Below are 57671 nucleotides of genomic sequence, written 5' to 3' on the forward strand. Positions count from 1 at the left end.
AAACCCCTCCGGGGTTTCCCACCCTTCCCACAGTCCCTGCTGCGGTCAGAAGGCACCGCGTTTCGGATTGATTTTTACATGAGGCAACAAATACCATTTTGGGAAGATTCTTACGTGAGGCAACAGGCGGCGGAGAAGGCGTGGAGGGGAGCGGGGGAATCGGGATGCGCGGCGGAGGGCCCACGGGCGGAATTCGGCGAACCGGCGGGGCGACCGCGGGCCAGCCCGTCATTTCGGTGGCGGACCTCTTCCCCGCCCGCGGCTCCGTTCCTTATCCCCCTCCGTTCTTGAGGCGCTGGTTCTCGAGGGTCAGGCGGCGCCATTCCAGGGCGCGTTCGATGGCGATGAGGACCTGCTCCTTGCGGAAGGGTTTGGTGATGTAGTCGTAGGCGCCCTTGCGGATGGCTTCCTGGGCCGACTCGAGGCTGCCGTATGCGGTGATGATGACCACGGGGATCGTGGGATCGATCTCGTGGGTTTTTTCCACGACCTCCAATCCGTCGCGGCCCAGCATCTTGAGGTCCGAGATGACCAGGGAGAAGGCGTGGGCCGCCATGAGGTCCTCCAGCTCCAGTGGGTTGTTCGTGCTGACCACCTCGTGGTCGGTTCGAGAAGTGATGATGGTCTGAAGCAGGAGGAGCATGTCCACTTCGTCGTCCAGCAACAGGATTTTTTCGGCCATCGAATGCGCCCTCCGCTCTATGCGGCTCCGCCGGCGGGGCCGTGGGCCTCCTCGCCGCTGGGAGCCAGGGGGAGCACGACCCGGAAGGTGCTGCCCGCGTGCTCCTCTCCCACTGCGTCCACGTGGCGGCTCTCCACCTGGATGGAGCCGCCTGCCTTCTCCACGATTCCGTGACTGATGGACAGCCCGAGCCCGGTTCCCTCGCCGGGCGCCTTGGTGGTGAAGAACGGATCGAAGATCCGCTCCAGGTCCTGCTTCGCGATTCCGTGGCCCGTGTCGCTCACGGAGGTCACCGCCCGGGAGCCCATTCGTCGGGTCTGGATCGTGAGGGTTCCTCCGGACTTCATGGCGGCGCGGGCGTTGGTGATGAGGTTGAGGAACACTTGCTGGAGTCCCTGGGGGTCGCCGCTGACGGGTGGAATCCCTTCCTCCAGGTCGAGGACGCACTGGATCTTCTCGGTCAGGAGCGTGTTGCGCACCATGGCGAGCACCCTGCGCACTTCCTCGTTGAGGTCCGACGTTTCCGCCCTTTGTTCGGGAATCCGGGCGAAGCGTCCCAGGTTTTCGACGATCTTCTTGCACGCCAGGGCCTGCTTCTCGATGATCTTGAGGTGCTCGTACTCCTGCGATCCCGGAGGGACCTTCTCGAGGAGGAGATCGCAAAACCCGAGAATGATGGCGATGGGGTTGTTGACTTCGTGGGCGACGCCCGCCGCGAGGGTTCCCAGGGAAGCGAGGCGCGAGCTCAGGTTGATCTGGCGCTCCTTTTCTTTCTGGAGCTTGGACCACCAGCGGTCCCTCCGGATCACGGAAACGCTCCCGGCGAGGATGGCCAGGAAGATCGCTGTCTGGACGGTGAACTGGCGGAGGAAAAGGGACCGCACCATGCCCTGGACCTCGCTGGCCGGGGCCACGACGGCCACGGACCAAAAGAGGTCGGGGCGCTCTGGGTCCAGGTGGGCCGCCGTGTATCCGATGAGCTTGTGGACGGGCCCCTTGAGCTGGCGGTGCCACCCGGAAAGGTACTCACCCTTCCCCTCCTGGCCCCGGAGCATGTGGTCCCTCATGATCACGTTGATCCCTTCGAAGGCGAGCTTGGGGTTCTTCTCGTGTCGCGCCTTGAAGGCGTTCTTGCCCAGGAAGTCCTTCTCCGGATGGGCGAGGAACGTGCCCATCTCGTCCAGGACCCACGCGTAGCCGGTCGTTCCCGAGCGGGCGTCGGCCGTGAACCTCGTTGCGAGCGCGGTGGCGTCCACGGTGAATTCAAGGACGCCCGCGAAGATGCGCCCCGAAGGGTCGTGAAGGTTGTAACCGCCGAGGGCGTGGTAGTGGGGAACGGCGAGGACCAACCGGGGCCTTCGCCTGTCCAGGTCGCCTTCCACCGGGAGGCTCGAGGAGATCAGGAGCACCTTGCCCCGGTTCTCGGGTCGGGAGGCCCAGAGGAAGGAGGTCGTCTGGGAGAAGTCCCCCTTTTCGTGCAGGACCTCGCCCTCGGAAAGAAGGATGTATGCATCCTTCCCCGAGGGGGAGACGAGGCGAATTTCCAGGAGTTCGCCGCTCTGCACGGCGTCGAAGGTGACCCGCATGCGCCGCTCCCACGTGGCGGAGTGGTCCGACTCGGCGAGGGGCGACTGGTTGAGCGCCATGAGTTCGCGGCGAAGAAAGTCCAGATCCTGCCGGATGAGGGTGGCCAGATTGCGGGCGAGGACGAGCTGCTGCTCGTTGAACTCCTCGCCCACGACCTGCCTCATCTTGCCGAAGGAGACCAGGCCCAGAATGAAGGCCGCCACCAGGAGCAGGCCCGCGGCCAGGAGCCCCCAGAGAGGCATGGACCGCCGGCTCCGGAGCCAGGGGGATCTCATGGCGGGGCCTCCCCCAGTCCGAGCGTGAAGTCACCCTTGGCGAAGGCCTCCGCGGCCCGCTCCACGTCCGAATCGCTCCCGAAGAGCGTGTCCACCTGCCGGGTGACCACCAACAGCCGGCCCAGAGCGCGGAGGCGGTGGGCCAGGGATTCGGCGTCCTGGTTTTCGATTCGGGCGAAGAGGGCGTCTCCCCGCCGGGAGGATCTCCAGCCGTCCCTTCTCAGGACGCGCTCGATGAAGTCCACGCGCCGCGACCTGCCTCGGAGGTCGGCGGCGCCCCCGTGGAAGAGGAGGCTCGCGTAGTTCTCGTGCACGTTGTCGGTGGAGCACGCGTCCACCCGGGAAAAGTGGTATCCCAGCCGGAAGTTCATGTTGAGGTACACGTCGGAGACGAGCACGTAGTTGGGTTCGGCCATCTGGCGGGCCACGTCCCCGGAGGTCATGGCGGTCATCATCAAGGAAGCCACGTCCCGTCCGGAGGCGGCAGGGGCCTTGTCCCACGGGACCTCGATCATCCCCGGCCAGAGGTGGAGGAGCGGCCTGCAGCGGAAGTGCTCCGGGCGCAGTTCCCTTTCCCCCGCGGGCATTTCCAGGCCGCCGCCGAGATCCAGGAAGTAAAAGGATACGGGGAGGGGACTCGCCAGCCTCAGCGCGCCTCCCGACTCCTTTCCGAAGCTCCCTCCCGCGAGGAACATCTCTTCCATGGCCCGTTCGTGGGCGTATCTCAAAATGTCGTGGAGCGTCTGGCACCCGGCGGCCTTGAAGTTCCTGCCTCGGACGTCCGTCAGATTCAGGGGGGTCAGGAGAGCGAGGATGGCCCGCAGCCGCCGGAAGAGCGGAGTGTCCTGGGTTCCCTCGGCGCGCCTTCGGGCCGCGCTCTCCAGAAGGGCGTCCACGCGCCCCGGGTACACGTTGCCCAACTCCGCGTCCACGGTCACCACGGTCCCGGCGTTCAGAGAAGCCAGGGCTCCTCGGACGCCGAAGAGCGCCGGAACTCCGAATTCTCGGGCCACCGTGGCGAGGTGGCTCGTCGTGGACCCCACTTCCGTGACGAGGGCCGCGGCCCGGTCCATGGCTTCGGCCAGCCTGGGTTCCGCCGCCCGGGCCACGAGAACCGCCCCCGGGGGGACCGAGGTGGGAGAGTCGCCATCTTCAAGAAGGAACACCGGGCCCGAGCCCACGCCCCGTGAGACCACGGTCCCCTCCGAGAGGAGGGGCGTCAGGCCCTTTCTTTGGGCGAGCACCTCCGCCCGCCCGGCGGCTTCTCCGGAGACTCTCAGAGGCCTCGACTGGAGAATGACGATCCGCTCCTCCGCGTCGAGGGCCCACTCCACGTCCTGGGCCCTTCCGAAATAGGCTTCCAGAGCGGCGCCGAAACCGGCCAGCGCCGACACCTGGGCCGGCGTCAGGCACGGCTGGTCCCTCATCCAGCCAGGGACCTCCACATCCACGAGCCCCCGGCTCTCCCGGCAGAGGAGCATCCGGTCCTTGGGCGCCACCCGGGAACGGAGGAGAGGGTGTCCCGCGCCCCGGCCCACCGTGAACACGTCCGGGGTCAGCCGCCCGTCCACCGTGGAGGGACCGAGGCCCCAGCTTCCTGCCAGGACCATGGACTCCTCGGAGGGGTCGTCCGGAGGGCGGGTGTAGAGGACCCCGCTGGCCCGCGCGTCCACCATGGCGACCACGCAGACGGCCATGGGCAGGAGGTCTCCGCCGGCGCCCCTGGCCTTGTAGTACACAAGGGCGCGAGGTCCGAACTGGCTGGCAAGGACTTCGCGGCAGGCCTCGAGGATGTGTTCCCGGTCCACGTTCAGGATCGAGGCGTACTGGCCGGCGAAGCTGAAATCGCCGTCCTCTCCGACGGCGCTGGATCGCGCTGACACCAGGAGGCCGCGCTTTCCCGTTCGGGCCTCCAGGGCGTCAAAGGCCGAGAGGATCTTGTCGGCGAGATCTCTCGGCCATGGGGTTCCCAGAACGGCCGCGCGCAGCGCCTCGCTCGTTCGGAGGAGGCCCTCCTGGTTCGCCAGAGGGAGGTCCTCCACGGCGGCCCGTACCTTCGGGAAGATCCCGCCCTGTTCGAGAAAATCCCGGCACGCCCGGCTCGTGATGGAAAAACCGTCGGGCGCCGGCACGCCCGCCCGGGTCCTCAGCACGGCCAGCCTCCAAGCCTTGGCCCCAACGAGGTCCACGGGGGCGTCCGCCGCCTCCGAGAGGGAAAGCACGCGGGGGCCGTCCGGAATGCGCACGGTGGGGGCGGTCTCCTCGGCGAGCTTGGTTTCCAGCTCGGCGAGGGCTCCGCGGAGGCGGCGCTCGCGGCCCCCCGAGAGGGCGTCAAGGGCCTCCACCACCTCCCGGCCTCGGGCCAGGGCGTTGGCGGTGGCGTCCCTCAGGTACTTGGCGTCGAAGAGAAACTCGCCCCCCGCCTTGGACTGCAGGTCGGCCAGGACTTCCAGGGCCGCGTTGTTGGCCGAGGCGAGCTTCCGGTAGGCTTCGTACTTCCTCAGGAACCGGCCGCGGGCGTCCTCGGAGCCGCCGTCCGAGCGCCCCGCGAGCAGGTTTCGGAGGAAGGAGGGCAGAGTCATGGGGCGGTCTCCGGCGCCGTGCGGGGTGGGCTCTGCGGTTCAAAGAGAAAGTTCCCTTCGAAGAAGGCGTCGGCGTACCAACCCACCGCCGCCGAGGGCCCCATCCGCATGTCCAGCTGTCGGGTGGCCACCACCAGCCGGCCCAGCTGGCCGAGACGGTCGAGGATGGTCTCCTTCGGGAACTTCCTCAGCCGGGCGTTGATGAGATCGCCCCCGCGCTCGATCTGAAAATCCAGCCGCCTGAGGATCTCGCCGATGAGTTCGCAGCGCTTGGCGCGTCGCAGGTCGTCCGCCGCGCCTCCCTTGAAGCGGAAGGACACGTAGTTCCGGTTGAGCATGTCGGAGCAGAAGGCATCCACGGCAGTGAAGTGGTAGCCGATCCGGGAGCTGAAGTTGCAGTAGGACTCGGCGACGATGGCGTAGCTCTTGTCCCCAAGCCGGCGCTCGGCGGTGTCGTGGGTCGGGGTGAAGAGAGACTCGGTGGCCACGGACAGGAAGCCGGCCAGGGAGATGCCTTTGGGTTCCCACCAGCGCAAACGCGGGTCGCTCATGCCCGAGAGAAGGGCGCGCATGGGCTCCGAACGGAGGTCCCCCGGCGAAATCTCGGATCGGCCGGGGGGGCTGTTCAAGCCCCCGCCGATGTCGATGAGGTACAGTTCGAAGGGAAGGCGCTCCCGCAACCGCACGGACCGGTAATCCGCGTCGGAGACGCGGTCGCTCATGCGGAACATCTCCTCGAAGGCCTTCTCGTGAACGAAGCGCACCATGTCGTGGAAGGTGCGGCATGCACCTTGCCGGAAATCGGGGCTTCTCGGGTCCGTGAGGTGGAGGGGGACGATGTGGCGGCAAACCTCCACCAGGACCTGGTGGACGGGGGTGCCCTTCATGGACCGTTTGGGCTGGGCGGGCTTCTCGGCCACGATGGACTCGATCCGGCCGTCGTAAACCGCGCCGCGGCTGGCGTCCACCGTCACCACCTGGCCCGCCTCCAGACGCGTGGTCGCCTCCCGCGTGTCGAGGACCGCCGGCACGCCGAATTCCCTTGCGAGGGAGGCCATGTGGCCCGTGGTCGCCCCCACGTCGGTCACGATGGCCGCGACCCGCCCCATGACCTTCACGATCTGGGGAGAGGAGTGGCGCGCCACCACCACGGAGCCGTCGGGCACGAAGGCGAGGTCCTCGATGCCGTTGAGCCGGAAGACCGGGCCGGATGCGACCCCGTTGGAGGCGGACGCCCCCGTGAGGAGCAGGCGATGGCCCTCGATCTCGGCCGGGGGAAGCCGGGAGGAGTCCTCGGAAAACCGGGAGAGTCGGAGGGGGCGGCACTGGAGGATGGTGAAACGGCCGAGCTTGTCGAGGGCCCACTCCATTTCCTGGGGCCGGCCATAGTGCTTCTCCGCGGCCACCACGATGTAGGCGAGATCCCGGACTTGCCGCTCCGTCAGGCAGTAGGCCCCCCCCACGGCGGGGGCCAGGGCCACGGGTCCGATCCCGCCCTCGTCGAGGGGCTCCACGCTGGTCTCCTTGGTCCCGAGGCGGGCCTCCACCAAGGGCATGTCCGCGTCCTTGGACACCTCCCAGAAGTCCGGGCTCACGGATCCCCCCACCGTCCCCACGCCCAGCCCCCAGGCCCCGTTGATGACCAGGGTGCCCGAATCGGGACGGTTCGGGTTGACCGAGCAGGCGACTCCGCTGGCGGCGGCATCCACCATGGCGATGCACGCCACGCCCATGGGGATGTCTTCGTCGGGGATCCCGTGGACGCTCCGGTAGAAAATGGCCCGGGGGGTGTACAGGCCCGCGAGGACCTCCTTGTAGGCGGCCAGGAGGTGATCCCGATCCACGTTGAGGAGGCTGGAGTACTGTCCCGCGAAGGAGATGTCCCCGTCCTCCCCCACGGCGCTCGATCGGACGGACACCCGGGCCGAGCGCCCGAGGGTGTCGCACAACCGTCGGTAGGCGGCGAGGATGGCGCGCTCCACCTCCGGGGGGACGAATCCGGCCTGGAACTGCTCCTTGACGGCCTCGCTCGCCTCCCGGAGGCTGTCCAGGTCGTCCAGGTCCACGTTGACCAGTCGGGAGCGGATCTCCTCCGTCAGCTGGTTGGCCTCCAGAAACTGCCGGAAGGCGTCGGTGGTGATGGCGAAGCCATCGGGCACGGGCAGCTTGACGCGGTTCCGGATCTCCCCGAGGTTGGCGCTCTTGCCCCCCACCCGGTCGTGCATGGAGGCGTCCACCTCCGACAGGTCCAGGACCCACGGACCCTCCGGGCTCGCGCGGCGGCGGCTCTTTTCCAGGACTTCCTCGATGGCCTTCTGCACCGTGGAAAAGGTGACGGGGAGTTCCTGGAACCGCCGTCCCGACAGCTTGTTCAGGTTGGCGATCATCCGGTAGGTGTGGGTCGCGGCCGTGACGCACCGGAACCGGATATAGGTCATGCCGAAGTAGGTCTCGCCCTGGAGCTTCTCCTCCAGGTCGGAGATGATTTCGAGGACTTCGTCGTTGGAAGTGATGAGATCCTTGAACGTGAGGTAATTGAGCGTGAGGTGGGCGCGGGTGTCCCGGTGCGCCTCGATGGGGCGCCAGCGTTTTCCAAAGAGAATGCCCTTCCCGAAGGACAGAAGGCCCACGTCCGCTCCTTACCCGGTACGATTCGGGGCGTCAGCGCCCCCTGGCACCCTTTTCCTCCCGACTGCGCGCCTCTTCCGCGCCCTTCTTCTCGAAGGCCTCTTCCACCTTGGCCAGCACATCCTCCAGATCGGCCGGCTTGAGCAGGTAGTCCATGGCGCCCAGGCGCATCCCCTCGATGGCGGCGTTGATGGAGGCGTTTCCGGAGAGGAGGACCACCTGCACGAGGGGCTGGATCTTCTTGATCTCGCGCAAGGTCGCAATGCCGTCCATACCGGGCATCCTCACGTCCAGAAGGACCACGTCGAAGGGCCGGCTTTCCAGCACCGCGATGGCTTCTTTGCCCGAGTGGACGCCCTCGACGTAGAGACCTCGGGCCGTGAGCCGCTTGGAAAGCGTTTCCACGTAGCGCGACTCGTCATCCACGAGAAGCAGCCTGATGACCCGCATCGGTCCCTCCGGTCATGGCCAGCGCACCGGGAGATTCCCGGGCCGCGGGCAGGGTCACGTGAAAGGTGGTGCCCTCTCCCAGCCGGCTTTCCACCTCGATGGTTCCCCCGAGTTTCTTGACAATGTAAGAGCTGATGGACAATCCCAAACCGGTACCCCGGTCGCCGGGCTTGGTTGTGAAGAACGGTTCGAAGATCCGGGCGAGGTTCCCCTCCGGGATTCCTGTCCCGGTGTCGGAAACGCTCACGCGGGCCGACTCACCCAGCCGAACGGTGGCCAGCGTGAGGGTCCCGCCGCGCCCCCGCATGGAATCCAGGGCGTTCTTGGTGAGGTTGAGAAAGACCTGCCGCAGTTCGGCCACGCTCCCCGCCACGTTGGGAAGGTCCGCCGCGAAGCGCCGGACGACCTGGACACGCACCTCGGCCATGTCGCTTTCGAGAAGATAAAGGGTCTTGGTGAGCAGTTCGTTCAGGTCCACCCTGCCGCCGGCACCTTCGGTCTCCCGGGCCCAGTTCAGGATGCGACGGGAGATCTCCCTTCCCCTGCGGATCTGGGCCTGGATCTGCTCCACCGAGTTGGCCATTTCCCTGCGGACCGCGGCCTCGTCCGATCCGCCCGCCCCCCCCAGAAGGTCCGAGAGCCATCCGGCCTCCTCGTTCAAGATCGCCAGGGGATTGTTGAGGTCGTGGGCGATGCTCGAGGACACCTCCCCGAGGGAGGACACCTTGGACAGCCGTGTCAGCTCTTCGAAGAAGGCATCCCTCTGGTCCTCGATCTCCGACAGCTTGCGGGAAAGGCGATCGACGGCGAGCGCCCCCATGATGGCGGAGGCCGCCACCCCCGAAGCGGCGAGGGAGAGGACCAGCCAGGACGCCGCCGGGGTCCGTTTCAGGGCCAGAGCGGTCAAGAGAAGAAGAAACAGGGAAGAGGTGAGCGTCAGGGCCAGGACAAGCCTGCGTACTCCAGGACGGATGACCGAACCCGCCCGGAGCACCCGCCCGCGGATGGCCTTCGGCTCCTTGTCCATGGCCCCCTCCGACACCATCCTATCACGCTCCCTACCGGTTCAAGATGAAACGAGGGCCGTGGGGATGCAAGGGAACGGGCATGGGTCATAAAGATACGGAAAGTTGGCCAATCAAGTGGGTAAAATGCCGTATTTGGCCATCGCCTTCCGTACTCTCCGTGGAATTCGTGAGGGCTTCAGCCTCTATACTCCTTGCGGCAGGAGGTCCCCGCGCGAAGAATCGTGAGGGTTGGCGGGGGTCAAATGGACGGGGGAGGTGCGCATGGGTGCAAGAGGATGGATCCTGAGGGCCCGGGTGGTGGCCATCGGCGCGGTTCTCACCGCGATGCCGACGTGGCTGCTGGCCGGAGGCGGCGAAAAGCAGGGGAAGCTCGTTCATGTGGCCGACACCCGAAACCTGAAGGGGATCAACCTGTACTTCGCCGATCTGTACAACACCAACCGCTTCCTCTTCACCCTCGAGGTCGTGGCCATCACCGCCCTTATGGGCCTGGTCCTGGGCCTGGTCATGGACTGGGTGGTGGGGCGGATCGGGTTGGACCTCAGCAAGCGAGAAGGGAAGGAGTAGGGCCATGCTGGACTTTCTGACCGTCACCCTTCCCATTTCGGGCGTGCCCGTCAACATCGGGCTCCTCGTCCTCCTCGGCGTGGCCGTGGGCGTCCTCGGAGGGTTCTTCGGAATGGGGGGCGCCTGGATGGTGACGCCCGCCCTGAACATCTTCGGCTTTCCCATGCCCTTCGCGGTGGGCACGGACCTCTGCCACATGGCGGGCAAGTCCATCATCTCCACCCGGCGCCACGCGAAGTTCGGGAACGTGGACATGCGGCTGGGGCTCACCATGCTGGCCTTTGACGTGGTGGGCATCGAGATCGGAGCGCGCCTGGTCATGTTCCTGGAGCGCCTCGGGCTGGCAGGCCCCGTCATCCGATGGGTTTACGTGATCTTCCTCTTCCTCATCGCCGCCCTGGTCTTTTACGACTACTTCAAGAAGAGGGCCATGGAGAAGGCCGCTCCGTCGGCGGGCGGGGACGAGGGGAGCGCCGTCCGGTGGCACGAGACCCTCCACAAGATCAAGATCCCGCCGATCATTCGGTTCGACGTGGCGGGAGTCGAATGCTCCATGTGGCTCCCGGCGACGGTGGGTCTCCTGGTGGGGATCCTGGCGGGGTTCCTGGGCATCGGCGGCGGGCTCCTCATGATGCCGGCCCTGGTCTACCTCATCGGCTGCCCCACGTACGTGGCCGTGGGAACCGACCTCTTTACGGTCATGATCGCCGGCTTCTACGGGGCGTTCACCTACGGAATGAAGGGGCGCATCGAGTTTCTGGCCGTGATTTTCATGCTGATGGGGGCTGCTCCGGGGGCCCAGATCGGAACCATCGCCACCAAGTACATCCGCGGATACGGCATCCGGCTCATTTTCGGGATCACCGTCGTGTGCGCCATGATTTCCGTCATCCTCAAACAGATGGGCCTCACGGCCGCGGCGACCTGGATGGTCATGGGCGCCGTCTCGGTCCTGACCGTGGTGGTGGTCGTGGGAATGGTCCAGGGCGCGGTTCGAGAGATCCGGGCGAAAAAGTCCTGAGGGGGGAGCCATGCGATCGCCGTTGAAACCGTCTGGAAGTCTCCCGAGCGCGGCGTTTTTCGCGTTCCTCTTCCTGATCCTGGCGTGGGGCTGCGTTCCGCCGGCTCCGGTGGTCCAGGGTCCTGTGACCGCGGTGGAGCAGGAGGGCGGCGTGATCCGGGTCCAGGATGAAGTCAGGCCTGAGGTGCCGCCGATTCCCCTGGACATCCGGAGCGCCGAAATCGGTTCGGCGCCGGTGGTTGGGGACCAGGTCCGCGTCGTGTACCGGGCCGAGGGCGAAGTCAACCGCGCCCTGAGAGTCATGAATCTGACCCGGCAGAAAGAAGTCGAACAGAGCGGCCATTGAGGCCGCGTGGGGCGCGACGGGGGCGGCGGTCCTGGGACCGCCGCCCCTTCGCTTCCGCCGCGTCCCCGATGCAGCTCGAAGGCAGGGGCGGCAGGTCGATTCAAGACCGTTCCCTGAGGCTTCGCTGGGGGCTTCCCGCGCGGACTTTAGATGTAACATTTCTGTTCGATTTGTTTGCGGGCAGGTGCCCCACTTTGAACAAGGCGAGCTTAACATGTTGATAATGTTTGAATTTTTCTTTCATCCCCCTCGTGGACCGGGTGTGAGCGGTCCTCTCCGTGAGAGATTTCACCCAAAACACCCCGTCGGACAAGGGGGCCGTTGACCCCCTTTTTCGGTCGGTCCTACATTAGGGGTGCCGCGAGCGGAGCAGGGTTCCTTGAGTTTCTGCCCGCCGAAATAAGAAGAAACGGCAGGATCACCAAGGATTGCCAAGGGGTGACCGAGGGGGCCGGGTGCGTGCCCGGCGAAGGTGTGGTGTACGCCCGTCGATTTCATTAAGGAGGTGCGGACAGGTTGGCGGCGGCCCCGTGGCCATCAGCAGGCGGGCAGGGTGTCGCGCCGCGCAGGGGTCTCTTGGGAGATGCAGTTGACGTCGGATTTCAGTTAGGAGGTGACCTGATGCCGAGTTACGTGAACCCGGAAAAGTGCGACGGGTGCAAAGCGCTGGACAAGACGGCTTGCCAGTACATTTGCCCCAACGACCTCATGGTCCTCGACAAGGACAAGATGAAGGCGTACAACCGCGACGTGTCCATGTGCTGGGAGTGCTACAACTGCGTCAAGATCTGCCCCAGCCAGGCCGTCGAAATCCGAGGCTACGCGGACTTCGTCCCCATGGGCGCCCAGGTGACGCCCCTGCGCTCCACCGATTCCATCATGTGGACGGTGAAGTTCCGCAACGGCATGCTCAAGCGCTTCAAGTTCCCCATCCGGACCACCCCCGAAGGTTCGGCCGTGCCGGACGGCGGCTGGACGGAAACCAAGGGCGACCTCAACGATCCCGCGGTGCTCTTCACCGAGCCCGCCTCGCTGGATCTGCCTGAAGTCTTCACGCTGAAGAAATAAGGGGGGAGAAGAACGATGGCCAACTTTGAGAACGTCGTTGTCGAGACCGACCTTCTGATCCTGGGCGGCGGCATGGCCTCCTGCGGCGCGGCCGTGGAAGCGTGCTACTGGGCCAAGCAGAAGGGCCTGAAGGTCACCCTGGTGGACAAGGCTGCCATGGACCGCTCCGGCGCCGTGGCGATGGGCCTCTCCGCCATCAACCAGTACGTGGACCTCCGCACGGGCAAGAACACCGTGAAGGACTACGTGGACTACGTGCGCAACGACCTCATGGGCGTGACGCGCGAGGACCTCGTGGCCTCCATCGCCCGCCACGTCGACTCCACCGTCCACCTCTTCGAGAAGTGGGGACTCCCCATCTGGAAGGACGAGCAGGGCAACTACGTCCACGAGGGCCGCTGGCAGCTCATGATCAACGGCGAGTCCTACAAGGTCGTGGTGGCCGAGGCCGCCAAGAACGCTCTCCTCCAGTCCGGAGTGGGTCAGTACTTCGAGCGCGTGTTCATCGTGGAACCCCTCATGGACGGCGACCGCGTCGCCGGGGCCGTGGGCTTCTCCACGCGCGAGAACAAGTTCTACATCTTCAAGGCCAAGGCCGTCATGATGGCCATGGGCGGCGCCGTCCACGTGTTCAAGCCTCGGAGCTCGGGCGAGGGCCTCGGCCGCGCCTGGTATCCGCCGTGGAACTCCGGATCCTCCGCCTACTTCACCCTGCGGGCCGGCGCCGAGATGACCTGCCAGGAAGTCCGCTTCATCCCCGTGCGCTTCAAGGACGCCTACGGCCCCGTGGGTGCGTGGTTCCTGCTCTTCAAGTCCCGCGCGACCAACGCCCTCGGCGGCGAGTACATGGTGGAGCGCAAGGCCGAACTGGAGAAGTGGGGTTCTTACGGCCGCGTGAAGCCCATCCCGGCCAACCTCCGCAACTACCTCGGCATGCTCGACGTCATGGAAGGCAAGGGCCCCATCTACATGAGGACCGAGGAGGCCATCCAGAAGATCGCCGCCACCTACAAGGACGACGAGAAGGCCTACAAGAAGAAGATGAAGGAGCTCGAGTCCGAGGCGTGGGAAGACTTCCTCGACATGACCATCTCCCAGGCCATCCTCTGGGCCGCCAGCAACGTGCAGCCTGAGGAGAAGTCCTCCGAGATCGCCGCCGCCGAGCCCTACTTCATCGGCTCCCACTCCGGTGCCTCCGGCGCCTGGATCTCCGGTCCCGAAGACCTCCAGACCGAAGAGACCAAGAAGGAGTACTTCTGGGGCTACTGCAACATGACGACGGTGAAGGGCCTCTTCTGCGCCGGGGACGCCTCGGGCGCTTCCAGCCACAAGTTCTCCTCCGGTTCCCACGCCGAGGGGCGCATCGCCGCCAAGGCCGCCATCAAGTTCATCGTCGAGAACAACACCATGCCCAACGTGGACATGGCCCAGGTCGAGGCGATGAAGGCCGAGATCCTCAAGCCCCTGGACATCTACGAGCAGTACAAGAACGCCACCACGGATCCGGAGGTGAACCCGAACTACCTCAAGCCCAAGCAGTTCATGTTCCGCCTCCAGAAGATCATGGACGAGTACGCGGCCGGGGTGAGCAGCAACTTCACGACCAACGAGTCGTCCCTCAACCGCGCCCTCGAGCTCCTCGGGTACCTCAAGGAGGACTCCGAGAAGCTGGCCGCGTCGAACCTGCACGAGCTCATGCGCTGCTGGGAGAACGTCCAGCGCATGTGGCAGGCCGAAGCCCACGTCCGCACGATCCTCTTCCGCGAGGAGACGCGGTGGCCCGGGTACTACTTCCGCGCCGACAAGCCCGCCCTCAACGAGAAGGAGTGGCTGGTCTTCGCCAACTGCAAGTACGATCCCAGCACAAAGAAGTGGGAGATGATCAAGCGACCCATCCTGCACATTTTCCCGCAGGCGAAGGAACACGAACTCCTCGGCGGATGACGCCGCGGACTTTGACGGGGAGGCCCCCGCGGGGGGCGGGGGTCTCCCCACTTCTTCTTCCGAACAGGCAGGGCGGATGACCGATCAGAAGGGAGCGACGCCGAGCCCATGAGCCCCGAAGAGACCCCCACCTGCCCCCACTGCCTGCGCCCGCTCGCCAAATGGGCCAACCCCCAAATGACCAACTGGCGGGGCGAACACCAGTTCGTCTGCTTCAACGACGACTGTCCATACTTCGTCCGCGGCTGGGAGTGGATGAAAACCCAGTTCAACGTCACCGCCTCCTACCGCCACCGCCTGGACCCCACGAACGGCGAGACGGGTCCGCTTCCCGTCTGGTCTCCCGACGCCCTCAAGAGCGGCATCATCGAGAACGGGAAGGACTCCCCCGCATGACCGACGCCCCCACCCGCGAAGCGATCCTCAAGGACTACGAGCGGCTGAAGCTGAACGACCGGTTCACCTTCCGCTGCGGAAAAGACCTGAAGTGCTTCACCCAGTGTTGCAAGGACGTGGCCATCGTGCTGACGCCCTACGACGTGCTCAGATTGAAAAGAAACTTGAGAATGGACTCCACCGAGTTCCTGGACAAGTACACCATCGTCCCCTTCACCAAGGATCAGAAGATCCCCGTCGTCCTCCTCAAGATGGAGGGGGAGGACAAGCATTGCCCCTTCGTGAGCGCGGACGGTTGCGGCGTGTACGACCACCGGCCTTGGGCCTGCCGCATGTACCCCCTTGGCTTGGCCGAGCCCCGGAACCCGAACCCCGAGGAGGGGAGCTTCCACTTTCTTCTCAAGGAGGACCTCTGCCACGGTCACGGCGAGGGAGGCTCCCTGACGGTGCGGGAGTGGATCGTCGGACAGGGCATCGAAGACTACGACCGCATGGGGGTTTCCTTCAAAGCTCTGATGCTCGAGGAGTTCTGGGAGAAGCTGGAGAGCCTCCCCCCCGAGAAAATGGAAATGTACTACACGGCGCTGTACGACCTGGACCGGTTCCGGCGCTTCCTTTTCGAATCCTCCTTCCTGAGAAGGTTTCAAGTGAACGAGGAGCGACTCGAAGTCATGAAAACCGACGACGAGGAACTCCTGGAATTCGGCATCCAATGGCTTCGCTTCATCCTGCTTGGAGAAAAGACCATGCGCTTGAGGCCGGAGGTGGTGGAGGCCGAGAAGGCAAAGGCCGCGGCGCGAGCGGCGGAGAAGGGAAAGGCCTGAGCCCCCCTCGGGGCCCGGGACGGAGAGAAAGGATGGAAAGAATGGAGGGAACCTTGAACGGAAAGCCCGTCCTGGTCATCGGGGGCGGTATGGCGGGCATGACGGCGGCCCTGGAGGCGGCGGAGGCCGGGTGCTCCGTGGTCCTCGTCGAGAGGTCGCCGTTTCTGGGCGGGCGTGTGGCCCGCACCCACCAGTACTTCCCCAAGCTCTGCCCGCCGCTGTGCGGTCTCGAAATCAACTTCAAGCGGATCAAGAACAACCCGAGGATCACGGTGCTCACCCAGGCCGAGGTCGCGGAGATTTCGGGAACCCCTGGGGATTACAAGGCCGAGGTTCGCGTTTTTCCACGGTACGTGACGGAGGCCTGCACTCTGTGCGGCGCGTGCGCCGAGGCCTGCCCCTCCGAGAGGGCCGATGACTTCAACTACGGCCTCTCCAAGACCAAGGCGGCCTACCTGCCCCACGTCATGGCCTTTCCCGCCCGCTACGCCATCGATCGCGCCGCGTGCAAGGAAGGGTGCACGGCGTGCCGGGAAGCGTGCGTGTACGGGGCGGTGAACCTGGACGAGAAGCCCGAGACCCGGACCGTGGAAGCCGCCGCCGTGGTGGCCGCCACGGGATGGGCGCCCTACGACGCCACCAAGATCGACAACCTCGGCTTCGGCCGTTTTCCGAACGTGGTCACCAACGTGATCATGGAGCGCCTCGCCGCCCCGGGGGGCCCCACCGCCGGAAAGATCCTCCGCCCCTCGGACGGAAAGGCCCCCGCCGCGGTGGCTTTCGTCCAGTGCGCGGGCTCCAGGGACGAGAACCACCTCCCCTACTGCTCCGCCGTGTGCTGCTCGGCCTCCCTCAAGCAGGCGACCTACGTGAGGGCCCTCGTTCCGGAGGCCAAGATCACCATGTTCTACATCGACATCCGGACTCCGGGTCGCCTGGAGGATTTCTACCAGAAGGCCGCCGCGGACACGGGGGTCGTGCTGATCAAGGGCAAGGTGGCCAAGGTGGAGGAGGATCCCGCCACCAAGGACCTGCTCGTGACGGCGGAGGACGTGCTGTCCGGCCGCAAGGTCACGGAGCGGGTCTCCCTCCTGGTTCTCGCCACGGGGATCGTCCCCCAGACGGACGGACTTCCGAAGGGGTTCAACCTGGACGAGTTCGGCTTCGTCGCCAACGTGGAAGGGAAGGCGGGCCTTTACGGCGCCGGTTGCGTGCGGCGTCCCGAGGAGGTCTCGGCCACGGTCCAGGATGCCACCGGGGCGGCTCTCAAAGCGCTCCAGTGCGTCGTGAGGAGCGCGCACCATGGATAAGAAGATCGGCGTCTACCTCTGCAGCGGGTGCGGAATCGGCGACGCCCTCGACATGGAGAAACTGGCCAAGGTCGCCCGGTCGGAGTACAAGGTCCCCGCCTGCCAGATCCATCCCTACCTCTGCGGGGCCGAAGGGCTGGCGCTCATCCGCAAGGACATGGAGGAGCAGGGCGTCAACGCCCTCGTGATCGGGGCCTGTTCTCCCCGCGTGAAGACGGAGGCCTTCGCCTTCGACCCCAAGATGGTCTTCGACCGGGTGAACCTCCGTGAGCACGTGGCCTGGTGCCACAAGCCCAAGGACGAGGACACCCAGATGCTCGCCGAAGATTACCTCCGGATGGGCATCGTCAAGGCCCAGAAGTCGGAGCCCCTGGAGCCCGTTGCCGAGGAGGTCTCCAAGACCATCCTCGTGGTGGGCGGCGGCGTCGCCGGCATCACGGCGGCCCTCGAATCGGCGGCCGCCGGGTACGAGGTGGTCCTCGTGGAGAAGCAGGCCCAGCTGGGTGGTTTCGTGGCCACCCTGCGCAAGGGCTATCCCCAGGCTCCTCCCTACGTGGGCCTCACGCCCGAAGGGATCGCAGAGAAGATCCAGGAGGTCCTGTACCACCCGAAGGTCAAGGTGTACACGTCCGCGCGGATCAAGGAAACCGCCGGCCAGCCCGGCCTGTTCGACGTGACGCTGGAGGTGGGCGGCTCCGACGTGAAGACCCGCGTAGGGGCCATCGTCATGGCCACCGGTTGGAAGCCCTACGAGCCCTCCAACCTCGCCCATCTTGGGTACGGCCTCAGCCCCGACGTGGTCACCAACGTCGAATTCGAACGCATGGCCGCGGAGGGCCCCGTGAAGAGGCCCAGCGACGGTCGCCCCGTGGAAAGCGTTCTCTTCGTCCAGTGCGCGGGCTCCCGCGACAAGGACCACCTTCCTTACTGCTCCTCGGTCTGCTGCATGGCCACGCTCAAGCAGGCGGCCCTGATCCACGAGCAGAACGCCGACGCCAAGGTCTTCGTGGTCTACAAGGACATGAGGACGCCCGGCCAGTACGAGCGCTTCTACCGACAGGTCCAGGACCACCCCCTCACTTTCCTGACGAAGGGCGAGGTGGCGGCGGTGGAGGCGGGGCCGAAAGGGGTCCTCAAGGTAACGGTAAATGACACGCTTCTGGGGGAGAAGGTCGAAATCGCCGCGGACCTGGTCGTCCTCGCGGCGGGAATGGTCCCCAACGCCGCCGACGGCGAGGCCATCCGCGCCCTCGAGGACGCCAAGGTCAAGGCCGTCAAGGGCGACACGGAAAACCAGAGGGCCGAGGCGGCCAAGAAGGCCGAGGAACTCAAGGCCCACGAGGGCACGGAGATCCTGAACCTCACCTACCGCCAGGGACCGGACCTCCCGGCCCTCCGCTACGGGTTCCCCGACTCCCACTTCGTCTGCTTCCCGTACGAGACCCGGCGCACGGCCATTTACGCCACGGGATGCGTCCGGGCCCCCATGGACGCCTCCCACGCCCGGGAGGACGCCGCCGGCGCGGCCATGAAGGCGATTCAGTCCGTGGAGCTGGCATCCGTCGGCCAGGCCGTGCACCCGAGGGCCGGCGACATGTCCTTCCCGTCGTTCTTCCTCCAACGCTGCACCCAGTGCAAGCGGTGCACGGAGGAGTGCCCCTTCGGGACCCTGGACGAGGACGAGAAGGGGACGCCCAAGCCCAACCCTTACCGCTGCCGCCGCTGCGGCATCTGCATGGGCGCCTGCCCCGAGCGCATCATCTCCTTCAAGAACTACTCGGTGGACATGATCGCCACCATGATCAAGGCCGTCGAGGTCCCGCCCGAGGAGGACGAGAAGCCCCGGGTCCTGGTCTTCATGTGCGAGAACGACGCGTACCCGGCCCTGGACATCGCGGGTCTGAATCGGGTGCAGTACGACCCCAACGTCCGCATCATTCCGCTCAGGTGCCTGGGATCCATGAACATCGTTTGGATCGCCGACGCCCTCTCCGGCGGGGTGGACGGCGTCATGCTCGTGGGCTGCAAGTACGGCGACGACTACCAGTGCCACTTCGTCCGGGGCTCCGAGCTGGCCAACCGGCGGCTTGAGAACGTGAAGGAAACGCTCCAGCGACTGCAGCTCGAAAGCGAGCGCATCGAGGTGCACCAGCTGGCGATCAACGAGTACGGCAAGCTCCCGGGCATGATCGACTCCTTCATGGACAAGATCAGAGAGATGGGACCGAACCCGTACAAGGGGTTCTGACGGGACTAGGGGACTGAGTGAATCGGGGACTAGGGGACTAGGGAAAAGGGGCCGAGTCCATGGCTGAGGCAATGACGGTTCGACCGGACGTGGGTTTCATCAAAGAGGTCCTGTGCAGCGGAGGCGGCGACCTGAAGAAGTGCTACCAGTGCGCCACGTGCTCCGTGGTCTGCACTTTGTCGGAGGAGGAGAGACCCTTCCCCCGAAAGCAGATGGTCGAGGCCCAATGGGGGCTGAAGGACCGCCTCCTGGGCGATCCGGCCATCTGGCTTTGCCACAACTGCGGGGACTGCTCCACGCGCTGCCCGCGCGGGGCTCGTCCCGGCGACGTCTTCGGCGCCCTCCGGAGCCAGGCCATCCAGCACTTCGCCTTCCCTGGCTTCCTCGCGCGCCTGGCGGCGAGGCCCGCGGGGTTGCTCGTCCTCCTCGCGATCCCCGCCCTCCTCTTCGGAATCATGATGGCGCTGAGCCCCGAGGAAGAGACGGAGGTCCTGGAGTTCGCGTCGGAATTCCCGCTTCCGTGGCTGGAGATCCTGTTCTTCACCGTGGCGGGCCTCGTGACCCTCGGCTTCGGGGTGGGCGTCGCCCGCTTCGTGAAGGCTCTTCGGGCCCACGGCGCGGACGGGAGCATTCTGGGAGGCCTCGTGCCGGCGGTGGTGGAGATTCTGGCCCACAAGCGCTTCAAGGAGTGCGGAAAAGAGAAGAACCGCTACTGGGGCCACCTCCTGACGCTCTGGGGCTTCGCCGGCCTGGCCTTCATGGGGACGGTGGTGGGCGTCGGAACCATGGCGGGCTTCATGCACACCCCGCTGCCCTTCATGGACCCCTCCCGCCCCGCGGAGTCCTTCTTCAAGATCTTCGCCAACGTGTGCGCGGTGGTCATCCTCGCGGGCCTCGTGGTCCTGCTGGCGGACCGCTTCTCGGACCCCGAAAAGAGGAAGAACAGCACCTATTTCGACTGGCTCTTCCTCCTCTGCCTCACGGGCGTCGTGCTCACGGGAATCCTCTCCCAGGGGCTCCGGCTCGCGGACTCCGCCGCGGTCATGTTCCCCATCTACTACGTGCACCTCGTGCTCATCTTCGTCTTGTTCCTTTTCGCGCCCTACACGAAATTCGCGCACATGGTCTACCGGACGGTGGCCATGGCGGCCGCGAGGAAGGGGGGCGCCTGATCGCAAATCGGACGGAAAGGGGGATTTCGGGTACCGCGGGAAACTCGGGTGGCCCCGATCGCCGGGGCCGACGGTGAACAGGAGGACTGGATATGGCGGATGAAAAGTTCAAGACTCCCCTTCTCGACGAACTGGAGAAGGGCCCCTGGCCGAGCTTCGTAAAGGAGATCAAGCAGGCCCGCAAGGTCAACCCCATGAACGACGACCTGCTGGGGCAGCTCGAGCTCTCCTACGAAGAGAAGAAGGGCCACTGGAAGCACGGCGGCATCGTGGGCGTGCTGGGCTACGGCGGCGGCGTCATCGGTCGCTACAGCGATGTCCCCGAAAAGTTCCCGAACGTGGCGCACTTCCACACGATGCGCGTGAACCAGCCCACGGGGTGGTTCTACACGAGCAACGCGCTGAGGACCCTGTGCGACATCTGGGACCGGCACGGAAGCGGCCTCACCAACATGCACGGCTCCACGGGCGACATCGTCTTCCTGGGCACCAAGACGGACGAACTCGAGCCCACCTTTGCGGAACTGGGCAAGGCGGGCTTCGACCTGGGCGGCTCGGGATCCTGCATGCGAACGCCTTCGGCCTGCGTGGGCAAGGCCCGCTGCGAGTGGGCGTGCTACGACACGATGGCCCTCTGCTACTCCTGCACCATGGAGTGGCAGGACGAGCTTCACCGTCCGCCCTTCCCGTACAAGTTCAAGATCAAGTGCTCCGGCTGCCCGAACGACTGCGTGGCCTCCATCGCCCGGGCGGACCTCTCCATCATCGGCACCTGGAAGGACGAGATCCAGCAGGACGACGCCGCCGTCGCGGAATACGCGAAGACGATGAACATCCAGAAGGACGTCTGTGATCGATGCCCCTCCCGGTGCATGTCCTGGGACGGGAAGAAGCTCTCCATCGAGAACCACGACTGCGTCCGCTGCATGCACTGCATCAACGTGATGCCCAAGGCCCTGCGCCCCGGCAAGGAGCGCGGCGCGACGATCCTCATCGGCGCCAAGGCCCCCATCGTCCAGGGCGCCCTGCTCTCCTCCGTCCTGGTCCCCTTCGTTCCCGCCGAAGAACTCGATGAGACGGTGAAGGAACTGGTGCGCCGCTGCTGGGACTTCTGGGACGAGTACGGCAAGAACCGCGAGCGCATCGGCGAACTCATCCAGCGCGTGGGCATGTCCAACTTCCTCGACGCCATCGGGCTCGAACCCGCGCCCGAGATGGTGGTTGCCCCGAGGGACAACCCGTACGTCTTCTACAAGAAGGAAGAGTAGGCGAGCAGTCTGGTCGTCGGTCGCGACGCGGCCGACTCGATCTTGAGGAGTGGAAACGATGGCAGCCGAACCTGTGAAGCGGATCACGGACATCGGTCCTCCGCATTACGAGAAATTCCTCCACCCGATCATCAAGAAGAACTACGGCCAGTGGAAATACCACGAGTCCATGGGCGCGGGCGTCTTCTTCCACGTGTCCGAGTCGGGGGAAAAGATCTACACCGTGCGCGCGGGCTCTCCCCGCCTCCTGAGCACGCAGAGCATCCGGCTCTTCGCGGACCTCGCCGAGAAGTACTGCGGCGGGTACCTCCGGTTCACGAGCCGGAACAACGTCGAATTTCTTCTCGATAACCCGGCCAACATCGAGCCCCTGAAGAAGGAGCTCACCGCCAACGGATTCCCCGTGGGCGGTACGAACAACGCGATCAGCAACATCGTCCACACCCAGGGCTGGGTGCACTGCCACTCGTCCGCCACGGACGCTTCGGGCATCGTGAAGTGCGTCATGGACGCCCTCATCGACCGCTTTACCAATGAAAACCTGCCCGGGAAGCTGCGAATCGCCCTGGCGTGCTGCCTCAACATGTGCGGCGCCGTGCACTGCTCCGACATCGCCATCCTGGGAGTTCACCGCCGGCCCCCGAAGACCCAGCACGACATCCTGCCCAAGGTCTGCGAGATCCCGACCCTGATCGCCTCCTGCCCCACGGGCGCCATCCGTCCGGCCACGGTGGACGGCAAGCAGTCCGTCGAGGTGGTGGAAGAGCAGTGCATGTACTGCGCCAACTGCTACACCGTCTGCCCGGCCATGCCCCTGAACGACCCCGAGAACGACGGGCTGTCGATCTGGGTCGGCGGGAAGGTGAGCAACGCCCGCACCACGCCCAAGTTCTCCAAGCTGGCCATCCCCTTCATCCCGAACAACCCCCCGCGCTGGCCCGAGGTGGTGGAGGCGGTGGTCAATATCGTCGAGGTGTACGCCAAGCACGCGCGGAAGTACGAGCGCATGGGCGAGTTCATCGACCGAATCGGCTGGCCGCGGTTCTTCGAACTGACGGGCATCCCCTTCACTCGCTACCACATCGACGATTTCAAGAACGCGGGGCTGACGTACGCCCGCTCGACGCATATCAAGTTCTAGCGCGAGGAGAGCGAGGGGACGGGCCCAGGCCCTCCCCTCGCCCCTCCCGCACGGAGGCAAGCGATGGCCGTTTCCACCGAACAGCTCGCCGAAGAGATGTTCCAGATGGTCAAGGAGACCATGGGGAAGAAAAACCTGAAGGCCGGCGACCTGACCAAAGCCATGATCGCCAAGTACGGCGAGGGCGAGGTCAGCAAGGACGACTGCAAGGCCGCCATCCGCATCCTCATGGATTCGGGCCGCTGCGTCTACAGCTACTTCGGGGGCAGTTACATCACGTTGCCGCACAAGGAGGGAGCCGCGCCGGAATGACCTCCGGCCGAGCCGCGGGCGGGGGAGCGTCCCCGCCCGCCCCGATGGTTGGAAGGGGGAGCGAGGGGGATCCACACACTAGGAGGATCCGATGACCGAGAAAGCCGCAGAAAACCTCCAGGAGCTGGTGACGACCCTGAAACGGTGGCAGGAGATCGAGGCGGCCACCATCCAGCATACGTCCATGATCATGGAAAAGACCCACAACCCGCTGATCCGCATCGTGATGGAGATCATCCGCCAGGACTCCGCCATGCACAAGCGCGTTCAGCAGGTGATTCTGGACAGCCTGGAGAAGGAGGCCTTTACGCTCACCCCCGAGGAGCTGGCCGACATTTGGACGCTCATTGAAGAGCACGCCAAAATGGAAAAGGAGACCATCGAGCTCGCCGAGAAGGCGCAGAAGAACTGCCGCCTTTTCGTCCAGCGGCACCTTCTCTCGTACCTCATCCAGGACGAGCAGAAGCACGACCGGCTCCTGAGCCAGCTCGAGGACTTCAAGAGGAAGATCTACCCCTACGCGTGATGGGGGTGACGGCGAACGGTGAAGAGAGGATGGGGAAGCCCACGTTCAGGGACCTCCCCCCCGGCGTTCACCTTTTCGATCCAACAGGAAAGGAAACCCCATGGGCCTGTTCAAAGAAGTGAAGAAGCCGGTCATCAAGTCGGGGCCCACGTCGGGCGGGGAGATCAGCCCGCTCCGCCCGAGGTACCAGGTCAAGACGCCTCCCTGCATGGGCCACTGCCCGAGCGGAACGGACATTCGCGCCTGGCTCACCACCATCGCCCAGGCCGAGGCCTACGGCCGCACGCATGAACAGGCCTACGAGATCGCCTGGCGCAAGATCACGGACATGAACCCCTTTCCGGCCACGTGCGGCCGCGTCTGTCCGCACCCCTGCGAGGACCACTGCAACCGGGGGGGCAAGGAAGGGCCCGTGGCCATCAACGCGCTCGAGCGCTTCATCGGCGACTTCGGGCTCCAGAAGAACCTGAGCCTGGGCCGCCTCTCCGAGGAGAAGCACCCCGAGAAAGTGGCCGTCGTCGGCGCGGGCCCGGCGGGCTTGTCGTGCGCCTACCAGCTCGCGCGCAGGGGATATTCGGTGACCGTCTTCGAGGCCTTCAGCAAGCCCGGTGGAATGCTCCGGTACGGCATCCCCAAGTACCGCCTTCCCCGGGAGGTTCTGGACGGCGAAATCCAGAAGATTCTGGATCTCGGCGTGGAACTGAGGTGCGGCACGGTCATCGGTAAGGACATCCCCATCGACCAGCTCCGCAAGGACTACAAGGCCGTCTTCGTGGGGATCGGCGCCCACAAGGGGATCAAGTTGCGCGTCCCCGGCGAGGATTCGCCGAACGTGTTCACCGGAACGGAGTTCCTCAACAAGGTCAACTCGGGCGAGGAGGTGAAGGTGGGAGGGAAGGTCCTCGTCATCGGGGGCGGGGACACGGCCATTGACGCGGCACGCATCAGCAAGCGGCTGGGTGCCGACGTGACGATCGTCTACCGCCGGACCCGCGCGGAGATGCCCGCCATCGCTCCCGAGATCGAGGGCGCCCTCGAGGAAGGCGTCCGGATCGAGTACCTGGCCGCCCCGGTGGAGATCCTGGTGAAGGACGGCCTGGCCGTGGGAATGAAGTGCATCCGCATGGAACTGGGCGAGCCCGACGCCTCCGGACGCCGCCGCCCCGTGCCGAAAGCGGGCAGCGAGTTCGACATCGAGGCCACGGCCATCATCGCCGCCATCAGCCAGGAGCCCGCCTTCGACGGCTTCGAGATGCTCAAGGAAGGCAAGGATTGGATCAAGGTGGACGATTGGGGCAAGACCAAGGAGGACGGGGTCTTCGCCGGAGGCGACAACGTGGAACTGGGGCTCGTGACCATCGCCATCGCCCAGGGCCGCTTCGCCGCCGAGGCCATCGACGCCCGCTTCCGCGGCAAGCCGCTTGAGAAGCCCCAGGCGCCCCCGGTGGTGACCAAGGAGAAGATGAAACTCGCGTGGTACAAGGAGATGGCCCGCAACGAGCGGTCCCACGTTCCCCCCGAACAGAGGGGGATGGATACGGAGATCGAGCAGGGCCTCACCGAGGAGCAGGTCCTCGCCGAGACGGGCCGCTGCATGTCCTGCGGCCTCTGCATGGACTGCGAGACCTGCTGGATGTACTGCACCAACAGCTGTTTCGTCAAACTGCCGAAGGGCGAGCACTACAAGATCAAACTGGAAGTGTGCAACGGTTGCAAGAAGTGCGCCGAGGAGTGCCCCTGCGGGTACATCGACCTGGTGTAGGGGAGGCCGAGGCGGGATCGGAATCGCGTGGGTTGAGCGCGGAAGAGAAAGCCTGGAGGCCCTGCGGCCGGCCGCGGGGAATCCTGGGCCCGACGCTCAGTGAGAGGTGCGACGAGCCGGACCAGCGGCAGAGGAGGTACAGACCGTGCCGACCATCGAACTGAACGGACACAGCTACGTCGTGGATGAGGACGGGTTCCTTGAAGATCCGGGCATCTGGAACGAGGAAGTGGCGAAGGACTTCGCCCTCACCGAGGGCGTCACGGAGCTCACGGAAGACCACTGGAAGATGATCCACTACCTGAGGAACTACTACCTCCAGTTCGGCATCGCCCCGATGATCCGGAAGCTCTGCAAGGAGACGGGATTCCCGCTGAACAAGGTCTACGAACTCTTCCCCTCCGGTCCGGCCAAGGGCGCCTGCAAGCTCGCCGGCCTCCCGAAGCCGACGGGGTGCGTGTAAGAGGAATGGGGGGAGGTCCGCGGCGCCCGGGGGGGTGACGCCGGCGGACCCCGCGCCGAGGTGGGGGGGCTTTGAGCCCCCTCACCTCGGTCTCACGCGGCGGAACGAGGGGGGCGGGGGGCCTCATGGGGATCCTGTCGGAACTCGAGGAAAGGAGGTCGGCGCTGATCGAAGCGTGGGAAGACGCCGTCCTCCAAGCCTATCCGGAGCAGACCGGGCGCTTTCTCCGCGAGGTCAAGGATCCCTTCAGCAATCCAGTGGGGGCGACGCTCCGGGAGAACCTCCCCGTCGTCTTCGACGTCCTGCTGGGACGTTCCGCCGAGGACCGGTCCGAGGAGTCCCTGGACCGGATCGTCCGCCTGAGGGCCGTGCAGGACTTCACCGCCGGCCAGGCGGTCGGCTTCGTGTTCCTGCTGAAGAGGATCTTGCGGCGGGAGCTGGCCGAAGCGGCGCGCGCCGACGCGGACGGCTGGGCCCGGATCGAGGACGAGATCGACGGCCTCGCCGTGCGCGCCTTCGAGGCCTTCGTGCGGTGCCGCGAGAAGATCTTCGAAATCAAGGCCGATGAGGCGAGGCGCCGGGTCTTCGTGCTGGAGAGGCGCTACGCGGCCGCCCCGCCCGATCCGGAGGGAGAAGGAGAAGTGAAGTGACCGCACACCCGAATGTCAAGCGAGGTGATGGTCCATGAACGTCTTCATCGCATTCGCGCTCGTGGCGCTCCTTTCGGCCGCCGCCTTCCTGGGCGGGACGTCCGCAGGGTTGCGCACGCTCTTCGGCGTGTACCTTCCGTACGCCGCGGTGGCCACTTTTCTCGTGGGGGTGATCCTCAAGGTCCTGGCCTGGGCCAAGGTGCCGGTGCCCTTCCGCATCCCCACGACCTGCGGCCAGCAGAAGAGCCTGCCCTGGATCCAGCACTCCCGTCTCGACAGCCCCTTCACCTTCCTGGGCGTCGTCGGGCGGATGGCCCTCGAGGTCCTCTTGTTCCGCTCGCTCTTCCGGAACACGAAAGCGGAATTGAGGGAAGGCCCGCGGCTCGTCTACGGCGAGGAGAAGTGGCTGTGGCTGGCGGCCATGGCCTTTCACTGGTCCTTTCTGGTGGTCTTCGTTCGGCATCTTCGGTTCTTCATGGAGCCCGTGCCGTGGCTGGTCGGGATCGTGGAGACGGCCGACTCGTTCTTCCAGATCGGAGCCCCCATCCTCTACCTCACGGACCTCTTCCTCCTCGCGGCGCTGGGGTACCTGCTGTTCAGAAGGCTCTACGATCCGCAGGTTCGGTATCTCTCCCTCCTGGCGGACTACTTTCCCCTCCTGCTCCTGATCGGCCTGTGCGGGACGGGCGTGCTCATGCGGTACTTCGCGCGGGTGGACATCGTGGCGATCAAGGAACTGGCCATGGGGCTGGTGACCTTCAAGCCGGTGGTGCCCGAGACCGTGGGGCCGCTCTTCTTCGTCCATCTTTTCCTCCTGTCGGTGCTCATCGCCTACTTCCCCTTCAGCAAGCTCATGCACCTGGGCGGCGTCTTCCTCAGCCCCACGAGGAACCTCGCCAACAACAACCGGGCGAAGCGGCACGTGAACCCCTGGAACTACCCCGTGAAGGTGCACACCTACGCGGAGTGGGAGGAGGAGTTCCGCGACAAGATCAAGCTGGCGGGGCTCCCGCTGGACAAGGAGTGAGCCATGGCCGAACAGCATCCGACCCCTGAACAGCTCACCCGCATCGACTACAAGCCCCCCAAGCGCGGCTGGATGGACCCAAAGGTCGAATTCCGCCGTGGAACCTACTGCTACAGCGCTCTCCCCAAGAGCATGGCCTACGTGGACCTGCCCAACCCGAGGGTCTGGCAGCCGCACGACGAGGACTGGAAGCTCCCTCCCGACTGGCAGAAGATCATCCTCGACGGCATGAAGGAGCGCCTGGAGAAATACCGCTCCTTCCGCCTCTTCATGGACATCTGCGTCCGCTGCGGGGCCTGCGCCGACAAGTGCCACTTCTACGTGGGCTCGGGCGACCCCAAGAACATGCCCGTCCTGCGCGCCGAACTCATCCGGTCGGTCTACCGCCGGTACTTCACGCCCGCCGGCAAGATGCTCGGCGGCCTGGCGGGGGGCCGCGAACTCACCGTGGACGTGCTCAAGGAGTGGTTCTACTACTTCTACCAGTGCACCGAGTGCCGGCGATGCTCGGTCTTCTGCCCCTACGGCATCGACACGGCCGAGGTCACCATGATCGGCCGAGAGCTGCTCAACCTGGTGGGGTGCAACATCAACTGGGTGGTGGACCCGGTGGCGAACTGCTTCCGCACGGGCAACCACCTCGGCATCCAGCCGCATGGCTTCGTCGATTCGATCCAGATGGCCTGCGACGACATCGAAGAGGTGACGGGCATCCGGGTGGATCCCCCCATCAACCGGAAGGGCGCCGACATCCTCTTCGTGACCCCCTCGGCGGACTATTTCGGCTCGCCGCACTACTACTCGCTCATGGGCTACCTCATGCTCTTCAAGGAGCTGGGGCTCAACTACACGTGGAGCGCCTACGCGGGGGAGGGCGGAAACTTCGGCCTCTTCACCAGCCACGAGATGATCAAGCGCCTGAACCACAAGATCTACCACGAGGCCAAACGCCTGGGCGTCAAGTGGATCCTCGGAGGGGAATGCGGCCACATGTGGCGGGTCCTCCACCAGTACATGGACACCATGAACGGGCCCGCGGACTTCCTGGAGGTGCCGAGATCCCCCATCACGGGAACCGTCTTTGAAAACGCCAAATCCACGAAGATGGTCCACATCACCGAGTTCACCGCGGACCTCATCAAGCACGGGAAGATCAAGCTCGACCCGAGCCGGAACGACCACTGGAACGTCACGTACCACGACTCCTGCAATCCGGCCCGGGCCATGGGCCTCTTCGAGGAGCCGCGGTACGTGATCCGGAACACGTGCCGGAATTTCCACGACATGCCCGAGAACACGATTCGAGAGCAGACGTTCTGCTGCGGCTCCGGCGCGGGGCTCGGCACCGATGAGAACTTCGAAATGCGCATGCGGGGAGGCTTCCCGAGAGCCAACGCCGTGCGCTTCGTGAGGGACAGGCACGGCGTCAACATGCTGGCCTGCATTTGCGCCATCGACAAGGCGAACCTCTCGGCCCTCATGGAATATTGGGTGCCCGAGGTTCAGGTGGGGGGCATCCACGAATTCGTGGGCAACGCCCTCGTGATGACCGGGGAAAAGGAGCGGACCGTGGACCTGAGGCTCACTCCGCTCAAGGCGAAGGAGGAAGCCAATGCGTGAGAAACCCTGGATCCTGATAGGGCTCCTCGTCTTCCTCTTCCTGGTCACGTTCCCCGTTTGGTGGAACCTGGCCGCGGGCGAGAAGGCCGCGGCGCCCAAGCCCGAACTGCCGACGGACGAGAAGGAGTGCGTGGCTCCGGCGGACTACATGCGCGTGGCCCACATGGACCTCCTCATGACCTGGAGGGACCAGTACGTCAGGCAGGGGGACCGGACCTTCACCGGGCCGGGTCAGAGGACCTTCACGCGCAGCCTCACGAAGACGTGCATGAAGTGCCACACGAGCAAGGAGAAGTTTTGCGACGCCTGCCACAACTATGCGGCGGTCAAGCCGTACTGCTGGGACTGCCACGTGGCGCCGAAGGAGAGCCGGGGATGAGCACCGACAGGCGTACCTTTTTGGGAGTGGCGGGCCTGGGCGCCCTGGCCATCGCGGGAAAAGCTTCCGTGGATGCTCTGGCGAGCGGTCCGGAGGCAGGAAAGCCCAAGGCCGGGACGCGTTGGGCCATGGTCATCGATCCCCTCAAATGTCTCAAGGAGGAAGGGTGCAAGGCGTGCGCGGACGCTTGCCACAAGGTCCACAACGTTCCCCTCATGGCCAACAAGAAGCACGAGGTGAAGTGGATCTGGAAGGAGCCCTATGAGAGGGCTTTCGCCGCCGAGTCCGAGTACACCCAGGAAGCCCTCAAGGAGAAGCCGGTCCTCGTCTTTTGCAACCACTGCGCCAATCCTCCCTGCGTCCGGGTATGCCCCACACAGGCCACGTGGAAGCGCGAGGACGGGGTGGTCATGATGGACTGGCACCGCTGCATCGGATGCCGGTACTGCGTAGCGGCCTGTCCCTACGGCTCCAGGTCTTTCAACTGGGTGGACCCGAGGCCGAGCCTCGCGGAAATCTCGCCCGAGTACCCGACCCGCACGAAGGGCGTGGTCGAGAAGTGCACCCTCTGCGAGGAGCGCCTGGCCGAGGGCAAGCTCCCGGCCTGCGTGGAAGCCTGCGAGGAGAAGGCCATTCTCTTCGGGGACCTCCACGACGAGGCCTCTCCGGTGCGCGCGCGGCTGAGAGAGTCCTTCACCATCCGGCGAAAGCCCGAGCTGGGCACCGAGCCCGAGATCTACTACGTCGTGGGAGGGAAGCCCGATGTTCATGTTTGAGAAGGCCGTGGTCGGGAGCCGGCGCTACTGGGCCTGGGTCTTCGCCCTCCTGTGCGTCATCGGCGCGGGCTTCGTCAGTTACCTCTACCAGCTGAACGTGGGCCTGGGCGTCACGGGCCTCTCCCGCGACATCACGTGGGGCTTCTACATCGCCCAGTTCACTTTCTTCGTCGGCGTGGCCGCCTCGGCCGTGATGGTGGTCCTGCCCTATTACCTTCACGACTACAAGGCCTTCGGGAAACTCACCATCCTCGGCGAGTTCCTGGCCATCTCCGCCGTCACCATGTGCATGCTGTTCATCTTCGTGGACATGGGGCAGCCCACCCGGGTGCTGAACGTGCTCCTCCACCCCACGCCGAACTCCATGATGTTCTGGGACATGGTCTCCCTCTCGGGCTACCTGTTCCTCAACGCCCTCATCAGCCTCGTGGCCCTCTCGGCGGAGCGGAAGGCGGTGGCCCCGCCCAAGTGGATCAAGCCCTTCATCCTCCTCTCCATCCCCTGGGCCGTGTCCATCCACACCGTCACGGCCTTCCTCTACAACGGCCTGCCCGGCCGGTCCTTCTGGCTGACCGCCATCCTGGCGCCGCGCTTCCTCGCTTCGGCCTTCGCCGCCGGCCCGGCCCTCCTGATCCTCCTGTGCATGATCGTGCGGAAGGTCTCCTCCTTCGACCCGGGCGACGAGGCCATCCGCAAGCTGTCGATCATCGTGACCTACGCCATGCTCGTCAACGTCTTCTTCGTGCTCATGGAGGTTTTCACCGTCTTCTACAGCGGCATTCCGGAGCACGTGCACCACTTCCAGTTCCTTTTCGCGGGCCTCCACGGCGAGGCCTACCTCGTTCCCTGGATGTGGACGTCCATGGCCCTGGCGGCCGTCTCCATCGTCCTTCTGGTGGTTCCGACCTTCCGGAACAACCTGAAGATCCTGCCCGTGACCTGCGTCATGGTCTTCGTCTCCCTCTGGATCGACAAGGGTCTGGGGCTGATCATCGGCGGGTTCACGCCCACCCCCCTGGGAGAGGTCACGCGCTACACGCCGACCCTCCCGGAGCTGCTCATCGTGGCCGCCATCTGGGCCATCGGCTTCCTCATGATCACGGTCTTCTACAAGATCGCCCTCGCCATCCGCGAGGCGATGGGATACGAGATCGCGCACTGACCCCGGAAGGGGAGAAGGGCATCGAGGGCCGGCCCCCGCGGGGCCGGCCCTGCCGTTTCCGGGCGGCCCTCGTGCCGGGTTCCTGGTACACTCGATCCATGCGATACCTCGCCACGGTGGCCAAGGGCCTCGAAGCGGTCGTATGGGGCGAGCTCTCCGCCTTGGGCCTCGAACCGGGCCCCCCGCGCCCCGGGCTCGTCCCCTTCGAAGGGGGTTGGGAAGCCGGCTATCGCGCGTGCCTGCGCCTGAGGGCGGCCCGCCGGGTCCTGCTGGAGCTGGGCCGCTTCGAGGCCTCCCACGCCGATGGCTTGTACGCGGGCGCCCGGGCGCTGCGGTGGCCGGATCACTTCGGTCGGAAGACCACCTTCGCCGTGGAAGCCTCGGTGCGGGACCACCCGTCCCTGACCCACTCGGGTTACGCGGCCCTGAAGGTCAAGGACGCGGTGGCGGACGCCCTGAGGGCCGTCTTCGGGGTCCGTCCGGACGTGGACCGGGAAGACCCGGACGTCCGCGTCGTCCTCCATCTGCACGGGACCTCCGCCACGATCGCCCTGGACCTCGCGGGCCCCCTTCACAAGAGGGGGTACCGGGTGAAGACGGTGCCCGCCCCACTCAACGAAACCCTGGCCGCTGGGATCCTCCTCCTGGCGGGGTACGACGGGACCGCCGCCTTCGCGGACCCCTTCTGCGGATCGGGCACGCTCTGCATCGAGGCGGCCCTCATCGCCTCGGGGACCGCGCCGGGCCTCGTTCGCAAGGTCCGCTTCGGCTTCCAGCGGTGGCCGGGTTTTCGAGACCGGACCTTCCAGCGCCTGGTGGAAGAGGCCCGGGCCGCCGCCCGCCGGCCCTCCAGCCCCATCCTCGGATCCGACGCCGACGGGCGGGCCCTGATCGCGGCGCGGGACAACGCGGCGGCGGCGGGAATGTCCGAGTGGATCCGCTTCGAGCGCCGGGACGCCCGGGAGTTCGTTTCTCCGGGGCCCGGCTGTCTCGTGGTCTCCAACCCGCCGTACGGGGATCATGCCGGGGCCGGGGAGGACCTCCCCGCGCTCTACCGCGCCTTCGGGGACGCGCTCAAGAGGAATGCGGGCGGCGCGACCGCCTACCTGCTCTGCGGGAACCCCGCCCTGGCCAAGTGCGTGGGGCTTCGCGCCGCCCGGCGCATCCCCCTCTGGAACGGCCCCATGGAGTGCCGCCTGCTGGAATACCGGATGGTGGAGGGGGCCTTCCGGACCCCCGGGAAAGGCGAGAGCGCCGCGGGGACCGGGGAGAGCCTGGGCGAGACTCCCGGGCCGGGCCGCCGCGGGGTGGAGGGGGCGGTCTCCGGGGACGGGGGGGAGGCCCCCGGCCCGTGTCCCCGGGTGGATCTGCGCCCCCCCCAGCCGGGCGATCTTCCCATCCTCTTCGAGCACCAGCGGGACCCCGAGGCCGCCCATATGGCCGCCTTCCCGCCTCGGGACTGGGAGGCCTTTCAGGCGCACTGGGCGAAGATTCTGGCGGACCCGGAGGTGCAGGTGCGGACCGTCCTGGCGGACGGCAAAGTGGCGGGCGACCTCCTCTGTTGGGGGCCGGCCGAAGAGAAGGAAGTGGGCTATTGGATAGGAAGGGAGTTCTGGGGACGGGGGGTCGCCACGAGGGCCCTGGCGGCCTTTCTGGGCGTCTTGGAGTTTCCGGTCCTCTTCGCCCACGTCGCCAAGCACAACGTCGCCTCGCGGAGGGTCCTGGAGAAGTGCGGGTTCAAGGTCTGCGGAGAGATGCGTCGAGCCTGCGGGGAACCTCCCCTGGAAGCGGACGAGTTCGTTCTGAGATGGGAAAGGGCCGAGGAGACGCCATGAGTCGTCGGATCCGCCCCGGGGCGGCGGGCCTCCTGGCCGCCCTCTTGGCCCTCCATGCCGGGGGCCAGGAAGAGGGAGGGGCGGCGCGCGAGAAGATCGCCGCCGTCCTCGCGGCGGCGCGCTCCCAGATCGGGGTCACCACGGTATACGACGGCTCCTACCGGCGGCTCCCTTACCCCGGGGGGGACCTTCCCGCCGAGCGGGGGGTCTGCACCGACGTCCTCGTCCGGGCCTTCCGGGCGGCGGGGGTGGACCTCCAGAGGCTCGTACACGAGGACATGACCCGGGCCTTTTCGGACTACCCGAATCTGTGGGGACTGGCGGGGCCCGATCCGAACATCGACCACCGCCGGGTGCCCAACCTTTTAACCTATTTCCGCCGCCAGGGCGCCTCGGTGCCCGTCACCGACCGCCCCTCCGACTACCTGGCGGGAGACGTGGTGACCTGGAGGCTTCCCTCGGGCCTCCCGCACATCGGGCTCGTCTCCAGCGCCCGGGCGCCCGGGACCGACCGGCCCCTCGTCCTCCACAACATCGGGCGGGGCACCCGGGAGGAGGATGTCCTCTTCGCCTACGTCCTGACCGGGCACTTCCGGTACTTTCGATGACTTCACGCGCGCCGAGGAGGTTCTCCCGCCCCGGGGGAGCCGCGGCCAGGAGCCTTGCGATGCCCCACCTGACTTTGGAGATCACGGATAACGTGCCGGGTCCTCTGGACCTCCCGGCCACCCTGAACCGGCTGAACCGAGCCATCGTGGCCACGGGGCTCTTCGAGGATCGAGACGTGAAGGGCCGGGCGGTGGTCCACTCCGCGTACGCCGTGGGCGTGGACGCGCCGGACAGGGGCTTCGTGGCCCTCACCCTCGAGATCCTGGCGGGGAGGGATCGGGAGGTCCGCTCCCGCCTGGCGGATGACCTGATGGCCGTTCTCGAACGGGATCTCGCCCGCGCCGCGGAAGGGGGCAGGGTGGGCTTCTCGGTGCAGGTGAGGGAGATGGACCGGGAGAGCTACCGGCGGCGCCGTCCCGCTTCGTGAAACGCCTCCTCGCGGCCCTGGGGGCGACCGCCGTGCCCCCCGGCGCCCCTTCGTGTATACTGATCCTTCGCGGAAAGAAGGAGCCCATGACGACCTTTCGGATCCGAAAGCTGCACGAGCTCGTGGGGGGGCTGAAGGAGACGACGGCCGTGAAGGAACTCGTGCGGGAATTGGAGGCGAAGGTCCGCTCCTCCAAGGTGCCCTTCGAAGGCGCCGCGCTCCCCGGGTATCTCGTGGAGGGCCGCCTGCCGCCCGGAATCGCCAGCGCCTGGATCTTCGTTCTGCGCCCCGACACGCCCACTCCCCCCCACTACCACCCGAATTCCATCCAGCACATGGCCGTCATTCAGGGAGGAGGAACCGGCCAGATCGGGCCCTACCGCTTCACCCTCCAGCCCTACGACCCGGCGTTTCCGGAGCGCTCCCTCCTGATCATTCCCGAGCGGGTGCCCCACTCCTTCGAGGCCGGCCACGAGACCCTCGCCGTGATGTCCTTTCACACGGTCGCGGCGGAAGACCTCGTGGAGGTGGAGGTGGAGACGGGAGAGGCCCGCACCTACCTCGACCGGGACGCCCGGCCCGCCAAGGCGAAGCCCGCGGCCCGCCCGCCCAGACCGGCCCCCCCGCGGCCCCGGCGGCCGCCCGCCGGACGCGGGCGTCCCGCCAAGGGACCGCGGAAGCCTCGTTCCTGACGCGTCTTGAAAGGTATGGTTTGCAAAGCGGGAGGTGGCTCATGAAGGGATGGGTGAGCGCGTGCGCGTTCCTCGCCGCCGCATGGCTCGTGGGGTGCGCCGCGGTGACGTCCAGCCGGCCTGTGGGCGAAGGGCCGGCCCTGCTTTCCGCAGACGAGTGGGACGGAACGTGGATCGGGGGCGAAGTCTCCGTGACCCTCGTCGTCGAGGATCCTCAGAAGGGTCTCCTCCGGGTCTTCTGGGCGGAATCCAAGCGCGAGGGCCCCGTCCTGGAGTCCTACCGGGTGGAGGTGCGCCGGACCGGCGACTGGACCTTCGGCAACGTCGCGGATGCCGAATCGGGGGGGTGGTTCTGGGCCCTCGTGGCCAAGCGCGAGGGACGGATCGTCGTCCTCCTGCCCGACGCCGACCGGATGGGCTCTCTGGTCGAAAGAGGGGCCCTACCCGGTGTCCAAGCGGAGGGGAGCGTCCGCCTGGGTCCTCTGACGGAGGACCACGTCCGGCGCCTGATGGACGATCCCTCCGGCGTGTGCGCCTTCGACTGGAAAGATCCCCTGGTCCTGATCCGCGTCGGGAGGTGAAAACCGGCGCGGGCCGCGGGGCCGGCCATTCCCGTTCGCACTCGACCTTTCGTACAATGGCTCCGGGAGGTTTCGGGCCCCATGCCTGTGTACGAGTTCTACTGCTCCGACTGCCACACGGTGTACCAGTTCCTGTCCAAGCGCATCCGCACCGACGCCCGCCCGGTCTGCCCCCGCTGCGGCCGAGCGGATCTGAGCCGGCAGGTCTCCCCCTTCGCCGCCCCGCGCGGAGCGAGGGACGCCTCGGGGGACGCTCCCCTCGGGGACGTGGACGAATCCCGCCTGGAGCGGGCCATGGCTTCCCTGGAATCGGAAATGGGGGGGCTGGACGAAAACGATCCGAGGCAGATGGCCCGGTTCCTGCGAAAGTTCTCCGAGGCCGCGGGGATGAAGGTGCCCGGAATGGACGAAGCCATCCGCCGCATGGAGGCCGGTGAGGACCCGGAGAAGATCGAGGAGGAACTGGGCCCGCTCTTCGGGGACGAGGAAGGCGGCGAAGAAGGAGAAGACGCTCCCGCCTTCGGGGCGGCGGAAGCCCCTCGTTCCGCCTCCGGAAGGCGCCGCCTCCGCCGCCTTCTGGCCCCCCATCGGGACGACAAGCTCTATCCCCTCGAGTGAGGCCTGGGCAGGCGGTTTTCCCTGAATCTCAGGTCCCGAAGACCCTCAGGGGAGAGGATCTTTCCTCGTAGAGCGCCGCCAGAGCCTCCGGGCGGGAGATCTTCAGCCGGAGTTCGGCGGCGAGGGCGGCCACCTTGGCCCTCGAGATCTTGAGCTTGTCCGGCGCCGTCAGCCGGGAGGGCTTTTCCGCCACCAGGGCCAGGGTCTCCAGGGCGAAGAAGAGGCTGGTGGCGAGGAAAAAGCGGATCTCCTTCTCCTCCAAGGGAAAGATGGACAGGTAGGTCCACGCGCGAGCCAGGTGTGCCGCCGCCGTCCGCAGGACGGGAAGGACCCCTCTGTAGACGGCCTCGTGGCGGTCCGGTCTGGAAAAATCCGCTTCGGTGACCCCCGCCGCGGCGAGGGCGTCCTGCGGGATGAAGCACCAGCCCCGTTCGTAGTCCTCCGCCAGGTCCTTCACGATGTTGACCTTCTGGAGCCCAAGCCCGAACTCCTCCGCATCCGCCTGAAGGCGAAAGAAGAGGGCCCGATCCACATGGGGCGAGTGGATGTAGTACAGGTCCGTGAGGAGGTACCCCACGGTCCCGGCGATGTAATAACAGTAACGGTCCAGGGCCGCCATGGAGGGCAGGCGTTTTAGGGCGCCGGGGCCCTCGCCCATGCGCTCGCTCCAGGCCACCATGCCCTTTCCCATTTCAGTCACCCACCGCGCCATGGCCAGACGGTCCTCCTCGCCGCAGGAGCCGAAGGCCTCGAGAACGGCGGGTGCGCTCCCCAGAAGCTCCCGGTCGGACGAGGAGGCCAGCCCTTCCAGGCGGCGGGCGGCGGCATCGCCCCATCCGGCCGGGCAGGGCCGGATGTCCTTGAGATGGAAGACAACCGGCTCCATGAGGCTCCACCGTTCGGCGGCGGTCAGCCCGGGGGCGTCCTCCACCGTGTCGAGGATCCGGCAGAGCAGGTAGGAAACGCAGACGGAGCCCTTGAGGGGCTCCTTCAACTGGGCGATGGACAGGGCGAAGGTCCGCGAGACTTTCGGCAGGATCCCGTAGCAGGCCTCCCAGGCCCAAACCGGTCTTCTCGCGCCCATTCGGTCCCTCTCTCCCCTCCAGTCTGCACCCGGGGCCCGTGGGCGGGCAAGGGCGGCCGGCCTTCACCCGCGCGCCTCCGGAGGGCCGGGCCGCACGGGGCGCGCGAGCCGTGGAGAACACAAGGGTGGGCGCATCCCGAGGGCTATTGCCACTTGCCGCCTGCCCCGCTAGAGTGGGATCAGGCTCTCAAGGAGACGTACTCATAAGGGGTGGATCATGGGGCGAGACACCAAACGGGGGAGGGGGCGATGGGCATGGGCGGCGATGGCGATGTGCCTGCTGGGAACGGCGGCGAGGGCGGCGGATTGGTTCGTGACGCCCTCGGGCAGCGGCGGAGGCTCTCAGGGCAGCCCCTGTTCCCTGCAAACGGCGTTGAATTCGGCCGGGGGGGGTGACGTCCTCTACCTCGCCGGGGGAACCTATATGGGCGACATGAGCGGGAACGTGGCCCTGATCTCCCACTCCCTCTCCTTGCTCGGGGGGTGGGACGGGGCCGCCTCGGGCACCCCCGTTCGGGATCCAGGGGCCCATCCCTCCATCCTGGACGGCGAGGGCGTCCGGAGGTGTATCGTCGTGAACACGGGCCTGTCCGTCGTCCTCGACGGCCTCACGGTGCAGAACGGGTACGTGGAGGGCGAAGGGGGCGGCGTTTACGCGTACGGTTCGAACCTCACCGTCCAGAACTGCCGCTTCGAGAGCAACTACGCCTTCATCACGGGCTCGACCAACGCTTACGGCGGCGGCATTCGCCTCGTCAACGGCAACCTGACGGCGAGGGACAGCTTTTTTCTCTTCAACGACGCGTACTGCAACGGGTGCAGCGCCCCCCGGGGAGGCGGCATCTCGGTGTCGAGCCAGGGAAGCGTCGTGATCGAAGACTGCGAATTCCAGGGAAACGACTCCTGGCTGGGCGGCGGGCTGGACGTGTACAGCACAGGCGGGGGCTCGCTCCTCATCGAGGATTCGCTCTTCCTTCAGAATGGTCTGAGCACCAGCGTGGGGATCGGCACCACCGGATACGCGGGCGGTGTGTACATGGCGGGAGTCCCGGCCACCCTGACGGGCTGCGTCTTTCGGGAGAACGAGGCCGGCAACGACGCGGGCGCCATACGGGCCGTGGGCGGCGGGCTCACCTTCACCGTGGATCGCTGTTGGTTCCTGGACAACGAAGGGTACTCCGCCCCCGGAATCCAGGTCCTCTCGGGCACCCTGGTGCTGACGAACTCGGTCCTGGCGCGGAACCGGTCCGGGTGGTTTCCCCAGGCCGCCGTGAACCTGCTCAGCAACTCCGAGGCCCTTCTGGACCACGTGACCTTCTCCGAGAACCGAAACGAAAACGGAGGCTACGCCGTGGAGACGGAAGGGGAATCCACGGCATCCCTCGAGAACGTGATCGTGGCGGGCCATTCGGTGGGCCTGTTCGCCAACTCGATGACCACCATCACGGCCGACGGAGTCCTGTGGGGGACCGGCGCATGGGCCAACGACGCCGAGACCGGCGGGAGCGGCACGGTCACGGTGGGCTCCACCACCGTCTCGGGGGACCCGGCCTTCTTGGACCCTGCGAACGGCGACTATCACATCGGCTCGTCGTCGGCGGCGGTGGACCACGGCATCGATTCGGGGGTCCACCACGACATCGACGGGAATCCCCGCCCCATCGGCGCCACCGTGGACCTGGGCGCGGACGAATACGCGCCGCCGCCGGTCGTCACGAGCATCCTCAAGAAGGTCAACCCCTTTCGCTTCATCGTGAACGGCAGCAACCTCCAGGAGGGAATCCGGGTCTACATCAACGGCGTGGAGTGGAACAACCTCACGCGCAAGAGCGCCGCCAAGGTCGTTCTGAAGGGGGGCGCGGCCCTCAAGGCGGCTTTGCCGAAGAACACGGCGGCCACCCTCCGCTTCGTCAACCCCGACGGGGGCGAGGCGACCCTCAACTGGCAGTGGCCGTGAGGGAATGGAGACGGAAGCCGTGGAGAGGCCCGGACAGAGGGGCGAAAGCCCATACCTGTCCACGGCTCCTCGTCCCGTTGATTCGTTGATTCGCCAGCCGGGTTCCCGGTCTCCCCGCGAGGGCGGGCCGGGGAACAGGGGGCACGCCAGGAACGCGAGGCGGAAGGATACCGGATCGGGGAGGCCGTCTTGAGGGGAAACGCCAGGTTCTTCTGGGGCCTTCTCGTCGTGGTCCTCGTCCTGACGGGCGTGACCCAGATTTTCGAGTGGGAACGGCCCGGGGGCCCCGGTCTCCCGAGCCCGGAGCTGGGAGACCTCCCCCTCTACGTGGCCCACTCCCTGATCCGGATCGTGGCGGCCTACGCCTGCGCCCTCCTCTTCTCCCTCCCGTACGGGTACTACGCCGCCGTGCGGCCCCGGGCGGGCAGGATCCTCCTGCCGATCCTCGACATCCTCCAGTCCATCCCCGTCCTGGGGTTCTTCCCCGCCGCCGTATATTTCTTCATCGCCCTGGCGGGAGGGAGCCGCCTGGGCATCGAGATGGCCTCGGTCTTCCTCATCTTCACCAGCCAGGCCTGGAACATGGCCTTCGGGGTCTACGAGTCCTGCTCCACCGTCCCGGAAGACCTGAAGGACGCGGCCCGCTCCCTTGGGCTGGGAGCGGCCTCGACCTACCGAAGCCTGTATTTTCCCGCCTCGATTCCCCGGCTGGTCTACAACTCCATGCTCTCCTGGGCGGGCGGATGGTACTTCCTCATCGCCTGCGAGATCATCACCGTGGGCCCCGTCACGTACAACCTGCCCGGCCTCGGGTACTTCCTGGCGCGCACCACGGAGGAGGGCCGCCTGGGCCATACCTTCGCGGGCATCGGGGTCCTCCTGACGATCATCGTCGTGGTGGACGTCCTCTTCTGGAGGCCCCTCACGGCCTGGTCGACCCAGTTCCGGTACGAAATGGCCGTGTCCTCCACGGAGAGAACCATCGGCGCGGTCCGGAAGCCCCTGAGGGGCGGGCCCGTCGTTCGGCAGGTTCGCATCCTGGCCCGCCGGGGGGCGAGCAAGGCCTGGAGGACCGTGCGCCACGGGGTGGAAGCCGCCGGAGGGTGGATCGGCCGCCGTTCCCTGCCGCGGAAGGTGGGGCGCCTCCTCTGGCGCCTCGTGGGCCTCGCGGCGGGCCTCGGCTTCGCCTCCGTCCTGGTCTGGGCGGGCTTCTCCGTCACGAAGGTGCTGTTGGGTCCGTGGCCTCGGGAGGCGCGGGAGCTCCCCCTGGCCATGGTCTTTTCCACTTTCCGGATGCTGGCGGCCTACCTCATTTCCCTGGCGTGGACCGTTCCCGTCGCCGTGTGGGCCGGGAACAGCCGTCGGGTGATGCAGTTCGTGCGGCCCCTGGCCCAGATCGGGGCCTCCCTTCCCGCCACGGCGCTCTTTCCCCTCATGGTGTACCTGGTGATCCGGTACGCGGGCGGCATGAACGTGGCCTCCGTGCTCCTCATCCTCACCGGGATGCAGTGGTACCTCCTCTTCAACCTCCTCTCGGGGGTGGACGGCATCCCCAGGGAGCTGAAGGAGGCGGCCCTCTCCCTGGGCCTGACCCGCTGGCAGACCTTCCGGAGCCTCACCTTTCCCGCCATCCTGCCGGCCCTCATCACGGGGAGCGTCACGGGCTGGGGCGGGGGGTGGAACGCCCTCATCGTCTCCGAGTACTTCAAGTACGCCCACGAGGTCCACACGGTCACGGGCATCGGAGCGGCCCTCGACCGGGCCACCTACGAACTGGGGGACGTGCGTCTCATGGTCCTGGCGCTCCTCACGATGGTGACGGTGATCGTCCTGATGAACCATTTCTTCTGGAGGCGCCTCTACACCTTCGCTTCCGAGCGCTTCCGCGTAGAACTATGAGCCTGACTGTGTTAGAGTGACTCGGCCATGGGGAATCTCCTGGAACTGACCAACGTGACCCACGCCTTCCCGTACGCCAAGGGCATGCTCCCGGCTTTCGAGGACGTCTCCTTTTCGCTGGCGGAAGGGGAGTTCGCCGCCATCGTGGGGCCCTCGGGTTGCGGCAAGAGCACGCTCATGCGCGTCATCCACGGGCTCATCCGCCCCACGGCGGGCGTGGTGACCTACAAGGGCCGGGAAGTCGTCGGCGTCAACACCGAGCTGGCCATGGTCTTCCAGTCCTTCGCCCTCCTGCCCTGGCTCACGGTCGTGCAAAACGTGGAGCTGGGCATGGAGCCCAGGGGGGTTCCACCGAAGGAGAGGCGCCGCCGGGCCGTTTTCTACCTGGACAAGGTGGGCCTGGACGGCTTCGAAGAGGCCTACCCCCGCGAGCTCTCGGGCGGGATGAAGCAGAGGGTCGGCCTCGCCCGGGCCCTGGCCCTGGAGCCCGTGATCCTCCTCATGGACGAGCCTTTCTCCTCCCTGGACGCCCTCACCGCGGCCTCCCTGCGCGAGGAGGTCATCGACCTCTGGAAGGACCGCGAAATCCCCGTGAACACCCTCATCATGGTCACCCACATCATCGAGGAAGCCGTGGAACTCGCCGATCGCATCCTCATCTTCAACGGGCACCCGGGCCGCCTCGTGGAGGATCGGCCCGTGGACCTGCCGCGTCCCCGGAACCGGCGCGACTCGCACTTCGCCGATTTCGTGGACCGGGTTTTCGAGAAGATCGCCTGAAGGAGCCGGAACATGGACGTGGACCCACTGCCCCAATCCGAAATCAGCAAAGTCCTGGGCCTCCTGGAAATCCTGGAGGACCACGGCGGCAAGGAGGACATCTACAAGCTCGCCCGGGAACTGCACTACGAATCGAGCGACCTCGTGGAGGTCATCCGGGGCGCCGAACTGCTGGGCCTGGTGACGACTCCGGGGGGCGACGTGGAGCTGCTGGACGCCGGGCGCCGGATCAACGCCGGCGACCAGAACGCCATCAAGGCGCTCCTCAAGGAGCGCATGCTCAAGATCCCCATCTTTGAGTACTTCAAGAAAATGCTCGAGGGCGAGGAAGACCACCGGATGTCCAGAAAGGACCTTCTCGACGAACTCGCCCGCATCCTTCCCAAGACCAATCCCGACCAGCAGTTTCACGCCCTCGTGGCCTGGGGGCGTTACGCCGAGATCTTCGGCTACAACCGAGATCACGACCTCTTCTACCTCGACGAGGGTCAGACCCTGGAGTAGCCGCCGGTTTGGCTGGGGAGTTGGGGAGACGGCAGGGGAGTAGCTGAGTAAGCGAGTAAGTGAGTAGGTGAGTAGGTGAGTAGGTAAGTAGGCAAGTAGGGGAGGCGGGGAAGGCCCTTAGGGAGTCCATTTCGGCGTCTCCGCGCCACGCGGTGAAAGCCCATCGCGGGGGGCCACATCCTGAAAGGAAGCCAGGAGGCCGCCCGCCCCGCGGATTTCGCTCCCGTTTCGCGTCCAACGTCTGACGTTTTTCTTTTCTCGTCTGTCTTCTCTCGTGCTAACATGAGCCATGGCGCGTTGTTCGGGCTGCGGGAGGTCCCTCCACGAGGGCCTGCATTCCTGTCCGTCCTGCGGGGGCACGGCGGTTCCGGCGCGCATCGAGCGGGGCCTCCAGCCCCTCCGCGAGCCGGGTGACCTTCTCGAGGGGCGCTACCGAATCGAACGAGTCTTGGGCACGGGGGCCTCGGGCGTGGTCTACGGCGTCATCGACGAACTGGCCCGAACCCGTGTGGCGCTCAAGCTCCTCTGGGACCGTCCCGAGGAGGGAGACGGCACCCTCGAACGGCTGAGGCGGGAGATCAAGGCCTCCCTGCGGGCTCCCCATCCCCACCTTCTCCCGATCCACGACCTGATCCTGGTGGAGGAGCGGCCGGCGCTCCTGATGGAGTGGGTGGAGGGGGAGACGCTCCGAGATCGAATCCGAAGGGAGGGTGGGCTCCCCCATCGGGAGGCCGAGTCCGTGGCCGTTTGCATCCTGGCGGCCCTCTCCCACCTTCACGGCCTGGGCGTTCTCCACCGAGACGTGAAGAGCGGGAACGTCCTTGTGGGAGCCGACGGATCGGTCAAGCTGGGAGATTTCGGTCTGGCCAAGGGCGAAGACCTAGGAGAGAGCCTGACGCTCACGGGCGTGGCCCTGGGAACGCCGGGGTACATGGCTCCGGAGGTCATCCGTGGGGGTGAGGCTTCGGTGCGCTCGGACCTCTACGGCGTCGGCGCGGTTCTCTTCGAAATGCTGGCGGGGCACGTGCCCTTCCAGGGGACGAACAGCCTGGAGGTGGCCAGCCGCCAGCTCGCCGAGGAGCCGCCCTACCACCTTCTCAGGTCCCGGGGCGTGCCGAGGTGGCTGGTGCAAGTGACCGGACGCCTCCTTGCGCGGGATCCCTCGGACCGCTACGCCTCCGCCGGGGAGGTCCTGCAGGCCCTGAAGGGCCGGTCGGCGGGCTTCTACTTTCCCCGGGTCTGGCGGCGGAGGGTCCTGGCGGCGGGTCTGGCCGCGGCCCTCGGAGGGCTCGGGTGGGGCCTCCTGGCGTGGCGGGAGGGGGGGAGCGACCTCACGACGGTCATCCAGGGGAAGCGCCTGGAGGTCCGGGACCGAAAGGGTCGGATGGTCTGGTCCCGGACATTCGACCGGCCCATCTGCTCTGCGCACTATGGCCGCTTCGGGCCGGAGGGGAGCGGTGCCGTGGCCGTTTCCTTCATGCCGACAGAGGAGACCCCCACCCTCTTCGGCAGTGATGAAGGCCGGACGTGGATCGAATGCTTCGACAGGAGCGGCCGCCCCTGGTCGCGGTTCCAGCTTTTCATGACCGACATCCCCTTCAGCCAGCGCTTCGTCGTAACCCTCGATTCCCACGTCTTCCGGAAGGGAGAGCCGGCGTGTCTGGTGGCCCGGGGCGTCCACGCCACCTGGTACCCCTCCGTTCTGAGCGTGTTTCGGATCCGGCGCGGAATGCAAGTAGATCACACCACCGCTCTCCCCCTCCTCAGCGTGGAGAACTCCGGCCACATCTCCCGATGGACCTACGCCGACCTCCACGGAGACGGCGTGGACGAGATCGTCTACGCCTGCGTCAACAACCGCCTCTTTCGTGCCCTTTTCGTGGGGGCCGTGGCTCTGAGAAGGGAAATGGGAGCAGAAGCGGCCATGGTCTCCTCCCCCGACTGCTCCGTGGACCCGCTGGACCATCCCATTTTCTACCGGTGCGTGGGCTTCGACAGCTACGACCGCATGACCTTCGGAAAGGCCGGGCCCCGGGGCGTCCTGCTCTTCGTGGACCCCGAGAGGCAGATCCGGAGGCTTGTTTCGCCGGAAGGCGACCTGGAGGATGAGGGAGAAGCGCTCTTTCCCCCTTCCCGACAGCTTTCGTCCTTCAACGGGCTGATCTTCCGCCTCGTCCAGCACCGGGAGGCCGGCCGGTGGGCGGATATGCTGGAGCTGTGCGAAAAGGAGTGGCCCGGGAACACTCCCGGCCCCTACGGCTACCTGGGCCGGCTCTTCCAGGCCTCGGCCCTCATCGGCCTCGGCCGGTACCGGGAGGCCCTCTCCCTCGCGGAGGCACCGCCGCCCCCCGGCCCTTCGACGCCGGCGCCCCGCTACCTGGAGCAGATCCGCGCCGACGCCCTCTTCTTTACGGGAGATTACCAGGGGTGCCAGAAGGCGGTGGACGAATCCTTCGCCGCGCCCCGTTTCGCCCGCATGGAAGTGGGGCAGACGGGTCTCTGGGCCGCCCTGTACGCCGGCGACGAGGTCTGGGGCCGGCGCCTCGTGGGGAGCGACCCCATCCGTGTTTTCGAGTGGTACGTGGACCTCTACCCCGGCATCGCCGCCTATTTGCGCGGGGACTTCGAAGAGGCCGAGCGCCGCTTCCGCCTCTCCTACGCCTCCGACGCCGGGGGCAAGGTGACGGAGCCGGGACTCTGGCTCACCGATGCCCTTCTGAGGCGGGGCCGGGCGGCCGAGGCCCGAAAGATCTTTGATGTGCTTTCAAAGACCTTTCCCGGTGAGCACCTCCAAGAGGGTGAACTGGGTCTCTTTCTGAGGTTCCGCGAAGGGACATCTCCCGCCCTTCTGGTGCCCGCCTTCGACGGCCTCCTGGCCCGGCGCCGCCTGGAGGCGGCCACCGAACCCGAGGCCCGGGCCCTGCTCCCCCTCACCCTCGCCCGATCCGCCGCCCTCCACCGCGCCGCCGGCGACCTGCCCGCCGCCCGACGCCTCGAGGCCGAAGCCCGCCGCCTCGCCCCCCCTTCCTGGAAGGCCGCGCTTGAAATGGGCGGACGAGGTGGAGAAGGGAGCGGAGAGGGGAGGAAGTGAGGGAGTGAAGAAGTCGCGAAGTGAAGAAGTGAGAAGGGGAAGGTAGGGAGGGAGGCCCACTTGGCGTGGCGTCTCCCATCTCCCGTCTCCTGTCTCCCGTCTCGCGTCCAACGTTTCGCGTCCAACGTCTGACGTTTTCCTTTTCTCGTCTGTCTTCTCTCGTGCTAACATGAGCCATGGCGCGTTGTTCGGGCTGCGGGAGGTCCCTCCACGAGGGCCTGCATTCCTGTCCGTCCTGCGGGGGCACGGCGGTTCCGGCGCGCATCGAGCGGGGCCTCCAGCCCCTCCGCGAGCCGGGTGACCTTCTCGAGGGGCGCTACCGAATCGAACGAGTCTTGGGCACGGGGGCCTCGGGCGTGGTCTACGGCGTCATCGACGAACTGGCCCGAACCCGTGTGGCGCTCAAGCTCCTCTGGGACCGTCCCGAGGAGGGAGACGGCACCCTCGAACGGCTGAGGCGGGAGATCAAGGCCTCCCTGCGGGCTCCCCATCCCCACCTTCTCCCGATCCACGACCTGATCCTGGTGGAGGAGCGGCCGGCGCTCCTGATGGAGTGGGTGGAGGGGGAGACGCTCCGAGATCGAATCCGAAGGGAGGGTGGGCTCCCCCATCGGGAGGCCGAGTCCGTGGCCGTTTGCATCCTGGCGGCCCTCTCCCACCTTCACGGCCTGGGCGTTCTCCACCGAGACGTGAAGAGCGGGAACGTCCTTGTGGGAGCCGACGGATCGGTCAAGCTGGGAGATTTCGGTCTGGCCAAGGGCGAAGACCTAGGAGAGAGCCTGACGCTCACGGGCGTGGCCCTGGGAACGCCGGGGTACATGGCTCCGGAGGTCATCCGTGGGGGTGAGGCTTCGGTGCGCTCGGACCTCTACGGCGTCGGCGCGGTTCTCTTCGAAATGCTGGCGGGGCACGTGCCCTTCCAGGGGACGAACAGCCTGGAGGTGGCCAGCCGCCAGCTCGCCGAGGAGCCGCCCTACCACCTTCTCAGGTCCCGGGGCGTGCCGAGGTGGCTGGTGCAAGTGACCGGACGCCTCCTTGCGCGGGATCCCTCGGACCGCTACGCCTCCGCCGGGGAGGTCCTGCAGGCCCTGAAGGGCCGGTCGGCGGGCTTCTACTTTCCCCGGGTCTGGCGGCGGAGGGTCCTGGCGGCGGGTCTGGCCGCGGCCCTCGGAGGGCTCGGGTGGGGCCTCCTGGCGTGGCGGGAGGGGGGGAGCGACCTCACGACGGTCATCCAGGGGAAGCGCCTGGAGGTCCGGGACCGAAAGGGTCGGATGGTCTGGTCCCGGACATTCGACCGGCCCATCTGCTCTGCGCACTATGGCCGCTTCGGGCCGGAGGGGAGCGGTGCCGTGGCCGTTTCCTTCATGCCGACAGAGGAGACCCCCACCCTCTTCGGCAGTGATGAAGGCCGGACGTGGATCGAATGCTTCGACAGGAGCGGCCGCCCCTGGTCGCGGTTCCAGCTTTTCATGACCGACATCCCCTTCAGCCAGCGCTTCGTCGTAACCCTCGATTCCCACGTCTTCCGGAAGGGAGAGCCGGCGTGTCTGGTGGCCCGGGGCGTCCACGCCACCTGGTACCCCTCCGTTCTGAGCGTGTTTCGGATCCGGCGCGGAATGCAAGTAGATCACACCACCGCTCTCCCCCTCCTCAGCGTGGAGAACTCCGGCCACATCTCCCGATGGACCTACGCCGACCTCCACGGAGACGGCGTGGACGAGATCGTCTACGCCTGCGTCAACAACCGCCTCTTTCGTGCCCTTTTCGTGGGGGCCGTGGCTCTGAGAAGGGAAATGGGAGCAGAAGCGGCCATGGTCTCCTCCCCCGACTGCTCCGTGGACCCGCTGGACCATCCCATTTTCTACCGGTGCGTGGGCTTCGACAGCTACGACCGCATGACCTTCGGAAAGGCCGGGCCCCGGGGCGTCCTGCTCTTCGTGGACCCCGAGAGGCAGATCCGGAGGCTTGTTTCGCCGGAAGGCGACCTGGAGGATGAGGGAGAAGCGCTCTTTCCCCCTTCCCGACAGCTTTCGTCCTTCAACGGGCTGATCTTCCGCCTCGTCCAGCACCGGGAGGCCGGCCGGTGGGCGGATATGCTGGAGCTGTGCGAAAAGGAGTGGCCCGGGAACACTCCCGGCCCCTACGGCTACCTGGGCCGGCTCTTCCAGGCCTCGGCCCTCATCGGCCTCGGCCGGTACCGGGAGGCCCTCTCCCTCGCGGAGGCACCGCCGCCCCCCGGCCCTTCGACGCCGGCGCCCCGCTACCTGGAGCAGATCCGCGCCGACGCCCTCTTCTTTACGGGAGATTACCAGGGGTGCCAGAAGGCGGTGGACGAATCCTTCGCCGCGCCCCGTTTCGCCCGCATGGAAGTGGGGCAGACGGGTCTCTGGGCCGCCCTGTACGCCGGCGACGAGGTCTGGGGCCGGCGCCTCGTGGGGAGCGACCCCATCCGTGTTTTCGAGTGGTACGTGGACCTCTACCCCGGCATCGCCGCCTATTTGCGCGGGGACTTCGAAGAGGCCGAGCGCCGCTTCCGCCTCTCCTACGCCTCCGACGCCGGGGGCAAGGTGACGGAGCCGGGACTCTGGCTCACCGATGCCCTTCTGAGGCGGGGCCGGGCGGCCGAGGCCCGAAAGATCTTTGATGTGCTTTCAAAGACCTTTCCCGGTGAGCACCTCCAAGAGGGTGAACTGGGTCTCTTTCTGAGGTTCCGCGAAGGGACATCTCCCGCCCTTCTGGTGCCCGCCTTCGACGGCCTCCTGGCCCGGCGCCGCCTGGAGGCGGCCACCGAACCCGAGGCCCGGGCCCTGCTCCCCCTCACCCTCGCCCGATCCGCCGCCCTCCACCGCGCCGCCGGCGACCTGCCCGCCGCCCGCCGCCTCGAGGCCGAAGCCCGGCGCCTCGCCCCCCCTTCCTGGAAGGCCGCGTTGAAGATGCCAGGGGATTGAGGGACCAGGGGACTCAGAGGCTGGCAGACGAAAGGACGAGGGGATTGGGGGACTTGGGGACTGGGGGACTGGGTGGCCGTTTCCCGTTCCCGGATGCGCCGCCTAAGGCCGATGTCCTCTCTGTTGGGGAGGGCCTTCGTGCCCTCCCGTCTTCGAAGGCCTCCACTGTGGCGGCCCTTGATTGCAAGAGCCGGCCCCTCGGTCCATGCGGGCATCGGCCGCTTCGAAGGCGTACTCCAGGCCCTTGCCGCTCCCGCTGGCTTGCTGGTGCGCCGATCCCCAGGTTCGGCTCTCTCCGCCCCATCCGGCCCGGCGCCTTCGACGCCTCCTCCGGGGCTCGGCCCGTTCCGTCGAAGCGCACGCGCTTCTCCGTCCCGGTCCTTCGCCCCGTCCGCCCTTCGGGCGGGCCGGATTCTTCTGAGGCGGCCTGCACCCCCTGAACCAAGCCGGCCCCCCGAACTCCATGGGGAGCCGACGGCGACGGCCCTATTGCGGCGTCAGGCTTCGGCGCCCGCATCCTCAGCGTACAGGAAGTACGATTCCGGTGCGGCCGCCTCGCCTTCCTTGCCCTAGGGCCATCGGCGTCGGGACGCGCCTCCCTCCCTCCGGTCGGTCGGCTTCGGTCAACCCCGGCCAAGAAGCCGCACGCGGCGCCGATCGCGCCGTAGGGGAGGGCCTCCGTGCCCTCGCGCATTTGAAGGCCTCCACTACAGCGGCCCTTGCTTGCAAGAGCCGGCCCCTCGGTCCATGCGGGCATCGGCCGTTACGCAGGCCCGCGCCTCTCGTCTTGCGTCTCACGTCTAACGCTTTGCTCCGGTCGGGAGACCGGCGGGCGCGGGCGCCCGCCCAGCGGATCTCGCGTTCGCCTTTGTTTTCAAATCCCAAATCCCAAGTCCGAATGCCCCTTCTTTCCCTTCCCCCTTCCGCCTTCAGCATTCGGCCTTTCCCCTTCCTTCTCCCTGCTTCAATCCCCACTTACGCATCTTGAGATAGAGGTTGGGCCGGGTCATGCCGATCTCCTTGGCGAGGTCGGTGAGGCTTCCCCGGTGGCGGGCCAGGCGGTTGCGGAAGTAGTCCTCCTCGAAGCGCTCGCAGGCCTCGGCCCACGGTTCGCTCCACAGGGCGGTGGGGGGAAGGGGGCGGCCGTCGTGAAAGCGCTCCAGGAGGGCCGTCACCTGGGCCTCGGTGATCACCGGCCCGTCGCCCAGGAGGACGGCCTGCTTGACAAGCGACTGCAATTGCCGGACGTTGCCGGGCCAAGAGTACCGTCGAAGGACGGAGACGGCCCGGTCGTCGAAGCCCTGGACGTTCTTCTGATACTCCCGGTTGGCCACCTGCAAAAAATAGTGAGCCAGGAGGAGGAGGTCGTCCCCCCGCTCGGTCAGGGGCGGGACGCGCAGAACCACCTGGGCCAGACGGAAGTAGAGGTCCTCGCGAAAGCGTCCTTCCCGGATGAGGGAAGAGGGATCCCGGTTGGTGGCCGCCACGACCCGCACGTCCACCTTCACCGGGCGGGCGCCCCCCAAGGGGACCACCTGCTTTTCCTCGAGCACCCGGAGAAGCTTCGGCTGAAGGCCCGCGGGAAGGTCCGAGACCTCGTCGAGAAAGAGGGTGCCCGAAGCGGCCCGCTCGAAGAACCCCGCCCGGCTCCGGTCGGCGCCCGTGTAGGCGCCGCGCGAGACCCCGAAGAGTTCGCTCTCGAGGAGCGTCTCGGGGATGGAGGCGCAATTGATGGCCACGAAGGGCCCCGCGGCGCGCCGGGAGAGCCTGTGGATGCGCCGGGCGAAGAGTTCCTTGCCGGACCCCGTTGGCCCGACGAGGAGCACGGAGGCCTCCGTCGGCGCGGCCTTGTCCGCCGAGCGGATCTCCTCCACGAGAAGGGGACTCCGTCCCACGAGGGGTTCGGCGCCATCCGCCGTGGCCACGAGGTTCGCTTCCACGGCGCGCACCCGCTCGGCCAGCTCGCCCACCTTTACGTCGCGCGCCCTCAACTCCTCGCTCCACTCCGCCACCAGCCGGCACACCACGTAAACCACCGGCAGGATTTCCTGGTGGCGCAGGAGGGGGTCCGCGCCCTCCTCGTGGAGGGCCAGAAACACCACGCGGCGGCCGCCGGCGCTCACGGGGAGGCAGGAGATCCGCACGGGGCCCGAGGGCGAGGCCGCCTCGGCGGAAGCCACCTTGGGCAGGGCGCAAAGGGCCTCGCGCTGGGCGGGAAGGAGGGCCTCCTCCGGAAAACGCCCCGAGGTCCCCGACAGGCAGAGGCGGTCCTCCTGCCAGGCGTAGCACAGGACCCCCCGGGCGCGCAGGGCCCCGCGGAGAAAGCGGCACGCGTGGGACCACTCCTGCCCCGTCCGGCCCTCGGCCAGGAAAGTCCCGAGAAGCGAGGCGATCTCGTCCAGGCCGTAGAGGCGGCTCTCGGATCCCCCGCCCCGGTTGTCCTCCCCGCCGCCCCCCAGGTCGGCCAGGGCCGTCACCCGGACCTCGGGAGCGGCGCCGCCGGCAGGAAAGGCATCGGTGCCCGATTCGGCCATCTGGATCGACGCCTCGCCCACGCCCAGCACGTCCCCCGCGCGAAGGGCCCCCTCCTCCTTCCGGGTCCCGTTGAGGTAGGTCCCGTTGGAGGAGCCCAGGTCGCGGAAGCGGACCTCCTCCCCCGACCGCGTAAGTTCCAGGTGGCGCCGCGAAACGTACCGAGCCCGCACCGGCAGGTCGCACTCCAGCGACGACCCCACCGTCAGGGATGTCCACCCCGCGAAGTCAACGAGGAGGGATTTCTCACCAGGGAAGCGAATCCAGAGTCTCATGCCACCGCAATCCTACCACGACGGAAAGAAGAAGACGGAGGAAAGGGTGGTCCAGCCCCCCTCTTTCTTGTGAGAAATATGAGGAGGCGTGGGGAAAGAGAGGACTTGGGGATTATATAAGACCGCCTGGTCTATAACGTCTACCGTCTAACGTCTATCCGTGGATCGCCCGCCTGTCAACGGCGAGGCAGGCCTCCATGAGGGCTTCGCTGAGGGTGGGGTGGGCCTGGCGGCGCGCGGGGGCGCGCGCTTCCCAGGGGGGCTCGGGCGCCCCCCTAGGACGCCTGCCCGCGGCAGGCTGTAACCCCCTCCCCTTGCGGGGGCGGTCCTCCGAGCGGGGGAACCTCCCCGTTCCCCCGCACCCCTTCGACACCGCCACGCCCCGAGAGGGAACAGACGCGCGAGGCCGAATTCACTTCGGCCGCAGCGCAATCCTTGAAGGGTGGGGTACAGCGAAGCGTCCTAGGGGAGGGCAGAGCCCTCCCCTGGAGGGTCTATCCGTGTATGGCCCGCCTGTCGACGGCGAGGCAGGCCTCCATGAGGGCTTCGCTGAGGGTGGGGTGGGCGTGGCTGGTTCGCGCGAGGTCTTCGGCGCTGGCCTTGAACTCGAGGGCGAGGACGGCCTCGGGGATGAGGTCCGAGGCCCGGGGGCCCACGATGTGGACGCCGAGGAGCGTGTCGGTCTGGGCGTGGGCGAGGACCTTGACGGCGCCGTCCTCCATGGCGAGGCTCTTGGCGCGGCCGTTGCCCTTGAAGAAGAACTTGCCGGCCTTGTAGGGGACGCCTTCGGCCTTGAGCTCCTCCTCGGTCTTGCCCACGCAGGCGAGTTCGGGGTGGGTGTAGACCACGTTGGGGATGGCGCCGTAGTTCACGTGGCCGGGCTTCCCGGCGAGGATCTCGGCGAGGGCGATGCCTTCCTCGGAGGCCTTGTGGGCCAGCATGGGGCCGCGGATGAGGTCGCCGATGGCGTAGACGCCGGGGAGGTTCGTCTCGAAGCGGTCGCTCACGGCCACGCGGCCCTTCTCGTCGAGGATGACGCCGGCTTCCTTCAGGCCCGCCGCGGAGGAAGCGGGCTTGCGGCCCACGGCCACGAGGACCCGGTCGCAGCCCAGGATTTCCTTTTCGCCCTTGCCGTTTTCCAAGGTCAGGGCGACGCCGTCGGGAAGAACCTCCGCGGTCTTGAGGGTGGTGGCGGTCTTGATGACGAGGCCCTGGGCCTTGAGGGAGCGCTCGAGAAGAGTGGACATCTGGCCATCGGCGAAGGGCGCCACGCGGGGGAGCATCTCCACCACCGTGACCTGGGCGCCCAGGCGGCGCCAGACGCTTCCCAGCTCGAGGCCCACGGCGCCCGCCCCGACGACGCACAGGTGCCCCGGCACGGATTCGAAGGAGAGGGCCTCGGTGGAGGTCACCACGCGCTCCCCGTCGAAGCGAAGGAAAGGAAGTTCCACGGGCACCGAACCCATGGCCAGGACGACGGCCTTGGCCTGCACGTCCTGGGAATCCCCTCCGGTCTTGATTTCCACGCGTCCAGGCCCCTTCAGGACGCCTTCCCCTTTGAGGACGGCCACCTTGTTCTTCTTCATCAGGACGCCGATGCCGTCCGTGAGGTCCTTCACGATGGCGGCCTTGCGGGCCATCATGGCGGTGAGGTTCAGGCGGACATCGGAAGGCTCCACGCCGTGGACGGCGAGCCCCTCGCGGGCCTCGTGGTAGCGCTCGCTGGATTCCAGCAGGGCCTTGGAGGGGATGCAGCCCACGTTGAGGCAGGTCCCGCCGAGCGTGGCGTCCTTCTCCACGAGGGCGGTCTTGAGGCCGAGCTGGGCGGCGCGGATGGCGCAGACGTAGCCACCCGGCCCCGCTCCGATCACGACGACGTCAAAGGGTTCCATTATGGACTCCCGAGAATATGCATGGCCGAGATGCTACGATCCAGGAAGGACGAGACGTCACCCGAGCCCCCATAATCTGGGCGGAGGCTTCGCGGGTTCATCACGTCCCACATTCCAAATCCCCAATCCGAAATCCCCAATCCCCAATCCCCAATCCCCAATCCCAAATCCCAAATCCCAAATCCCCAATCCCAAATCCGAAATGTCCCCTTTTTTCTTCCGCCTTTGGCCTTCAGCCTTCTGGCTTGCCCCTCCCGTTTCACGTCTCCCGTCTCCCGTCCAACTCCAAGAGCGACACGTCCGCGCGGCCCACGAAGTCGGCCACGTGTTTGAGGAAGAGGCCGGCGGTCTTGCCGTCCACCATCCGGTGGTCGTAGGAAAGCGCGAGGATCATCACCGGGCGGACCACGATCTGTCCCTCCCGCACGACGGGCTTCTCCTGGATGGCGTAGGTGCCCAGGATGCCGCTCTGGGGCGGATTGAGGATGGGCGTCCCCATGAGGGCGCCGTAGGATCCCGCGTTGGTGATGGAAAAGGTGCCCCCCGAGAGTTCGGCGAGGGTGATCTTCTTTTCGCGGACGCGGGCGGCCAGGCGGAGGATCTCGGATTCGATCTGGGCGAGGGAGAGGCGGTCGGCGTGGCGCAGGACGGGAACGGCCAGGCCCTGTTCGGCGGCCACGGCGATGCCGATGTGGACCTCGCGGTTCTCCACGATCTCCGCCCCCTCGATCCAGGAGTTGAGGTCGGGGAAGGCGCGGAGGGCGTCGGCGACGGCCTTGACGAAGAAGCCCATGAAGCCCAGGGCCACGCCGTGTCGGGCCAGGAAGGCCTCCTTGTGGGCTTTCCGAAGGGCCATGACGGCGCCGCAGTCGCATTCGGCGAAGGTGGTGAGGGTGGCCGTGGTCTGCTGGGAAAGGACCATCCTCTCGGCGATGCGGGACCGGATGGGCGAGAGGGGCCTGCGGACCTGGGCCCCCGCGGGGGTCTCGGGCGCCGTGGGAACAGGGGCCGCCGGGGCGGGGACTCCCGAGGCGAGGAAGGCCACCACGTCCTCCTTGGTGACGCGGCCATCCCGGCCCGTCCCCCGGATGGCGGCCGGATCGAGGCGATGCTCCTCGACGAGGCGGCGCACGGCGGGAGCCAGGGCCTCGACGGCCTCGGGCCGGGCCAGTTTCTCCCTCAGGGAGGGAACGCCCGCCACGGGGTTCAAGGCGGGGCCGGGCGTCTGGGGGACGGCCGGAGGGAGGCTGGGGGCGGGCGGGGCCGCCGCGGGGACGGCGGGAGCGGCGCCGGCCCGGGCGGAGGTGTCGAGGGAGCCCACCGTCTGGCCGATCTTCACGGGGCTTCCCGCCGGCACGGCGATGGCGAGGCGGCCGGCGTGCTCCGCGTTGATCGTCATGGTGACCTTGTCCGTCTCCAGGACGAAGAGGGGATCGTCGGTCCGCACCACCGCCCCGTCGGCCTGCAGCCACTCGGCCAGGAGACCCTCGGTGATGGATTCGCCCACGGTCGGAACCTTCACCTCAACCCGCATGGGAAGACCTCAAGAAAGAAAGGGCAAGTGGAGACAAGTGGGAAGGCGAAAGGCGGAAGGCGAAAGAAAAAGAAGGGGCAATGAGAATTTCGGATTCCGAATTTGGGATTTGGGATGGAGGAACCCACCCACGGGCCGTCCAGGCAGATGGCCGCCCGGCTGGCTCTTCGGAATCCCGGCATCTCGGCCTCTCCTCATCTCGTCCCCTCTTCGCTCAGGGCCAGGGCATCGCGCACGAGGGCGGCCTGCTCCTGGAGGTGGGCCCTGAGCGACCCCACGGCGGGGCTGGCGCTCGCCTTGCGGCCGGCATAGCGGAGGGGGAGGCCGCCGAGGAGATCCCTCAGGCGCGGCTCCACGAAGGTCCAGGCCCCCCGGTTCATGGACTCCTCCTGGCACCAGACTACCTCCAGGGCCGAGGAAAAGGGCGCGAGGGCTTCGCGGAGGAGCGCGGCCGGGAAGGGATGGACCTGCTCGAGCCGCACGAGGGCCGCGTCCGTCACGCCCGCCTTGCGCCTCGCCTCGAGAAGGTCGTAGAAGACCTTACCGCTGCAAAGGACCACGCGGTGGACGTTCATGGGCGGCTCCGGGTCGGGAAGGACTTCGTGGAAACGGTCCGACGTCAGGTCGGGGACCGGGGAGACGCAGAGGGGGTGCCTCAGGAGGCTCTTGGGCGCCATGACCACGAGGGGACGGCGGAAGTTCCGCTTCATCTGGCGCCGCAGGGCATGGAAGTACTGGGCGGGGGTGGTGAGGTTCACGACCTGGAGGTTGTCCTCGGCGCAGAGCTGGAGGTAGCGCTCCATGTGGGCGCTCGAATGCTCGGGGCCCTGGCCCTCGTACCCGTGGGGAAGAAGAAGGACGATCCCCGAGGCCCTCTGCCACTTGGACAGGGAGGAAGCGATGAACTGGTCGATGATCACCTGGGCTCCGTTGGCGAAGTCGCCGAACTGAGCCTCCCACAGGACGAGCATGTGGGGCTCTTCGAGGGAGTAGCCGTAATCGAAGCCCAGGACCGCGGCCTCGCTCAGGAGGCTGTTGTACACGCAAAAGCGCGCCTGGCCGGAGTGGATGTTCCGCAGGGGAATGTAGGGCTCCTGGGTGTTCATGTCCTGCCAGACCGCATGGCGCTGGCTGAAGGTCCCGCGGGCGCTATCCTGTCCCGAGAGGCGAACGGGGACGCCTTCGTGGAGGAGGCTCCCGAAGGACAGGAGTTCGGCCGTGGGCCAGTCCACGGTCCCCCGCTCGGCCACCGCCTTGAAGATCTCCGGCAGGCGCCGGGCCACCTTCGGGTTGAGGGCGAAGCCCTCGGGGACCTGAGTGAGGGCCCGGGCCACCTCCACGAGGACGCCGTGGGAGACGCCCGTCGCCACCGGGGCGTGGCTGTACGGCGCGTCGAGGCCCGCCCAGCGGTCCTGGAAGGCGAATCGCTCCCGGGAGGGGGCCTTCTCCTTGACCGCCTCGAAGGCGGCCTGGAGCCGGTCCTTGAACGCCCCGGCGATCCGGTCCGCCTCCTCCTGTCCCAGGTCGCAGCACTGAATGAGCCGCTCGGTATACAGGCGGCGCACCGAGGGCCGGTCCTTGATCTTCCGGTAGAGGACGGGCTGGGTGAAGGCGGGCTCGTCCCCCTCGTTGTGCCCGTGGCGGCGGTAGCAGACCATGTCCAGGATGACGTCCCGGCCGAAGGTCTGGCGGAACCGGAGGCAGAGTTCCGCGGCGAAGACCACGGCTTCCGGATCGTCGCCGTTCACGTGGAAGATCGGGGCCTCGATCATCTTGGCGACGTCGGTGGCGTAGGTTGTGGAGCGCCCCTCCCGGGGGAGGGTCGTGAATCCGATCTGGTTGTTGACGATGAGGTGGATCGTTCCGCCCGTGGTGTATCCCGGCAGACCCGAGAGGTTGAGCGTTTCGGCCACGAGCCCCTGGCCGGCGAAGGCCGCGTCCCCGTGGATGAGGAGGGGGAGCACCTTCCTCCGCTCGACGGTGTCGTTCCTCCGGCGCTGTTTGGCCCGCACGCGCCCGAGGACCACGGGGTCCACGGCCTCGAGATGGCTCGGGTTGCTCGTGAGGCTGATGTGGAGGGGCTTGCCCGAGGCGTTCACGTGGGTGGAGGAGAACCCCCTGTGGTATTTCACGTCGCCGTCGCCGCCCACGGAGTCGGGCAGGCCGATGTCCTCGAACTCCGAGAAGATCATGGAGTAGGACTTGTCCAGGATGTTGGCCAGGACGTTGAGTCGGCCCCGGTGGGCCATGCCCATGACCAGCTCCTCCGCGCCCAGGTCCGGCGCCATCTCCGCCACCGCGTGGATCGCCGGGATGAGGGATTCGGCCCCCTCGAGGGAAAAACGCTTCTGGCCCGGGTACCGGCTCTGGAGGAAGGTCTCGAAGAGTTCGGCGTCGATGAGCCGCTCGAGGATCTCCAGCTTCTTCTCGCGCGGGAAGTTCGGGCGTCCCCGGACGGGCTCGATCTCCGCCTGGAGCCAGCGCCGGACGCGCACGTCCTGGATGTGGAGATACTCCAGGCCGATGCTCCCGCAGTAGGTCTCCTTGAGGATCTGAAGGATCTCCTTCAAGGTGGCCCGCTGGGGGCCTCCCAGGTGGCCCGTGTCGAATACGCGTTCCAGGTCCTCCTCCGTCAGGCCGAAGGCGTCCAGGCTGAGGTCGGGGTGATCGTCCACGGGATCGCCGAGGGGGTCCACCTTGGCCAGAAGGTGGCCGCGGCTGCGGTAGGCGAAGATGAGGCTCGCCACCTGAGACTGCGCCCGGGCGCGATCCGCCGCCACGCAGGAGCGGGGGCACATGGCCAGCTCGAAGCCCTGGAAGAAACTGCGCCAGTGTTCGTCCAGAGATTCCGGCTCGGCCTTGTACCGCTCGTACAGGGCCTCCACCAGCGGGGCGCTCGCCAGGGCGGCGGGGGAGCCGAGGCGCACGGGGGGTTTCTCGAGGGACACGGACGTCTCCTTATCGGACGGGCGGGCCCCGGAATCCCGTGGGGCCCATCCGTCCCAACAGGCTCGAACCTCCCGTTATTCTAGGCGAAATCCGCGATGAAGAGAAGAATCCCCTTGCCGCCGCGCGCCGTTCCGTCGAGGAAGCGTACCGGCCGACCTTCGTCCGTTGGCTCTCTCTCCCCAACTCACCGACATATTTGCTCACCTACCTACTTACTCACCTACTCACGTACTCACCTACTCACTTACTC

General features: G+C 66.9%; 45 protein-coding genes. 34 read left to right on the top strand and 11 right to left on the bottom strand.

Annotated features, from left to right (window positions below):
- Positions 1–271: 271 nt before the first annotated feature.
- From AB1824_01410 to AB1824_01435, 6 genes are read right to left on the bottom strand one after another with little or no spacing between them, the layout of a single operon-like run.
- A complete protein-coding gene (locus tag AB1824_01410) occupies positions 272–682 on the bottom strand; it encodes a response regulator (protein MEW5763607.1) in 411 nt (136 codons plus the stop codon).
- Positions 683–699: 17 nt separating this feature from the next.
- On the bottom strand, positions 700–2544 hold the full coding sequence (locus AB1824_01415) for an ATP-binding protein (protein ID MEW5763608.1): 1845 nt from the start codon (positions 2542–2544) through the stop codon (positions 700–702).
- Positions 2541–5126: a PEP/pyruvate-binding domain-containing protein gene (locus tag AB1824_01420; protein ID MEW5763609.1), complete on the bottom strand. Its 2586-nt coding sequence runs from the start codon at positions 5124–5126 to the stop codon at positions 2541–2543. The genes AB1824_01415 and AB1824_01420 overlap by 4 nt, the downstream gene beginning before the upstream one ends.
- The gene (locus AB1824_01425) at positions 5123–7756 is read right to left on the bottom strand and encodes a PEP/pyruvate-binding domain-containing protein (protein MEW5763610.1); all 2634 of its coding nucleotides are present in this window, start codon (positions 7754–7756) and stop codon (positions 5123–5125) included. Before AB1824_01425 ends, AB1824_01420 begins: the two co-directional genes overlap by 4 nt.
- 31 nt (positions 7757–7787) lie before the next feature.
- Positions 7788–8204, bottom strand: coding sequence for a response regulator (locus AB1824_01430; protein ID MEW5763611.1), 417 nt, complete (start codon positions 8202–8204; stop codon positions 7788–7790).
- Entirely contained in the window at positions 8173–9231 is a 1059-nt protein-coding gene (locus AB1824_01435) for a HAMP domain-containing sensor histidine kinase (GenBank protein MEW5763612.1), read from the bottom strand. Before AB1824_01435 ends, AB1824_01430 begins: the two co-directional genes overlap by 32 nt.
- A 262-nt stretch (positions 9232–9493) precedes the next feature.
- Between AB1824_01435 and AB1824_01440 the strand changes: the two genes are divergently transcribed.
- The 28 genes from AB1824_01440 to AB1824_01575 all read left to right on the top strand — a co-directional run bounded on the left by AB1824_01440 (position 9494) and on the right by AB1824_01575 (position 35976).
- The gene (locus AB1824_01440; protein MEW5763613.1) at positions 9494–9799 is read left to right on the top strand and encodes a DVU0150 family protein; all 306 of its coding nucleotides are present in this window, start codon (positions 9494–9496) and stop codon (positions 9797–9799) included.
- 7 nt (positions 9800–9806) lie between these two features.
- Complete coding sequence (locus AB1824_01445) at positions 9807–10820, top strand: sulfite exporter TauE/SafE family protein (protein ID MEW5763614.1); 1014 nt, start codon at positions 9807–9809, stop codon at positions 10818–10820.
- Between the two features lie 10 nt (positions 10821–10830).
- Positions 10831–11166: a hypothetical protein gene (locus AB1824_01450; GenBank protein MEW5763615.1), complete on the top strand. Its 336-nt coding sequence runs from the start codon at positions 10831–10833 to the stop codon at positions 11164–11166.
- Positions 11167–11787: 621 nt separating this feature from the next.
- Complete coding sequence (aprB, locus tag AB1824_01455; GenBank protein MEW5763616.1) at positions 11788–12234, top strand: adenylyl-sulfate reductase subunit beta; 447 nt, start codon at positions 11788–11790, stop codon at positions 12232–12234.
- 15 nt (positions 12235–12249) lie between these two features.
- On the top strand, positions 12250–14178 hold the full coding sequence (gene aprA, locus AB1824_01460) for an adenylyl-sulfate reductase subunit alpha (GenBank protein MEW5763617.1): 1929 nt from the start codon (positions 12250–12252) through the stop codon (positions 14176–14178).
- A 108-nt stretch (positions 14179–14286) separates the two neighbouring features.
- Positions 14287–14574 carry an ogr/Delta-like zinc finger family protein gene (locus AB1824_01465; GenBank protein MEW5763618.1) on the top strand — a complete coding sequence of 96 codons (288 nt, stop codon included), beginning with the start codon at positions 14287–14289 and terminating at the stop codon, positions 14572–14574.
- Positions 14571–15398: a YkgJ family cysteine cluster protein gene (locus AB1824_01470; GenBank protein MEW5763619.1), complete on the top strand. Its 828-nt coding sequence runs from the start codon at positions 14571–14573 to the stop codon at positions 15396–15398. The genes AB1824_01465 and AB1824_01470 overlap by 4 nt, the downstream gene beginning before the upstream one ends.
- Before the next feature lie 53 nt (positions 15399–15451).
- The gene (locus AB1824_01475; protein MEW5763620.1) at positions 15452–16708 is read left to right on the top strand and encodes a CoB--CoM heterodisulfide reductase iron-sulfur subunit A family protein; all 1257 of its coding nucleotides are present in this window, start codon (positions 15452–15454) and stop codon (positions 16706–16708) included.
- Entirely contained in the window at positions 16701–18956 is a 2256-nt protein-coding gene (locus AB1824_01480; protein MEW5763621.1) for a hydrogenase iron-sulfur subunit, read from the top strand. The genes AB1824_01475 and AB1824_01480 overlap by 8 nt, the downstream gene beginning before the upstream one ends.
- A gap of 59 nt (positions 18957–19015) precedes the next feature.
- On the top strand, positions 19016–20128 hold the full coding sequence (qmoC, locus tag AB1824_01485) for a quinone-interacting membrane-bound oxidoreductase complex subunit QmoC (GenBank protein MEW5763622.1): 1113 nt from the start codon (positions 19016–19018) through the stop codon (positions 20126–20128).
- 92 nt (positions 20129–20220) lie between these two features.
- Positions 20221–21396, top strand: a complete 1176-nt coding sequence (gene dsrA / locus AB1824_01490) for a dissimilatory-type sulfite reductase subunit alpha (protein MEW5763623.1) — start codon at positions 20221–20223, stop codon at positions 21394–21396.
- A 58-nt stretch (positions 21397–21454) separates the two neighbouring features.
- Positions 21455–22537, top strand: a complete 1083-nt coding sequence (gene dsrB / locus AB1824_01495; GenBank protein MEW5763624.1) for a dissimilatory-type sulfite reductase subunit beta — start codon at positions 21455–21457, stop codon at positions 22535–22537.
- Positions 22538–22600: 63 nt separating this feature from the next.
- Positions 22601–22849, top strand: a complete 249-nt coding sequence (locus AB1824_01500; protein ID MEW5763625.1) for a hypothetical protein — start codon at positions 22601–22603, stop codon at positions 22847–22849.
- Positions 22850–22940: 91 nt separating this feature from the next.
- A complete protein-coding gene (locus AB1824_01505) occupies positions 22941–23375 on the top strand; it encodes a hypothetical protein (GenBank protein MEW5763626.1) in 435 nt (144 codons plus the stop codon).
- Between the two features lie 100 nt (positions 23376–23475).
- Entirely contained in the window at positions 23476–25137 is a 1662-nt protein-coding gene (locus tag AB1824_01510) for an NAD(P)-binding protein (protein MEW5763627.1), read from the top strand.
- A gap of 145 nt (positions 25138–25282) precedes the next feature.
- Positions 25283–25600, top strand: a complete 318-nt coding sequence (locus AB1824_01515; protein MEW5763628.1) for a TusE/DsrC/DsvC family sulfur relay protein — start codon at positions 25283–25285, stop codon at positions 25598–25600.
- A 125-nt stretch (positions 25601–25725) separates the two neighbouring features.
- Positions 25726–26250, top strand: coding sequence for an RsbRD N-terminal domain-containing protein (locus AB1824_01520; GenBank protein MEW5763629.1), 525 nt, complete (start codon positions 25726–25728; stop codon positions 26248–26250).
- Between the two features lie 34 nt (positions 26251–26284).
- Positions 26285–27277 (top strand): sulfate reduction electron transfer complex DsrMKJOP subunit DsrM, encoded by a 993-nt coding sequence (dsrM, locus tag AB1824_01525; GenBank protein ID MEW5763630.1) that lies wholly within the window; start codon positions 26285–26287, stop codon positions 27275–27277.
- Positions 27278–27280: 3 nt separating this feature from the next.
- Positions 27281–28897, top strand: a complete 1617-nt coding sequence (dsrK, locus tag AB1824_01530; protein MEW5763631.1) for a sulfate reduction electron transfer complex DsrMKJOP subunit DsrK — start codon at positions 27281–27283, stop codon at positions 28895–28897.
- Positions 28890–29276 carry a sulfate reduction electron transfer complex DsrMKJOP subunit DsrJ gene (gene dsrJ, locus AB1824_01535; protein ID MEW5763632.1) on the top strand — a complete coding sequence of 129 codons (387 nt, stop codon included), beginning with the start codon at positions 28890–28892 and terminating at the stop codon, positions 29274–29276. The genes dsrK and dsrJ overlap by 8 nt, the downstream gene beginning before the upstream one ends.
- Entirely contained in the window at positions 29273–30052 is a 780-nt protein-coding gene (gene dsrO / locus AB1824_01540; GenBank protein MEW5763633.1) for a sulfate reduction electron transfer complex DsrMKJOP subunit DsrO, read from the top strand. Before dsrJ ends, dsrO begins: the two co-directional genes overlap by 4 nt.
- A complete protein-coding gene (dsrP, locus tag AB1824_01545; GenBank protein ID MEW5763634.1) occupies positions 30045–31214 on the top strand; it encodes a sulfate reduction electron transfer complex DsrMKJOP subunit DsrP in 1170 nt (389 codons plus the stop codon). Before dsrO ends, dsrP begins: the two co-directional genes overlap by 8 nt.
- Positions 31215–31285: 71 nt before the next feature.
- The gene (locus AB1824_01550; GenBank protein ID MEW5763635.1) at positions 31286–33049 is read left to right on the top strand and encodes a GNAT family N-acetyltransferase; all 1764 of its coding nucleotides are present in this window, start codon (positions 31286–31288) and stop codon (positions 33047–33049) included.
- Positions 33046–33657, top strand: coding sequence for a DUF1287 domain-containing protein (locus tag AB1824_01555; GenBank protein ID MEW5763636.1), 612 nt, complete (start codon positions 33046–33048; stop codon positions 33655–33657). Before AB1824_01550 ends, AB1824_01555 begins: the two co-directional genes overlap by 4 nt.
- Before the next feature lie 59 nt (positions 33658–33716).
- Positions 33717–34085: a 5-carboxymethyl-2-hydroxymuconate Delta-isomerase gene (locus AB1824_01560; GenBank protein MEW5763637.1), complete on the top strand. Its 369-nt coding sequence runs from the start codon at positions 33717–33719 to the stop codon at positions 34083–34085.
- A gap of 86 nt (positions 34086–34171) precedes the next feature.
- Positions 34172–34777 (top strand): cupin domain-containing protein, encoded by a 606-nt coding sequence (locus AB1824_01565; GenBank protein ID MEW5763638.1) that lies wholly within the window; start codon positions 34172–34174, stop codon positions 34775–34777.
- A 41-nt stretch (positions 34778–34818) separates the two neighbouring features.
- Positions 34819–35358 carry a hypothetical protein gene (locus AB1824_01570; protein ID MEW5763639.1) on the top strand — a complete coding sequence of 180 codons (540 nt, stop codon included), beginning with the start codon at positions 34819–34821 and terminating at the stop codon, positions 35356–35358.
- A gap of 81 nt (positions 35359–35439) precedes the next feature.
- Complete coding sequence (locus AB1824_01575) at positions 35440–35976, top strand: zinc ribbon domain-containing protein (protein MEW5763640.1); 537 nt, start codon at positions 35440–35442, stop codon at positions 35974–35976.
- 28 nt (positions 35977–36004) lie between these two features.
- Here AB1824_01575 and AB1824_01580 read toward each other — a convergent pair whose 3' ends face one another.
- On the bottom strand, positions 36005–37060 hold the full coding sequence (locus tag AB1824_01580) for a phytoene/squalene synthase family protein (GenBank protein MEW5763641.1): 1056 nt from the start codon (positions 37058–37060) through the stop codon (positions 36005–36007).
- Positions 37061–37325: 265 nt separating this feature from the next.
- Between AB1824_01580 and AB1824_01585 the strand changes: the two genes are divergently transcribed.
- The 6 genes from AB1824_01585 to AB1824_01610 all read left to right on the top strand — a co-directional run bounded on the left by AB1824_01585 (position 37326) and on the right by AB1824_01610 (position 48239).
- Positions 37326–39017: a right-handed parallel beta-helix repeat-containing protein gene (locus tag AB1824_01585; GenBank protein ID MEW5763642.1), complete on the top strand. Its 1692-nt coding sequence runs from the start codon at positions 37326–37328 to the stop codon at positions 39015–39017.
- Positions 39018–39206: 189 nt separating this feature from the next.
- The gene (locus AB1824_01590) at positions 39207–40916 is read left to right on the top strand and encodes an ABC transporter permease subunit (GenBank protein ID MEW5763643.1); all 1710 of its coding nucleotides are present in this window, start codon (positions 39207–39209) and stop codon (positions 40914–40916) included.
- A 27-nt stretch (positions 40917–40943) separates the two neighbouring features.
- Entirely contained in the window at positions 40944–41696 is a 753-nt protein-coding gene (locus AB1824_01595) for an ABC transporter ATP-binding protein (protein ID MEW5763644.1), read from the top strand.
- A 12-nt stretch (positions 41697–41708) separates the two neighbouring features.
- Positions 41709–42200: an AAA-associated domain-containing protein gene (locus AB1824_01600; GenBank protein ID MEW5763645.1), complete on the top strand. Its 492-nt coding sequence runs from the start codon at positions 41709–41711 to the stop codon at positions 42198–42200.
- Between the two features lie 289 nt (positions 42201–42489).
- A complete protein-coding gene (locus AB1824_01605) occupies positions 42490–45291 on the top strand; it encodes a protein kinase (GenBank protein ID MEW5763646.1) in 2802 nt (933 codons plus the stop codon).
- A 176-nt stretch (positions 45292–45467) separates the two neighbouring features.
- Complete coding sequence (locus AB1824_01610) at positions 45468–48239, top strand: protein kinase (protein ID MEW5763647.1); 2772 nt, start codon at positions 45468–45470, stop codon at positions 48237–48239.
- Between the two features lie 929 nt (positions 48240–49168).
- Here the strand turns inward: AB1824_01610 and AB1824_01615 are convergent.
- The 4 genes from AB1824_01615 to AB1824_01630 all read right to left on the bottom strand — a co-directional run bounded on the left by AB1824_01615 (position 49169) and on the right by AB1824_01630 (position 57420).
- Positions 49169–51046 (bottom strand): sigma 54-interacting transcriptional regulator, encoded by a 1878-nt coding sequence (locus AB1824_01615; GenBank protein MEW5763648.1) that lies wholly within the window; start codon positions 51044–51046, stop codon positions 49169–49171.
- A gap of 494 nt (positions 51047–51540) precedes the next feature.
- Positions 51541–52941 carry a dihydrolipoyl dehydrogenase gene (gene lpdA, locus AB1824_01620; protein ID MEW5763649.1) on the bottom strand — a complete coding sequence of 467 codons (1401 nt, stop codon included), beginning with the start codon at positions 52939–52941 and terminating at the stop codon, positions 51541–51543.
- A gap of 256 nt (positions 52942–53197) precedes the next feature.
- Positions 53198–54472, bottom strand: a complete 1275-nt coding sequence (gene sucB, locus AB1824_01625) for a dihydrolipoyllysine-residue succinyltransferase (protein MEW5763650.1) — start codon at positions 54470–54472, stop codon at positions 53198–53200.
- Between the two features lie 194 nt (positions 54473–54666).
- The gene (locus AB1824_01630; GenBank protein MEW5763651.1) at positions 54667–57420 is read right to left on the bottom strand and encodes a 2-oxoglutarate dehydrogenase E1 component; all 2754 of its coding nucleotides are present in this window, start codon (positions 57418–57420) and stop codon (positions 54667–54669) included.
- Positions 57421–57671 lie beyond the last annotated feature (251 nt).

The sequence above is a fragment of the Acidobacteriota bacterium genome, from assembly GCA_040752915.1.
In the GTDB taxonomy this organism is placed as follows: Bacteria; Acidobacteriota; UBA4820; order UBA4820; family DSQY01; genus JBFLVU01.

Bases quoted from the DNA above. Each gene is read 5' to 3' on its own strand.
- AB1824_01410 (MEW5763607.1), bottom strand. From the start codon at position 682: ATGGCCGAAAAAATCCTGTTGCTGGACGACGAAGTGGACATGCTCCTC.
- AB1824_01415 (MEW5763608.1), bottom strand. From the start codon at position 2,544: ATGAGATCCCCCTGGCTCCGGAGCCGGCGGTCCATGCCTCTCTGGGGG.
- AB1824_01420 (MEW5763609.1), bottom strand. From the start codon at position 5,126: ATGACTCTGCCCTCCTTCCTCCGAAACCTGCTCGCGGGGCGCTCGGAC.
- AB1824_01430 (MEW5763611.1), bottom strand. From the start codon at position 8,204: ATGCGGGTCATCAGGCTGCTTCTCGTGGATGACGAGTCGCGCTACGTG.
- AB1824_01435 (MEW5763612.1), bottom strand. From the start codon at position 9,231: ATGGACAAGGAGCCGAAGGCCATCCGCGGGCGGGTGCTCCGGGCGGGT.
- AB1824_01440 (MEW5763613.1), top strand. From the start codon at position 9,494: ATGGGTGCAAGAGGATGGATCCTGAGGGCCCGGGTGGTGGCCATCGGC.
- AB1824_01450 (MEW5763615.1), top strand. From the start codon at position 10,831: ATGCGATCGCCGTTGAAACCGTCTGGAAGTCTCCCGAGCGCGGCGTTT.
- aprB (MEW5763616.1), top strand. From the start codon at position 11,788: ATGCCGAGTTACGTGAACCCGGAAAAGTGCGACGGGTGCAAAGCGCTG.
- aprA (MEW5763617.1), top strand. From the start codon at position 12,250: ATGGCCAACTTTGAGAACGTCGTTGTCGAGACCGACCTTCTGATCCTG.
- AB1824_01465 (MEW5763618.1), top strand. From the start codon at position 14,287: ATGAGCCCCGAAGAGACCCCCACCTGCCCCCACTGCCTGCGCCCGCTC.
- AB1824_01470 (MEW5763619.1), top strand. From the start codon at position 14,571: ATGACCGACGCCCCCACCCGCGAAGCGATCCTCAAGGACTACGAGCGG.
- AB1824_01480 (MEW5763621.1), top strand. From the start codon at position 16,701: ATGGATAAGAAGATCGGCGTCTACCTCTGCAGCGGGTGCGGAATCGGC.
- qmoC (MEW5763622.1), top strand. From the start codon at position 19,016: ATGGCTGAGGCAATGACGGTTCGACCGGACGTGGGTTTCATCAAAGAG.
- dsrA (MEW5763623.1), top strand. From the start codon at position 20,221: ATGGCGGATGAAAAGTTCAAGACTCCCCTTCTCGACGAACTGGAGAAG.
- dsrB (MEW5763624.1), top strand. From the start codon at position 21,455: ATGGCAGCCGAACCTGTGAAGCGGATCACGGACATCGGTCCTCCGCAT.
- AB1824_01500 (MEW5763625.1), top strand. From the start codon at position 22,601: ATGGCCGTTTCCACCGAACAGCTCGCCGAAGAGATGTTCCAGATGGTC.
- AB1824_01505 (MEW5763626.1), top strand. From the start codon at position 22,941: ATGACCGAGAAAGCCGCAGAAAACCTCCAGGAGCTGGTGACGACCCTG.
- AB1824_01510 (MEW5763627.1), top strand. From the start codon at position 23,476: ATGGGCCTGTTCAAAGAAGTGAAGAAGCCGGTCATCAAGTCGGGGCCC.
- AB1824_01520 (MEW5763629.1), top strand. From the start codon at position 25,726: ATGGGGATCCTGTCGGAACTCGAGGAAAGGAGGTCGGCGCTGATCGAA.
- dsrM (MEW5763630.1), top strand. From the start codon at position 26,285: ATGAACGTCTTCATCGCATTCGCGCTCGTGGCGCTCCTTTCGGCCGCC.
- dsrK (MEW5763631.1), top strand. From the start codon at position 27,281: ATGGCCGAACAGCATCCGACCCCTGAACAGCTCACCCGCATCGACTAC.
- dsrJ (MEW5763632.1), top strand. From the start codon at position 28,890: ATGCGTGAGAAACCCTGGATCCTGATAGGGCTCCTCGTCTTCCTCTTC.
- dsrO (MEW5763633.1), top strand. From the start codon at position 29,273: ATGAGCACCGACAGGCGTACCTTTTTGGGAGTGGCGGGCCTGGGCGCC.
- dsrP (MEW5763634.1), top strand. From the start codon at position 30,045: ATGTTTGAGAAGGCCGTGGTCGGGAGCCGGCGCTACTGGGCCTGGGTC.
- AB1824_01555 (MEW5763636.1), top strand. From the start codon at position 33,046: ATGAGTCGTCGGATCCGCCCCGGGGCGGCGGGCCTCCTGGCCGCCCTC.
- AB1824_01560 (MEW5763637.1), top strand. From the start codon at position 33,717: ATGCCCCACCTGACTTTGGAGATCACGGATAACGTGCCGGGTCCTCTG.
- AB1824_01565 (MEW5763638.1), top strand. From the start codon at position 34,172: ATGACGACCTTTCGGATCCGAAAGCTGCACGAGCTCGTGGGGGGGCTG.
- AB1824_01570 (MEW5763639.1), top strand. From the start codon at position 34,819: ATGAAGGGATGGGTGAGCGCGTGCGCGTTCCTCGCCGCCGCATGGCTC.
- AB1824_01575 (MEW5763640.1), top strand. From the start codon at position 35,440: ATGCCTGTGTACGAGTTCTACTGCTCCGACTGCCACACGGTGTACCAG.
- AB1824_01580 (MEW5763641.1), bottom strand. From the start codon at position 37,060: ATGGGCGCGAGAAGACCGGTTTGGGCCTGGGAGGCCTGCTACGGGATC.
- AB1824_01585 (MEW5763642.1), top strand. From the start codon at position 37,326: ATGGCGATGTGCCTGCTGGGAACGGCGGCGAGGGCGGCGGATTGGTTC.
- AB1824_01595 (MEW5763644.1), top strand. From the start codon at position 40,944: ATGGGGAATCTCCTGGAACTGACCAACGTGACCCACGCCTTCCCGTAC.
- AB1824_01600 (MEW5763645.1), top strand. From the start codon at position 41,709: ATGGACGTGGACCCACTGCCCCAATCCGAAATCAGCAAAGTCCTGGGC.
- AB1824_01605 (MEW5763646.1), top strand. From the start codon at position 42,490: ATGGCGCGTTGTTCGGGCTGCGGGAGGTCCCTCCACGAGGGCCTGCAT.
- AB1824_01610 (MEW5763647.1), top strand. From the start codon at position 45,468: ATGGCGCGTTGTTCGGGCTGCGGGAGGTCCCTCCACGAGGGCCTGCAT.
- AB1824_01615 (MEW5763648.1), bottom strand. From the start codon at position 51,046: ATGAGACTCTGGATTCGCTTCCCTGGTGAGAAATCCCTCCTCGTTGAC.
- sucB (MEW5763650.1), bottom strand. From the start codon at position 54,472: ATGCGGGTTGAGGTGAAGGTTCCGACCGTGGGCGAATCCATCACCGAG.